At 68.3% G+C, this 55,449-nt stretch carries 53 protein-coding genes, 1 tRNA gene and 5 pseudogenes (1 of these 59 only partly in view); 31 read left to right on the top strand and 28 right to left on the bottom strand.

Translation table 11 applies throughout. The features are described 5' to 3' along the window. Positions 1–593: the 3' portion of an HAD family hydrolase gene (locus ACWDO5_RS06410; protein WP_450528883.1), read on the top strand. 211 nt of this gene lie to the left of the window's left edge; 593 of the gene's 804 nt are visible here — the last part of the coding sequence; the start codon falls outside the window, past its left edge; the stop codon is at positions 591–593. A gap of 15 nt (positions 594–608) precedes the next feature. On the opposite strand, the gene ACWDO5_RS06405 is transcribed toward ACWDO5_RS06410, so the two are convergent. The 6 genes from ACWDO5_RS06405 to ACWDO5_RS06380 form a co-directional block, all read right to left on the bottom strand. After that, positions 609–696: transfer RNA gene (locus tag ACWDO5_RS06405), tRNA-Ser, on the bottom strand. A gap of 541 nt (positions 697–1,237) precedes the next feature. Next, a complete protein-coding gene (locus ACWDO5_RS06400) occupies positions 1,238–1,945 on the bottom strand; it encodes a hypothetical protein (protein WP_450528881.1) in 708 nt (235 codons plus the stop codon). Between the two features lie 279 nt (positions 1,946–2,224). Continuing rightward, complete coding sequence (locus ACWDO5_RS06395; protein ID WP_450528880.1) at positions 2,225–2,944, bottom strand: ABC transporter permease subunit; 720 nt, start codon at positions 2,942–2,944, stop codon at positions 2,225–2,227. Positions 2,945–2,961: 17 nt separating this feature from the next. Continuing rightward, a complete protein-coding gene (locus ACWDO5_RS06390; protein ID WP_450528878.1) occupies positions 2,962–3,873 on the bottom strand; it encodes an ABC transporter ATP-binding protein in 912 nt (303 codons plus the stop codon). After that, the gene (locus ACWDO5_RS06385; protein WP_450528877.1) at positions 3,870–4,772 is read right to left on the bottom strand and encodes an ABC transporter permease; all 903 of its coding nucleotides are present in this window, start codon (positions 4,770–4,772) and stop codon (positions 3,870–3,872) included. The genes ACWDO5_RS06390 and ACWDO5_RS06385 overlap by 4 nt, the downstream gene beginning before the upstream one ends. Then, positions 4,769–5,734 carry an ABC transporter ATP-binding protein gene (locus ACWDO5_RS06380; protein WP_450528948.1) on the bottom strand — a complete coding sequence of 322 codons (966 nt, stop codon included), beginning with the start codon at positions 5,732–5,734 and terminating at the stop codon, positions 4,769–4,771. Before ACWDO5_RS06380 ends, ACWDO5_RS06385 begins: the two co-directional genes overlap by 4 nt. 309 nt (positions 5,735–6,043) lie before the next feature. Between ACWDO5_RS06380 and ACWDO5_RS06375 the strand changes: the two are divergent. The 4 genes and pseudogenes from ACWDO5_RS06375 to ACWDO5_RS06360 form a co-directional block, all read left to right on the top strand. Beyond that, positions 6,044–6,202 (top strand): annotated as a pseudogene (locus tag ACWDO5_RS06375) (M24 family metallopeptidase); the annotation flags it as partial. A 32-nt stretch (positions 6,203–6,234) separates the two neighbouring features. Continuing rightward, a pseudogene (locus ACWDO5_RS06370) lies at positions 6,235–7,223 on the top strand (alpha/beta fold hydrolase); the annotation flags it as partial. Between the two features lie 135 nt (positions 7,224–7,358). Continuing rightward, positions 7,359–8,316 (top strand): annotated as a pseudogene (locus tag ACWDO5_RS06365) (MerR family transcriptional regulator). 124 nt (positions 8,317–8,440) lie between these two features. Continuing rightward, complete coding sequence (locus ACWDO5_RS06360) at positions 8,441–8,998, top strand: RNA 2'-phosphotransferase (protein ID WP_450528875.1); 558 nt, start codon at positions 8,441–8,443, stop codon at positions 8,996–8,998. Positions 8,999–9,049: 51 nt separating this feature from the next. Here the strand turns inward: ACWDO5_RS06360 and ACWDO5_RS06355 are convergent, their stop codons facing one another. After that, entirely contained in the window at positions 9,050–9,946 is an 897-nt protein-coding gene (locus ACWDO5_RS06355; protein WP_450528873.1) for an LLM class flavin-dependent oxidoreductase, read from the bottom strand. A 288-nt stretch (positions 9,947–10,234) separates the two neighbouring features. Here ACWDO5_RS06355 and ACWDO5_RS06350 point away from each other — a divergent pair, with 288 nt between their 5' ends. The 4 genes from ACWDO5_RS06350 to ACWDO5_RS06335 all read left to right on the top strand — a co-directional run bounded on the left by ACWDO5_RS06350 (position 10,235) and on the right by ACWDO5_RS06335 (position 12,772). Continuing rightward, positions 10,235–10,546 (top strand): hypothetical protein, encoded by a 312-nt coding sequence (locus ACWDO5_RS06350; protein ID WP_450528872.1) that lies wholly within the window; start codon positions 10,235–10,237, stop codon positions 10,544–10,546. Positions 10,547–10,608: 62 nt separating this feature from the next. Next, entirely contained in the window at positions 10,609–11,814 is a 1,206-nt protein-coding gene (locus tag ACWDO5_RS06345) for a hypothetical protein (RefSeq protein ID WP_450528871.1), read from the top strand. Between the two features lie 287 nt (positions 11,815–12,101). After that, the gene (locus ACWDO5_RS06340; protein ID WP_450528869.1) at positions 12,102–12,383 is read left to right on the top strand and encodes a hypothetical protein; all 282 of its coding nucleotides are present in this window, start codon (positions 12,102–12,104) and stop codon (positions 12,381–12,383) included. Further along, entirely contained in the window at positions 12,380–12,772 is a 393-nt protein-coding gene (locus tag ACWDO5_RS06335; RefSeq protein WP_450528867.1) for a PIN domain-containing protein, read from the top strand. Before ACWDO5_RS06340 ends, ACWDO5_RS06335 begins: the two co-directional genes overlap by 4 nt. Positions 12,773–12,823: 51 nt before the next feature. On the opposite strand, the pseudogene ACWDO5_RS06330 reads toward ACWDO5_RS06335, so the two are convergent. After that, positions 12,824–13,099: pseudogene (locus ACWDO5_RS06330) on the bottom strand (LLM class flavin-dependent oxidoreductase); the annotation flags it as partial. Positions 13,100–13,153: 54 nt separating this feature from the next. On the opposite strand from ACWDO5_RS06330, the gene ACWDO5_RS06325 reads away from it, so the two are divergent. Continuing rightward, positions 13,154–14,002 carry a Cof-type HAD-IIB family hydrolase gene (locus ACWDO5_RS06325; RefSeq protein ID WP_450528866.1) on the top strand — a complete coding sequence of 283 codons (849 nt, stop codon included), beginning with the start codon at positions 13,154–13,156 and terminating at the stop codon, positions 14,000–14,002. 10 nt (positions 14,003–14,012) lie between these two features. On the opposite strand, the gene ACWDO5_RS06320 is transcribed toward ACWDO5_RS06325, so the two are convergent. From ACWDO5_RS06320 to hisC, 5 genes are all read right to left on the bottom strand, one after another. Beyond that, a complete protein-coding gene (locus ACWDO5_RS06320; RefSeq protein WP_450528864.1) occupies positions 14,013–15,062 on the bottom strand; it encodes a peptidoglycan DD-metalloendopeptidase family protein in 1,050 nt (349 codons plus the stop codon). 337 nt (positions 15,063–15,399) lie between these two features. After that, a complete protein-coding gene (gene cydD, locus ACWDO5_RS06315) occupies positions 15,400–19,020 on the bottom strand; it encodes a thiol reductant ABC exporter subunit CydD (RefSeq protein ID WP_450528862.1) in 3,621 nt (1,206 codons plus the stop codon). A 6-nt stretch (positions 19,021–19,026) separates the two neighbouring features. Beyond that, positions 19,027–20,028 (bottom strand): cytochrome d ubiquinol oxidase subunit II, encoded by a 1,002-nt coding sequence (gene cydB, locus ACWDO5_RS06310; protein ID WP_450528861.1) that lies wholly within the window; start codon positions 20,026–20,028, stop codon positions 19,027–19,029. 22 nt (positions 20,029–20,050) lie between these two features. After that, a complete protein-coding gene (locus ACWDO5_RS06305; protein WP_450528859.1) occupies positions 20,051–21,559 on the bottom strand; it encodes a cytochrome ubiquinol oxidase subunit I in 1,509 nt (502 codons plus the stop codon). A gap of 342 nt (positions 21,560–21,901) precedes the next feature. After that, the gene (gene hisC / locus ACWDO5_RS06300; RefSeq protein ID WP_450528857.1) at positions 21,902–22,981 is read right to left on the bottom strand and encodes a histidinol-phosphate transaminase; all 1,080 of its coding nucleotides are present in this window, start codon (positions 22,979–22,981) and stop codon (positions 21,902–21,904) included. A gap of 357 nt (positions 22,982–23,338) precedes the next feature. Between hisC and ACWDO5_RS06295 the strand changes: the two genes are divergently transcribed. From ACWDO5_RS06295 to ACWDO5_RS06285, 3 genes are all read left to right on the top strand, one after another. Next, positions 23,339–24,451 (top strand): LacI family DNA-binding transcriptional regulator, encoded by a 1,113-nt coding sequence (locus ACWDO5_RS06295; protein WP_450528856.1) that lies wholly within the window; start codon positions 23,339–23,341, stop codon positions 24,449–24,451. Positions 24,452–24,624: 173 nt separating this feature from the next. Beyond that, positions 24,625–25,782: a metallophosphoesterase gene (locus ACWDO5_RS06290; protein WP_450528854.1), complete on the top strand. Its 1,158-nt coding sequence runs from the start codon at positions 24,625–24,627 to the stop codon at positions 25,780–25,782. Between the two features lie 147 nt (positions 25,783–25,929). After that, positions 25,930–26,757, top strand: coding sequence for a hypothetical protein (locus ACWDO5_RS06285; protein WP_450528853.1), 828 nt, complete (start codon positions 25,930–25,932; stop codon positions 26,755–26,757). Between the two features lie 47 nt (positions 26,758–26,804). On the opposite strand, the gene thiC is transcribed toward ACWDO5_RS06285, so the two are convergent. After that, the gene (gene thiC, locus ACWDO5_RS06280) at positions 26,805–28,598 is read right to left on the bottom strand and encodes a phosphomethylpyrimidine synthase ThiC (RefSeq protein ID WP_450528852.1); all 1,794 of its coding nucleotides are present in this window, start codon (positions 28,596–28,598) and stop codon (positions 26,805–26,807) included. Between the two features lie 222 nt (positions 28,599–28,820). Between thiC and ACWDO5_RS06275 the strand changes: the two genes are divergently transcribed. Further along, entirely contained in the window at positions 28,821–30,164 is a 1,344-nt protein-coding gene (locus tag ACWDO5_RS06275; protein ID WP_450528850.1) for a YibE/F family protein, read from the top strand. A 13-nt stretch (positions 30,165–30,177) separates the two neighbouring features. Here the strand turns inward: ACWDO5_RS06275 and ACWDO5_RS06270 are convergent, their stop codons facing one another. From ACWDO5_RS06270 to ACWDO5_RS06260, 3 genes are all read right to left on the bottom strand, one after another. Beyond that, positions 30,178–30,612, bottom strand: coding sequence for an SsgA family sporulation/cell division regulator (locus tag ACWDO5_RS06270; protein WP_450528946.1), 435 nt, complete (start codon positions 30,610–30,612; stop codon positions 30,178–30,180). A 245-nt stretch (positions 30,613–30,857) separates the two neighbouring features. Further along, positions 30,858–31,070 carry a DUF5326 family protein gene (locus ACWDO5_RS06265; RefSeq protein WP_450528944.1) on the bottom strand — a complete coding sequence of 71 codons (213 nt, stop codon included), beginning with the start codon at positions 31,068–31,070 and terminating at the stop codon, positions 30,858–30,860. A 127-nt stretch (positions 31,071–31,197) separates the two neighbouring features. Continuing rightward, the gene (locus ACWDO5_RS06260; protein ID WP_450528848.1) at positions 31,198–31,515 is read right to left on the bottom strand and encodes a cupin domain-containing protein; all 318 of its coding nucleotides are present in this window, start codon (positions 31,513–31,515) and stop codon (positions 31,198–31,200) included. 51 nt (positions 31,516–31,566) lie between these two features. On the opposite strand from ACWDO5_RS06260, the gene ACWDO5_RS06255 reads away from it, so the two are divergent. From ACWDO5_RS06255 to ACWDO5_RS06240, 4 genes are all read left to right on the top strand, one after another. Beyond that, on the top strand, positions 31,567–31,944 hold the full coding sequence (locus ACWDO5_RS06255) for a phage holin family protein (protein WP_450528847.1): 378 nt from the start codon (positions 31,567–31,569) through the stop codon (positions 31,942–31,944). 116 nt (positions 31,945–32,060) lie between these two features. Further along, positions 32,061–33,206 (top strand): cystathionine gamma-lyase, encoded by a 1,146-nt coding sequence (locus ACWDO5_RS06250; RefSeq protein WP_450528846.1) that lies wholly within the window; start codon positions 32,061–32,063, stop codon positions 33,204–33,206. Between the two features lie 308 nt (positions 33,207–33,514). Continuing rightward, positions 33,515–34,405, top strand: coding sequence for a LysR family transcriptional regulator (locus ACWDO5_RS06245; RefSeq protein WP_450528845.1), 891 nt, complete (start codon positions 33,515–33,517; stop codon positions 34,403–34,405). Positions 34,406–34,457: 52 nt separating this feature from the next. Then, on the top strand, positions 34,458–34,937 hold the full coding sequence (locus tag ACWDO5_RS06240; RefSeq protein WP_450528843.1) for an NUDIX domain-containing protein: 480 nt from the start codon (positions 34,458–34,460) through the stop codon (positions 34,935–34,937). A gap of 54 nt (positions 34,938–34,991) precedes the next feature. On the opposite strand, the gene ACWDO5_RS06235 is transcribed toward ACWDO5_RS06240, so the two are convergent. Continuing rightward, complete coding sequence (locus ACWDO5_RS06235) at positions 34,992–36,326, bottom strand: globin domain-containing protein (RefSeq protein WP_450528841.1); 1,335 nt, start codon at positions 36,324–36,326, stop codon at positions 34,992–34,994. Positions 36,327–36,443: 117 nt separating this feature from the next. Between ACWDO5_RS06235 and ACWDO5_RS06230 the strand changes: the two genes are divergently transcribed. After that, positions 36,444–36,698 carry a hypothetical protein gene (locus ACWDO5_RS06230; RefSeq protein ID WP_450528840.1) on the top strand — a complete coding sequence of 85 codons (255 nt, stop codon included), beginning with the start codon at positions 36,444–36,446 and terminating at the stop codon, positions 36,696–36,698. 470 nt (positions 36,699–37,168) lie between these two features. On the opposite strand, the gene ACWDO5_RS06225 is transcribed toward ACWDO5_RS06230, so the two are convergent. Beyond that, positions 37,169–37,819, bottom strand: a complete 651-nt coding sequence (locus tag ACWDO5_RS06225; RefSeq protein WP_450528839.1) for an HAD family hydrolase — start codon at positions 37,817–37,819, stop codon at positions 37,169–37,171. Positions 37,820–37,896: 77 nt separating this feature from the next. Here ACWDO5_RS06225 and ACWDO5_RS06220 point away from each other — a divergent pair, with 77 nt between their 5' ends. From ACWDO5_RS06220 to ACWDO5_RS06200, 5 genes are all read left to right on the top strand, one after another. Further along, on the top strand, positions 37,897–38,442 hold the full coding sequence (locus tag ACWDO5_RS06220) for a DUF2269 domain-containing protein (protein ID WP_450528837.1): 546 nt from the start codon (positions 37,897–37,899) through the stop codon (positions 38,440–38,442). A 5-nt stretch (positions 38,443–38,447) separates the two neighbouring features. Further along, positions 38,448–39,302, top strand: a complete 855-nt coding sequence (locus ACWDO5_RS06215) for a GNAT family N-acetyltransferase (RefSeq protein WP_450528836.1) — start codon at positions 38,448–38,450, stop codon at positions 39,300–39,302. Positions 39,303–39,393: 91 nt separating this feature from the next. Then, on the top strand, positions 39,394–39,852 hold the full coding sequence (locus ACWDO5_RS06210; protein WP_450528834.1) for a MarR family winged helix-turn-helix transcriptional regulator: 459 nt from the start codon (positions 39,394–39,396) through the stop codon (positions 39,850–39,852). A gap of 10 nt (positions 39,853–39,862) precedes the next feature. After that, complete coding sequence (locus tag ACWDO5_RS06205; RefSeq protein ID WP_450528832.1) at positions 39,863–40,315, top strand: N-acetyltransferase family protein; 453 nt, start codon at positions 39,863–39,865, stop codon at positions 40,313–40,315. A 15-nt stretch (positions 40,316–40,330) separates the two neighbouring features. Further along, on the top strand, positions 40,331–41,491 hold the full coding sequence (locus tag ACWDO5_RS06200; protein WP_450528830.1) for a winged helix DNA-binding domain-containing protein: 1,161 nt from the start codon (positions 40,331–40,333) through the stop codon (positions 41,489–41,491). A 70-nt stretch (positions 41,492–41,561) separates the two neighbouring features. Here the strand turns inward: ACWDO5_RS06200 and ACWDO5_RS06195 are convergent, their stop codons facing one another. Beyond that, positions 41,562–42,944: a serine hydrolase domain-containing protein gene (locus tag ACWDO5_RS06195; RefSeq protein WP_450528829.1), complete on the bottom strand. Its 1,383-nt coding sequence runs from the start codon at positions 42,942–42,944 to the stop codon at positions 41,562–41,564. A 114-nt stretch (positions 42,945–43,058) separates the two neighbouring features. On the opposite strand from ACWDO5_RS06195, the gene ACWDO5_RS06190 reads away from it, so the two are divergent. Further along, positions 43,059–43,667, top strand: coding sequence for a TetR/AcrR family transcriptional regulator (locus ACWDO5_RS06190; RefSeq protein ID WP_450528827.1), 609 nt, complete (start codon positions 43,059–43,061; stop codon positions 43,665–43,667). A 14-nt stretch (positions 43,668–43,681) separates the two neighbouring features. Next, a complete protein-coding gene (locus ACWDO5_RS06185) occupies positions 43,682–44,047 on the top strand; it encodes a VOC family protein (RefSeq protein ID WP_450528825.1) in 366 nt (121 codons plus the stop codon). Here the strand turns inward: ACWDO5_RS06185 and ACWDO5_RS06180 are convergent. The 3 genes from ACWDO5_RS06180 to dnaB all read right to left on the bottom strand — a co-directional run bounded on the left by ACWDO5_RS06180 (position 44,023) and on the right by dnaB (position 47,124). Next, positions 44,023–44,622 (bottom strand): DUF7134 domain-containing protein, encoded by a 600-nt coding sequence (locus tag ACWDO5_RS06180; protein WP_450528824.1) that lies wholly within the window; start codon positions 44,620–44,622, stop codon positions 44,023–44,025. The two genes, ACWDO5_RS06185 and ACWDO5_RS06180, sit on opposite strands and share 25 nt — an antisense overlap. Before the next feature lie 139 nt (positions 44,623–44,761). Further along, entirely contained in the window at positions 44,762–45,364 is a 603-nt protein-coding gene (locus ACWDO5_RS06175; protein ID WP_450528822.1) for a hypothetical protein, read from the bottom strand. A gap of 293 nt (positions 45,365–45,657) precedes the next feature. Continuing rightward, positions 45,658–47,124 carry a replicative DNA helicase gene (dnaB, locus tag ACWDO5_RS06170; protein WP_450528943.1) on the bottom strand — a complete coding sequence of 489 codons (1,467 nt, stop codon included), beginning with the start codon at positions 47,122–47,124 and terminating at the stop codon, positions 45,658–45,660. Positions 47,125–47,569: 445 nt separating this feature from the next. Here dnaB and ACWDO5_RS06165 point away from each other — a divergent pair, with 445 nt between their 5' ends. Beyond that, the gene (locus tag ACWDO5_RS06165; protein WP_450528821.1) at positions 47,570–48,907 is read left to right on the top strand and encodes an MATE family efflux transporter; all 1,338 of its coding nucleotides are present in this window, start codon (positions 47,570–47,572) and stop codon (positions 48,905–48,907) included. A 120-nt stretch (positions 48,908–49,027) separates the two neighbouring features. Here ACWDO5_RS06165 and rplI read toward each other — a convergent pair whose 3' ends face one another. The 4 genes from rplI to rpsF form a co-directional block, all read right to left on the bottom strand. Next, positions 49,028–49,474, bottom strand: coding sequence for a 50S ribosomal protein L9 (gene rplI, locus ACWDO5_RS06160; RefSeq protein ID WP_389180020.1), 447 nt, complete (start codon positions 49,472–49,474; stop codon positions 49,028–49,030). A 19-nt stretch (positions 49,475–49,493) separates the two neighbouring features. After that, positions 49,494–49,730: a 30S ribosomal protein S18 gene (gene rpsR / locus ACWDO5_RS06155; RefSeq protein ID WP_003956534.1), complete on the bottom strand. Its 237-nt coding sequence runs from the start codon at positions 49,728–49,730 to the stop codon at positions 49,494–49,496. A gap of 43 nt (positions 49,731–49,773) precedes the next feature. After that, entirely contained in the window at positions 49,774–50,367 is a 594-nt protein-coding gene (locus ACWDO5_RS06150; RefSeq protein WP_450528818.1) for a single-stranded DNA-binding protein, read from the bottom strand. 74 nt (positions 50,368–50,441) lie between these two features. After that, entirely contained in the window at positions 50,442–50,732 is a 291-nt protein-coding gene (rpsF, locus tag ACWDO5_RS06145) for a 30S ribosomal protein S6 (protein WP_385148846.1), read from the bottom strand. Between the two features lie 258 nt (positions 50,733–50,990). On the opposite strand from rpsF, the gene ACWDO5_RS06140 reads away from it, so the two are divergent. From ACWDO5_RS06140 to ACWDO5_RS06130, 3 genes are all read left to right on the top strand, one after another. Then, positions 50,991–51,305 (top strand): hypothetical protein, encoded by a 315-nt coding sequence (locus ACWDO5_RS06140; protein ID WP_450528816.1) that lies wholly within the window; start codon positions 50,991–50,993, stop codon positions 51,303–51,305. 120 nt (positions 51,306–51,425) lie between these two features. After that, the gene (locus ACWDO5_RS06135) at positions 51,426–52,544 is read left to right on the top strand and encodes a lipid II:glycine glycyltransferase FemX (RefSeq protein ID WP_450528814.1); all 1,119 of its coding nucleotides are present in this window, start codon (positions 51,426–51,428) and stop codon (positions 52,542–52,544) included. A gap of 85 nt (positions 52,545–52,629) precedes the next feature. Further along, a complete protein-coding gene (locus ACWDO5_RS06130; protein WP_450528813.1) occupies positions 52,630–53,661 on the top strand; it encodes an alanine racemase in 1,032 nt (343 codons plus the stop codon). Between the two features lie 103 nt (positions 53,662–53,764). Here the strand turns inward: ACWDO5_RS06130 and ACWDO5_RS06125 are convergent, their stop codons facing one another. Continuing rightward, positions 53,765–55,303, bottom strand: a complete 1,539-nt coding sequence (locus ACWDO5_RS06125; protein ID WP_450528811.1) for a glycosyltransferase family 87 protein — start codon at positions 55,301–55,303, stop codon at positions 53,765–53,767. Between the two features lie 57 nt (positions 55,304–55,360). Here ACWDO5_RS06125 and ACWDO5_RS06120 point away from each other — a divergent pair. Continuing rightward, a pseudogene (locus tag ACWDO5_RS06120) lies at positions 55,361–55,447 on the top strand (DNA-binding response regulator); the annotation flags it as partial. Positions 55,448–55,449 lie beyond the last annotated feature (2 nt).

Genomic DNA, 55,449 nt, shown 5'->3' with positions numbered 1-55,449 from the left:
CGCAGGTCTACCACGCGGGCGAGCACCGGCTGCTGACGTCCTTGACGCTGGACCGGCAGCTGGCCGGTGTTGCGCTCTCCAAGATCGAGGCGGAGGTCGGCCCGCTGGCGCTGGCCGCGAGTCGCGACGGGCTCGACGGCGAGGTGCTGGTCGGCGCCGGCTACCGGCTTCAGGAGGGCCCGCTGCCGGTGGTGGCGTTCGAGGACCCGTCCGAGCTGTGGTCCGCGCCGCTCAACAAGGTCTACATCCAGCACCCGGTGCTCGACGACGACGCGCTGGCGAAGGTGGCCAGGGCGACGGTCGGCAGCCTGGTGGACGTGGTGATGGCGGGCCCGGGCATAGTGGAGATCCTGCCTCTTGGGCTGACCAAGGCGACGGGGCTGTCGCTGGCGGCGCGGCGGCTTGGGCTGCGGGCGGCGGACACAATCGCGTTCGGTGACATGCCGAACGACATCCCGATGTTCGGGTGGGCGGCGCACGGGGTGGCGATGGCCAATGCGCACGAGGAGCTGAAGGCCGTGGCACACGAGATCACGGCGTCGAACGAGCAAGATGGCATCGCGGTGGTGCTGGAGCAGCTGCTTCAGGGCTGACGCGCTGCGGTGTTGCGGAGGATGCGCGGATCGAACGCGCGCGGGGTTTTTGGCCCCGACCACGGCTTAGCAAGCCGCTGCCTTACCACTCGGCCAATCCTCCGGGAGGGGGCGGCCCGCGCGGATACGCGCTCGAAGCGGCCGCCCCCGGACAGCTGCCTACGGGCGGCTTCGCGGAGTGGTCGGTGGCTACTCCGCTGCCTGCCCGGCGCTGCCCTGCTGGGAGCTCGACGGACTCGTGCTCATACTCTCGGTCATCGCCGCGCTCCTCTCCCGGTCGGTGGCGTCGATCGCACTGGCGTGCGCCGACTCAATTACTGTGCCCCGGGCGGCGCTTCGGTGCCACTGATTTTCGAGGAGCGGGTCACCTTACGGTCTGTCGCTGCAAGCCATCTCTCGATCATGATGCGTGCTCCCGCCCGCGCCTCGTACGACATTGAGGTTGAAGGTGTACGTGCCGAGGGCGGCGGCCACTCCTAGGAACAGCAGCGCGAGGTGTTCCTGGCCGCGGGCGGTGGTGATCCCGCCCAGGTCGAGCTGCGACGAGGGCGGCCGGCCGAGGTCGCCTGGGCGTAAGGCTGGAGGGGCAGATGCTCGCGGCCCGCGACCGGAGAGTGCGGCAAGGCGCGGACCGCGAGCCGGGATCAACGGCGCTTACGCCGCTGGCCGCGCTGCAGTTCCCTCAGCTGATGGGCGAAGTCGTCCATCCTCCGGTCCATCCGGCGCTCCATCCGCCGCATGTCGTCGGAGAGATCGCAGAGCCGGTTGCTCATCGCCCCGACGACCTGATTGGTGGTGTCGAGCCGCCGGTCGAGACGGTCGAGCCGCACCGAGATCCCGTTGATCACGGGGCCGAGTTCCTGGAGCGCTTGTCCGACGGTGTCCAGGTTCGCCTCGACCCTGGTGACGCGTCGGTCGAGGGACGCGTAACCCTGACGCCAGCCGTCTTCCTCCTCGGCGTCGAGGAGGTACGTGCGGACGCAGCGGGCGATGTCGCTGTCGCGAAGAAGCATCGCGATGTTGAGCACGGACCGGCGGGTGTAGAGCCGGAGGTGCGCACGCCCCTGTGGATAACTCTCCTTTGAAGTGTTCAAATTGAGCACTTCAAAAGACTGCAGCTCAGAGCCCTTGAGCGTGATCATCCCGCTGGCTTCGAGCTCGTCCCGATGACGCCTGGCGATGTTGTGCACAGTGCCCCTGTGGACCTCGAAGTAGTGCGCGACACCCTCCGTGGTGACATGCATTCCGTCCGGGAGCATGACAAGCGCCTTCACCTTGTCCAGGACTTCGACACGCCCCTGGTGCTCGTCGCGCATCGCGCGCGACTCAAGCAGGGCGACTTCCGATGGCATGGAAATGCCTTCCGTTCGCAAAACCGATCATGGACGGCCCTCCTCCCCGGGCTTCAGGGGTGGAGGTCGGCTCACGGTGCTACTCACCCAATGACCGGCCCGGCTTTCGATCCGGCACCGGCAATCCCCAGTTTCACGAACTCTCGTCGCTACGAACTCCAGTTGCCTCCACGCACAGTGGACAACGAGTCGATAAACGTACAGTTACGCGGATATGCGTCAACCCCCGCCCACCGGACAGGGGTTGACACCCAAGAGACGAGAACGGACCCTGCCGCCTCACTCCTCCCCGGCGAGCTTCAGCACCCTCAGCTTCTGGCCCGCGTACCACGTCGCCACCACCGTGACCCCCGCCAGCAGCGCCACCGCCAGCGGCAGCCCCACGTCCGAGCCGATCAGGCCCTCCCCGCCGATCTTCTCGGCGAGCGACAGCGACCACTGCTGGACGCTCAGCGTGCGCGCCCCCGGCACCAGGCTGCCGAACAGCGTCTCCCACACCAGCGCGTAGACGAGTCCGATCACCACCGCATGCCGGCTGACCGTCCCGAGCAGCAGGAACAGCGCGCTGTACGCGATCGAAGCGACGAGCGCCGCCACGGTGTACGCCACCGCGACCTGCTGGCCGTTGCCGTTCAGGATGAATCCGGCGATCAGCGTGGGCACCGCCGAGAAAGCCATCGTGATCGCGATGGCCACGACCAGTTTCGTGACGATGATCGTCGGCCGCTTCACCGGCTTGGCCAGCAGATAGACGATCGACCCGTCGTCGATCTCGGGCCCGATCGACCCGGTGCCCGCGACAACGCCGATCAGCGGCACCATCGTGGCGATGGCGAACCCGCCCAGAACATCCGCGGCGACCTGGTCGTCCACGCCGTTGAAGCTCCGTACCGCCACCGCGATGAGCAGCAGCAGTCCGGGAAGTACGAACAGGATCGCTGCCCGGCGCCTGCCGAGCACGGCCCGATAGGTGAGCCGGGCGACTGTGGGGTTGTACATCTGCGTCACAGCTCCTTTCAGGCCGCTACGAGGTAGGAGAAGACCGACTCGAGGGACTCGTCCGAGGGGGAGACCGTGAGCAGCCGGATGGAGTGCTCGCGGGCGACCCGCGGCAGCAGTTCGGTGAACCGGCCGAAGTCGACGGCCTGGATGCGCAATGCACCCTCGGCCAGGTCGACCTCGATGCCCGCCGTCGACGGGTCGGCGATCAGGGCCGCGGCGAGCGCCCGATCGTCGCTGGACCGTACGAGATAGCGGTGCGGCCGGTCCGTCATCAACCGGCGGATCTTGCGGAAGTCGCCTGAGGCGGCATGCCGGCCGGCCACGATCACCTCGATGTGGGAGGCGAGTTGCTCGACCTCCTCCAGGATGTGGGAGGAGAAGAGGACCGTACGGCCTTCGCCGCCCATTCGGCGCAGCAGGTCCATCAGCTGCATCCGCTGGCGCGGGTCCATGCCGTTGAAGGGCTCGTCGAGCAGCAGCACAGACGGCTCGTGCACCAGCGCCGATGCCATCTTCACGCGCTGCCGCATACCCTTGCTGTACGTCGCGATCTTGCGGTCCTGCGCGTACTCCATCTCGACCGTGGCCAGCCCGCGCTGGGCCTCCTTGGCGCCCAGGTCGTGCAACTCGGCGTTGGCGACGACGAATTCGCGGCCGGTGAGGAAGTCGTACATCGCTTCCCGCTCCGGTACGACGCCGATCTGCCGGTAGACGGACTCATTGCGCCAGATCGTCCGACCGTCGAGCGTGGCGCTTCCCGTCGAAGGGGCGAGGAAACCACCCATCATGTTGATGAGCGTGGACTTTCCGGCGCCGTTGGGGCCGAGCAGACCGGTGACGCCCGGCCCGATCGTCATGGTCACGTCGTTGACGGCCACGACATTCCCGAACCACCGTGAGGTGTGCTCGATGTTGATGGTGGTCACAGCCCGACCTTTCGGTAACGGCGCATCAGTACGGCGTACGAGCCGAGGACGAGCGCGAGAACGACGAGCAGATAGGCCACGCCCGCACCGGCTCCAGGTCCCGCCTCGCCCGGGAAGGCGGAGGTCGCTCCAAGGAATGCGGTCTGTACGCCGTCGATGAGCGTGACCGGAGAGAAGAGGCCGAGCCACTTGATCACTCCGGGCGATCCGGTCTCCCATGCGATCGCCTGGAGGGTGGAGACGGCGCCGTACGTGATGGTCAGCGTCGCGATCACGGCGGCGACGCCGAAGCCGCGGCGCGGCGTGAGCGCGGCAATCACCAGGCCGAGGCCGCCGAAGAGTACGGAGAGGAGCGCCACGGAAACCATGCCCTGCGCGAAGCCCTTCGTCTGGTCCGCGAAGTCCATCTTGGCGAGCAGCGAGCCGATGTAGAGGATGACCAGCGGCGCCGCGGTGAGTACGAACAGCGCTGAGGCCATCGCGCCGTACTTGGCCAGGACGTAGTCGATGCGCTCGATCGGGCGCGAGAAGTACAGCGGCACCGTCTTGAAGCGCAGATCGCGGGAGACGGACTGCGGGGCCTGCCCGGCCAGGAAGAGGCCAATGATCGCCTGGGTGACGATCGCGTAGCGGGTGTAGTCGAGGGGGAGGTTGCTGAGCTTCGTGGCGACGGCGACCGCGACGATGATCGCCGCGGGCAGGCACATCACCGCGAAGAGGATCATCGGCAGCACCTTGGACTTGGCCGAGCGGCCAAGTCCGTAGGCGCCGCGCAGCGACTGCGAGTAGAGGGAGCGGCGCGCGTACGCGCGGCCGAGCCGCGGACCTTCGTAGTTCCGGTACCCGATGTTGTGGATCCGGGTGGTGTCCTTCTGGATCCCGGTGGTCTCGATGCTCATCGCGCCTGCACCTCCATGGGCTGTTCCGCTGCCTCCCGACGGAAGACTTCCGCGATGTGGTGGCGGCGCTGTTCCATCCGTACGAGTCCGAGGCCGAGCCCGGCGACGGTGTCGCGTACGACGTCGTACGTCTCCTCGCCCGTCGCCTCGATGAGCAGGATGTGGCCTGCGCCGGGCAGACCGTCCTCCACGCGCGCGTGGAGCGTGATTCCGGCGGCGGCAAGTGCTTTACGGAGCACGGCGGTGCCGTCGGGATGCGTGTCCGTGTCGGTGACCTCGACCGCGAGGGTCGTGGTGATCTGGGTGAAGTCGCTGGTGGAGCTGGAGCGCAGCAGGGCGCCGCCGTCGATGACGACGACATGGTCACAGGTGCGCTCGAGCTCGCCGAGGAGGTGCGAGGTGACCAGGACCGAGATGCCGAAGTCGGTGTGGACGCGGCGGATCAGGCCCAGCATCTCGTCGCGGCCCACCGGGTCGAGACCGTTGGTCGGCTCGTCCAGGAGGACCAGCTTCGGGTCGTGGACGAGGGCCTGCGCGAGTTTGACGCGCTGCTTCATGCCTGTCGAGTAGCCGCCGATGGGGCGGTACCGCTCCTCGTAGAGGCCGACATGGCGCAGGGTGTCCGCGGTGCGCTCGCGGGCGGCCGTCGGCGGCAGCCCGGACATGCGCGCCATGTGGACGACGAACTCGGTGGCCGAGACGTCGGGCGGCAGGCAGTCATGCTCGGGCATGTACCCCACCTGTTCGCGGATGGCGGCGCCGCTCGTGGCGACGTCGAGGCCGAGCACCGCGGCCCGGCCTTCCGTGGCGGGGGACAGACCCAGCAGGATCTTGATCAACGTGGACTTGCCGGCTCCGTTGGCGCCCACCAGTCCGGTCACACCGGGTCCGATGTCCAAGGAGAGCCGGTCAAGCGCGGTCACCCTGGGGAACCGCTTGCTCAGGCTTTCGGTCGCGATCACAGTCACATTTCGAAGGTAGTGGCGCACGACACACGGGGCGTCAGCCCTGGCGGCTGGATCGGTGTCCGACTCGAGAGGTACGGACCCGTAGGGGGCAGCGACGAAAGTGAACAGCGGCGCGGGTGTCCGAAGGCCGGTTGTCCGAAGGCCGGTAGGCCAAAGGTCGGTAGGGCCACAGGCCAGTTGTCCACAGGTCGGTTGTCCACAGGCTATGCACGACCCTTGACGCGGCCGCCGATCATTCTCACATTCATCAGTGTCACCTTACGGCTACGTACCGCATTCGGGACGGACGGACGGGCGGGTGGCATGACATCAGCAGTGGCAAGTGAGCTGACCGCGGAACCGCGGGGGTTCAGAGAAGTGCAGCGCCTGGCGCACGAATGCGCGGAGGCGGTCGCGGCGCAGCTCAAGCCCGGGGTGACCGAGCGCGGGGTGACCGCCCCGGCGGGGCTGTGGGCGGTCGAGCCGCACCTCGGATGCAATGAGGAGGAGTCGGCGTGAGTCTCAAGGGGGCGCGGGAGCGCTGGGTCCGTACGGGCGGAATCGAGCTCTGCGTCGCGGAGCTGGGCGACGCGACGCAGCCGACCGTGCTGTTCGTGCACGGCTATCCGGACAGCAAGGAGGTGTGGTCGGAGGTCGCCGAGCGGCTCGCTGACCGCTTCCATGTGGTGCTGTACGACGTCCGGGGGCACGGCCGCTCGACCGCGCCGACGCCACTGCGCGGCGGCTTCACCCTGGAGAAGCTGACAGACGACTTCCTGGCTGTCGCGGACGCGGTGAGTCCGGACAGGCCGGTGCATCTGGTCGGCCACGACTGGGGCTCGGTGCAGTCCTGGGAGTTCGTGACCGTGAAGCGTACCGAGGGCCGGATCGCCTCCTTCACCTCGATGTCAGGACCGTCCCTGGACCACTTCGGCCACTGGATCAAGAAGCGGATGAGCCGGCCCACGCCCCGCAGGGTCGGCCAGCTGCTCGGCCAGGGCGCCAAGTCCTGGTACGTGTACATGCTGCATACGCCGGTGCTGCCGGAGCTCGCCTGGCGCGGGCCGCTGGGCAAGCAGTGGCCCCGGATCCTGCAGCGGCTGGAGAAGGTGCCCGGCGGTGACTACCCCACGCCCTCGCTTCCGCAGGACGCGGCGCACGGCGCGTGGCTCTACCGCGACAACGTCCGCGCGCGGCTGCGCCGCCCGCGCTCCGACGCGTACGCCCAGGCTCCGGTCCAGCTGATCACGCCGACGGGTGACATCTTCCTGTCCGAGCGGCTCTACGACGAACTGGGCGAGTGGGCACCGCGGTTGACCCGCCGCTCGCTGCCCGCCAAGCACTGGGTGCCGCGTACCAGGCCGGACCAGCTGTCGGCCTGGATCGGCGAGTTCGTCGTGGCCAACGAGGACAGCGCGGCCGGGGTGGCCGCGCGGGAGACCGTGGCCCGCGGCCCGTATGCCGAGCGGCCGGGGGGCAGCTCGTCCTGGTGACCGGACGAGCCCACCGCCACCCATCCCTCGCAGGAGGGCTCGCCGCGCAAGGCCATCGACTGTCTCGCGACGTCGCCCCGGCCCGCGCCGCGGCGAGGGCGGTGGGCCGCGCCGCCTTGTCGTAGGCGGCCTGTCATCGAGCTGTCATGGAGGGACCAGGCTTGTCCGAGCAGTCAGTAGCCGAGTGCCGGATCGAGGATCTGGCGCACCACAGCGACGCCACCGTCCGCACGATCCGCGCCTACCAGGACCGCGGACTGCTGCCGAAGCCGGAGCGGCGCGGGCGGGCCAATGTGTACGGCTCCACCCACCTCGCGCGGCTGCGGCAGATCGCTGACCTGCTCGACCGCGGCTACACCCTGGCCTCGATCAAGGAGCTGCTGGAGGCCTGGGACGCCGGGCGCGGGCTCGGCGGGGTTGCTCGGCCTGGTCGCCGAGGTACAAGGGCCGTGGACGGACGAGAAGCCGGCCCGGATCACCCGCGCCGAGCTGGACAAAAAGTTCGGCGGGAAGCCGGACGATGCGGCGGTCGCGGAGGCGGTGGACCTCGGTGTGCTGGAGCGGATCCCGGGACATGACGGCGAATTCCTGGTGCCCAGCCCCCAAGAGCTCGCGGTGGCGGCCGAGTTGTACGCGGCGGGAGTGCCACTCACGGCAATCTCCGGTCATCTGCGGGAACTTCGCGGGCAGGTGGAGCACATAGCTTCCCATTTCCTCGAGTTCACCACCGAGCATGCCTTCGCCCGCTACTTGGGCCACCGGCCGCCGACAGACGCGGATGCGGCCGAGACAGCGTCGCTGGTCCGGCTGCTGCGGCCGCTCGCGCAGCAGACGGTCGACGCCGAACTGGCGCGGGCGATGCGGACGTTCGCCACCCGGCATCTTCAACAGCACCTGGGTGCGCAGGGGCCGCCGCCGGTGGACAGTGAGCCAGGCCCGGTGACTCTGCCGCCGGAGACAATCCGGGCGGTGCACCGCCTGGTTGGTCAGGAGAACGTGGCCGCTTTTATCGCGGCCGCGACCGAACGAGAGGTGCAGGCCAGGACTTTGGATGCCCTGACTTCAAAGAATGGCGATTCCAGGCAATTTGGCCAAAGAGCTTAAATCGGCGCTGCGTTGTCCACAGAAACGCCAATTCCCTTGTGGATAACTACAGTTGGCTGTGGATCAAACCTGCAATGCGATTTTTTTGGTGGCGCCGGACCGAGCCGACGGGCACGCTGACGGCATGAACGCAAGACCCGATGAACAACGCACCGTGAAGGTGTCGAAGTACCTCTCGAAGCATCTGCGGCACCAGCCAGACCGTCTCGGCATCACCCTCGACGAGAACGGCTGGGTGGCGGTCGACGAGCTGATGCGGGCCGCGGCCGCGCACGGCTTCCTGTTCAGCCGCGCCGAGCTCGACCATGTCGTCGCCGTCAACGACAAGCAACGCTTCACGATCGACGGCACGCGCATCCGCGCCAATCAGGGCCACACCGTCGAGGTCGACCTGGACCTCCCCCCGGCCGAGCCGCCCGCGTACCTCTACCACGGCACCGTCGCCCGCAGCCTGGAGGCAATCCGCGCCGAAGGCCTGCGCCCGATGAAGCGCCACCATGTCCATCTCTCGCCCGACCGCGACACCGCAACCCGCGTCGGCGCCCGCCGCGGCCGCCCCGTCGTCCTCTCCGTACACGCCGGAGCGATGCATCGGGCGGGCCACCTCTTCCACGTCAGCACCAACGGCGTCTGGCTCACCGACGCCGTTCCGCCGGAGTTTCTGCGCTTCCCCGGCGCGTAGGCCACCGCCAAGGGTGGACATCATGAGGCCGTCGCCCCTACGAGGCCCGGTTCAGCAGGTCAGCTGGGCGAGGCCCTCCGTCGCGATCTGCTCGAAGACCGCCTGGTCCGCGGCGAAATCCGAGTCGGGGATCGGGGCATGGACCACGATCTCCGTGAAGCCGAGGTCGAAGTGCTTGCCCGCGAAGTCCACAAAGGCGTCGAGGGACTCCAGCACGCGGCCGGGTTCCGGTGTGAAGCCGGTGAGCAGGATCTTGTCGAGCTCGTCCACATCCCTGCCGATCTCCGCACATGCCTTGCCGAGCTTCTCGATCTGCCCGCGGATCGCCTCGACGGACTGCTCGGGCGTGCCCGTCTCGAACAGCTTCGGATCGCCGGTGGTCACCCACGCCTGCCCGTGCTTCGCCGCGAGCTTCAGCCCGCGCGGCCCGGTGGCCGCGACGGCGAAGGGCAGCCTGGGCCGCTGCACACAGCCAGGGACGTTACGGGCCTCGACCGCCGAGTAGAAGGTCCCCTCGGAGGTCACGGAGTCCTCGGTCAGCAGCCGGTCGAGCAGCGGTACGAACTCTGCGAATCGATCGGCCCGTTCACGCGGTGTCCATGCCTCCTGACCCAGCGCCGTCGCGTCGAAGCCCATGCCACCCGCGCCGATGCCCAGCGTGATCCGTCCGCCGGAGATGTCGTCGAGGGAGATCAGGTCCTTGGCGAGGGTCACCGGGTGCCGGAAGTTCGGCGACGTGACGAGGGTACCCAATCGCATACTCTGTGTCACCGCCGCAGCGGCCGTAAGTGTGGGGACCGCGCCGAACCACGGCCCGTCCCGGAAGCTCCGCCAGGACAGGTGGTCGTACGTGTATGCGGCATGGAACCCGAGTTCCTCGGCCCGCCGCCAGGTCTTCTGTCCCTCGCCCCACCGGTGGATGGGGAGGATCACCGTGCTCAGACGCATGCCGCAGACGATACGCGGGCTGCCGGCTACCACGGCGGTCCAGGCGGAGTAGGTGCCGGAAGCAGCCCGGCGTCTCCCCGATGGTCGCTAGTCCCGTCCTCCGTAGCTCGTGTGGGTATATCGGCCATGATCGCGGATCGAATCGCGGCTGAGTCAACACCACTTCGGGGATCGGTCGTTGGGCAAGGTGTCCCTGATGTTGACTGGTACTGACCGGTTCAACATCGCTTGACACAAGCCTCGCGAAGCGATTCCCCCATGTGCGGAGTACCTGGCTAGTGTTGCTCCATGGGAACGTTGGGCAAGGCCGAACTCGAGACCATGATCGAAGAGGCGACTGTCGACGCCTACAACGAGGACGAACAGCTGACCGGTCTGTTCACCATGCTTGAGGAGCACATCGACGTGCCCTTCACCACCGCGGTTCTCGGCGTCGAGGTAACCGTGCGGGGCGTCGACCTCACGCCGGACGGCAGGATCGTCGCCCTGTGCACTCGCGGCGGCATCCGGCAGTCGGTCGGAATCCTGGAGCTGCCGTTGCCCAGCCCAGCGCCCGAGGGCACGGAGTGGATCGACGCGTACCGTCACTGGGCCGGTTGAGGCCAGGCACCTCACACTTCACGACACTTCACGCGGAACTGGCCTGTATGGAAGGGCTGAACGTGGCTGACGCCGTACAGCGCGCACATCAGGGCGCCGGTGAACCGTCGCTGACCGACCTCATCGAGCGCAGTGCCGAGTTGAAAGGGCAGCTGGTCGCCTTCGCGCAGAGCGCCCGCTTCGACCGGTGGTTGACGCCCCTCCTGCTGGAGGCCGCAGGGCCTGAGCAGCAGTTGGACGAGGGCGCGGCGATCCGGATCACAGACCACTTCATCCTGCGGTACCGCCTGCCGGACGGTTCGACCGTGGTGGACCGGTTCGTCGCCGAGCGGAAGGACTTGACCGCGGCCGACCGGGAGATGCTGCTCGGCTGGCGTGACCCGGTCGAGGGCATCTTCGAGATAGAGCGCAAGGAAGGGGATGCCGTCGTCCTGCTGAACCTGGTCGACGACCTGGAGTACCGCACGTACTCGAATGTCGGGCGGCCGGCGTTCCGTGGAGTGTCCAAGGGAGGATTCCTCCACACCTGCCTGGTACCCGTTCACTCGGCCGACGGGGCGTGGCTGGTATCCGGGGCGATGTCGTACTACCCCAGGTCCAGCGCCACCGAGATCGCCCAGGCGGCGCTCGAACTGGCCACCAGCCAGCCCGAGCTCGTCTTCCGCAACCCCGAGAAGATCGAGCAGGGATGGCAGCGGATGCGGGAGGACCGGGCCGCGTTCGTCGAGTTCTGCGGCGGCGACGAACTGGTCCTTCCGCCTGCCGAAGCAGAGACCCGCCTCAACGCCTACTACCGCCACCGCCAGGAGGCCGCCGTCGCCGGACAGCCCAGCCGCGCCCGGGGCAGACGACTCCCCGGCCTGGACCTACCCTTCTTCGAACTGCCACGAGAGCTGGCGGACTCAAACACCATCGGCATCATCTACGACCAGGTCGAGGGGATGAACTTCTACGCGGACTACGGGATGCTGCGGGACCTCTTTGCGGACCCCGCCCTCGCAGGCCGCAGGCAGCACCAAGATCTGCTCCGCACGTACCTGCGCGAGGAGTCGATCACGCCACTGCCGATCCGCCGACTGGCCGCCGCCCACCCGGAGACAACCGACGTGGTGTTCCGGAAGCTCCTGCGGAAGCCCGGATTCACCTGGATCGAGCACGGCGAGGCACTGCTGCGCCGACGCAAGCCCGGGTACTACGAGAAGGAGCCACGTCCGGGCGTCTCCGTGATCGGCGACCGCCTCAGTGGGCTCGCCGCCGGCCGCCGGTAGCCCACCGTTCACGAGGGCACGGCGGCTGCCGCGCAAGCCCGACCACGCGTTGGATGAGCCACCGCCCCCGGAGAGGTGGCTTGCGGGGCGGCTGACCGAGCCGACCCCGCACCTGCGGTCCGATCCCGGCCATCGCGGGCTGTCGCGGGCTGTCGCGGTCCTCGAAGCAATCGGGGCCAAGCTCGACCCCACCCTCGGTGCGACTCTCAGAGGGCTCTCAAACCGGCGACCGAGCTTTCGCGCTTAGAGCGCTAGCGAGTTAACAGGTCATGTACTACACTTCATATATGGACACTCCCCGCCCTGGTAAGACCCGAGTCACCAGCATCTCCCTGCGCGCCGAGACCTTGGAGGCGATTCGCGCACGCGCCGGCAAACAGGGCGTCTCCTCCTATATCGAGGAGGCTGTACAGCGGCAGCTCCAGCGCGAGGCCATCGACGAGTACATCGCCGCCGCTGAAGCGGAGCACGGCCCTGTCGACCCGGCCGAGGTGTCGGCCAAGGCCGAGCGCATCCGCGCCCACCACGCTGCTCACCGCGGCGACTCCGCTCCAGCGGACGCTGCATGAGTGGGACTCTCGTTCTCGACAGCGAGGCCCTCTCCAAGCTCTCCTGGCGGCACCGCGACATGACCGTATGGCTGGACGTCGCCCGCAGCCTGGACCTGCTCGTCGTGACGAGCGCGGCGACGCTGGTGGAGGCACGCGACCCGAAGGTGCCGCAGGCGGCGTTCGACCATGCGGTCTCCCTGAGCAAGGTGCGCCCCGTCACAGAGGAGATCGCACGTGCGGCCAGCAGACTGCTCGCCGCCGAAAGCCTGCACGGCCACAAGTACGCCATCGATGCGATGCTCGCGGCTACGGCTCATTTGGAGCACGGCGACGTCACTGTCATCACGAGCGATACCGATGATCTGCGCCGACTGTGCCACCCCCGCATCGCCCTCGAGCCGATCTGAGCGCCCACGTCGGCCCTTCCTGCACCCTTGCCGCGTTTCCGCAGGTCAGCGCGTGATGGGTGAAAAAGTCTTGACTGACGTGACCAGGGTGCCGAGGCGCAGCCGCTCGGTGGCAGCGACCGCGGCGGTCAGCGTCGGGACCGCGCCGTACCACGGCCCGTCGCGGAAGGACCGCCACGACAGATGGTCGTAGGTGTAGGCGGTGTGGAAGCCGAGCTGCTCGGCTCGGAGCCACTCGTCGCGGCCGCCGTTGTGCCAAGGGCGGACAGGAAGGATCACGGTACTCAATGCATCGAGCGTACGTGGCCCCGGAGTCCGCGTGCACACTCAAATGTGCGCCCTGTCGCACGCCCGTGCGCCCGCGTACGGGAGAATGGCTGTGTGACCTCCGCTACCGATCCCCGCCCGCTGCCCGCTGCCACCCGGCTGATCGCCACTGATCTGGACGGCACTCTGCTACGCGACGACAAATCCGTCTCGGACCGTACGATCGCCGCCCTCGCCGCCGCCGAAAAGGCGGGAATCGAGGTCTTCTTCGTCACCGGACGGCCATCCCGCTGGATGGACGTCGTCAGCGACCATGTCCACGGCCATGGGCTGGCCATCTGCGCCAATGGCGCGGCCGTCGTGGATCTGCACGCCGGCGGGAAGCTGCTGGAGGTCCGTGCTCTCGAGAGGGGCATCGCCCTCGATGTCGTACGAGCCCTGCGCGACGCCGCACCCGGCACCTCCTTCGCGGTCGAGCTGACCACCGGCATCCACTACGAGCCGGACTATCCGCCGTTCCATCTCGACCCCGGCGCGACCGTCGCCATCGCCGAAAAGCTGCTCGACGAGGACCATCCCGAGGCCGGCGCCCCGGTGATCAAGCTGCTGGCCCACCATCCCGAGCTGACGCCCGACGGCTTCCTCACCCTGGCCCGTACGGCCGCCGGCGAGCTCGCGTCCTTCACCCGCTCCAGCCCGACCGCGCTGCTCGAGGTCAGCGGCCTGGGCGTGAGCAAGGCCAGCACGCTGGCACTCTGCTGCGCCCAGCGCGGGATCTCCGCCGACGAGGTCGTCGCCTTCGGGGACATGCCCAACGATGTGGAGATGCTGACCTGGGCCGGGACCTCGTACGCGATGGGCAACGCGCATCCGGACGTGATCGCCGCGGCCTCCGGCCGGACTGTCGCCAACAATGAGGACGGCGTGGCGGTCGTCATCGAGCAGATCCTCAAGAAGGTTTAGCAGCGTCCTGCTAGAGCCAGACGCCGCGCTCGCTCAGCCAGGCCACCGGATCCACCCCGGACCCCAGATACGGCGTGAGCCGCACCTCGAAATGCAGGTGCGGCCCCGTCGAGTTGCCCGTGGTGCCGGTCTGCCCGATCCACTGCCCGGTACGTACCCGATCGCCCTGGTCGACGGTGACCGCCGCCAGATGCGCGTACTGCGAGAAGTAGCCGCCCGGGTGCTGCACGACGATCTCGATTCCGAAGCCGCCGCCGCAGGAAACCGAGATCACCCGGCCCGCCCCGATCGACCGCACCGGGGTCCCGATGCCGACCGCGAAGTCCTGGCCGGTGTGCCGCTTCGCCCAGCGCTCACCGGCACTGTTGAACCCGGCGGACAGTTCGTACTGCTCCACCGGCGCCACCCACGCCGCACCCCGCGGCGGCTTGCCCCCGCTGCGGCCGAGCTTTACGGCGCCCGAGCACGTGCCTGCCGCTACGCTGCGGTCCGCCTCAGCCTGCAGCTTCCACTGCGCGGCCTCCAGCTTCGCTTCGATGGACCGCTTGATCGTCGCCAGCTGCGCCTCGCGGGCTTCGAGCTCGCGCCGGGCGGCCCGGGCCTTCCCCTCGACCAGGGTGAGCTTCCGGTTGGCCTGCCCGGCCCGGCCGAGCAACCGGTTCACGGCCAGCCCCGCCTGCCAGGCCAGCCGCCGTCCGCGGAGCAGTTCGTCGGGGTTCCTGGCGAGCAGCAGCTGCGCAGTGAGCGCGAGCGTCCCGCCGGTGCGGTACTGAGCGCGGGCGACGCTGCCCACCTCGTCGCGGATCGTTTCGAGTTCATCCCGTTGCTCGTTCAGCTGCATTTGCAGCCCGTCCGCCCTGTCGCGCTGTACCTCGGCCCTCCGCCTGCCCTGCTCGTAGGTCGCGGTGGCCTTCGCCGCGTCCTCGAACAGCTGCGCCACCTCGGCGCTGGTGCTGGCTTGCGGCCCGTCGGACGCCATGGCCTCGGGCGCGCTCGGGCCAAGGAGCGCGCACAGCAGAACCGGGACGAGCAGCAGCAGGTCGCGGTGTCTCAAGCGCATCCTCGGATAATCGCCCGGAGCCGCGGCGATTCCTGGTACCCGTGAGGTGTCGTACCGCCACCTGGCCCAGTTTCCCGCCCAAGTCCGGGATTTCCCGCCGCCGTCCGGACTAGACCGGAGCCTTCCAGGACACCGTCGTACCCCCGCCGTCCTCCCGGATCCCCGGGCCGCAGGGCTCGCCCCGCCCAGCGACTCCGCCCGCCGCGCCGGATTGCGCGCAGCCCGGAGGGTGCTCAGCTCCCTGTTGGAGCGCGAAGGTGGCTCTCGCAGATCCGGTCGAGGATGGAGTGCAGCTCAAGGCCGGTGCCGACGGAACGCATGGCTTCCAGCAGCTCGGTCATCCGGAGGGCCGGGTACCGAGCAGGTCCGCCGCCCGCTCGCGCTCCAGCATCCGCCGCAGCGGACCCTCGGCCGCGGCGAGCTCGGCGTAGGAACCGCGTTGCACGGTCCGCCCCGCCTCCAGGACGACGACCTCGTCGACGGTATCCAGCCCTTGCAGCCGGTGCGTGATCAGCAGCGTCGTCCGGCCCTCGGTCGCGTTAAGCAGATCCGCCGTCAGCGCGTCCGCCGTCGCCAGGTCGAGATGCTCGGCGGGCTCGTCGAGTACGAGTACAGGGAAGTCGGCGAGGAGCGCGCGGGCCAGCGCCAGCCGCTGCCGCTGACCGCCGGAGAGCTGCGCGCCGTGCTCGCCGACGAGGGTGTCGAGGCCGCCGGGCAGCGCGTCGACCCACTCCAGCAGCCTCGCCCTGCCCAGCGCCTGCCTGAGGTCGTCCTCCGTCGCCTCCGTACGCGCGAGCCTGAGATTCTCCCGTACGGAACTGTCGAAGAGATGTGCGTCCTGCGCACACAGCCCGACGAACCGGCGGACCGCGTCCCCGTCGAGCGCGGCCGCCTGCACGCCGCCGATCGTGTACGTCCCCTCCCTGACATCCAGGAAACGGAGCAGCACCTGCGCAAGGGTGGTCTTGCCCGACCCCGAGGTCCCGACGACGGCGATGCGCTTCCCTGCGGTCAGTGCCAGATCGACGCCGTCGAGTGCGTCCCGCTCCTGCCCGGCGTGCCGAGCCCGAAGGCCCCGCACTTCAAGCGGGAACGCTGTCCCGGGCGGGGTGAGTGGCGACTCCGGTTCGGGTACGGGGACGGGTGCGTCCAGCACCTCGTACACCCGCTCGGCGCTCCGCTTGACCCGCTGCCGGTACTGCACTGCCAGTGGAAGTCCGGTGACCGCCTCGAACGCAGCAAGCGGAGTGAGCACAACGGCCGCCAGAGACACCCCGTCGAGCCGTCCGTCACGCACCGCCTGCATCCCGGCGAACGCGGCGCACACGACGGTCAGCCCACAGGCCAGCGCGGAGAGCCCACCGCCGAGCGCGGTGGCAGCGGCGCCCTGCGAGGCGATCCGGGTCAGCCGCTGGTCGGCCTCCCGCGTCCTGTCCAGCCGGCCCTTCAGCGCTCCGGCGACGGTCAGTTCGGCGGTCCCGCGCAGGAGGTCGACGACTTGAGTGGCCAGCGCCCCGCGCTCAGGGGCGAGTTGCCGCTCGGCCCGCCGTGCGCAGGCCCCGCTGATCAGCGGGACGGCCACCCCGGCAACGAGCAGGCCGACGGCGAGCACCGCCCCGGCCTCGGGCAGCAGCCACGCCGTGAAGCCGACGGACCCTGCTCCCACGACGACGGCCACGCCCGCGGGCAGCAGCCAACGCAGCCAGTAGTCCTGCAGAGCGTCCACATCGGCAACGAGCCGGGACAGCAGATCGCCGCGCCGGGTCTGCCGCAGCCCGGCGGGCGCGATCCGCTCCAGCCTGCGGTAGACGGCGACCCGCAGCTCGGCGAGCATCCGCAGCACGGCATCGTGCGAGACGAGCCGCTCGGCGTACCGGAAGACGGCCCGCCCGATGCCGAAGGCCCGGGTCGCCGTCACAGCCACCATCAGATAGAGAACCGGCGGCTGCTCGGAGGCGCGCGAGATGAGCCAGCCGGATACGGCCATGAGCCCCACAGCGGACCCCAGAGCGAGGCTGCCGAGCAGCAGCCCGAGCGCGAAGCGCCCCCGCAGCTCCCCGGCCATCCCCCGCACCCGCGCGAGGGCAGCCAAGACGGACCCGGAGAGACGCGGCTCCCTGACACCGTCCAGCCCAGCCGACGGACGCAGCCCCTCGACAGAGCCGCCTCCCACGCCGTCCGGCGACGCCGATGGGCGTGGCAGCCCGGAGGGGGCCGGGGAACCCTCTGGTTCCCCTTCCTTCAGGGGCGGGCGGGCGGTGAAATCCTCCACCCCGGCGCGGCGGCCATCCCCGGCGGAGCCGTACACCTCGACGCTCACAGACGGCCGCAGCTCCATCACCCTGTCCGCCACGGCCAGCAGCGCCGGGCGGTGGACCACCAGCAGCACCGTCCGCCCCTCCGCCAGCCGCCGTACTGCGTCGACGATGCCCGCCTCCGTCTCCCCGTCCAGCGCCGCCGTCGGCTCGTCGAGCAGCAGCAGCGGCCGGTCCGCGAGGAACGCCCGGGCCAGCGCGAGCCGTTGCCGCTGACCGGCCGAGATCCCCGCGCCGTCCTCCCCGAGCAGCGTGTCCACACCCTGGGGGAGTGCGGTCACGAAGTCGTACGCCCCGGCGTCCCGCAGCGCGTCCCGCACCGCCGTGTCATCGGCGTCCGGCCGCGCCAGCCGTACGTTCTCCGCGACCGTCCCCGCGAGGAGATACGGGCGCTGCGGCACCCAGGCGATCTGCTCCCGCCACCGGTCCAGGTCGAGGCTCGCCAGATCCGAGCCGCCGACCCGCACCCGCCCCTCGGCCGGCGCCACGAACCCCAGCAGTACATCCAGCAGCGTCGACTTACCAGTCCCGCTCGGCCCGACCAGCGCGACCGTCTCGCCGGGCTCCACCACCAGCGAAGCCGCGTCCAGCGACGCCTCACTGCGCCCCGCATGACGGACGGTCACGCGGTCCAACTCCAGCCGCAGCGTGCCCGGCTCCCCCGCACCGCCCGCCCGCGGCTCGGTCTCCAGTACCCGGAAGATCTCCTCCGCGGCCGAAAGCCCCTCGGCCGCCGCGTGATACTGCGCCCCCACCTGCCGGATCGGCAGATACGCCTCGGGCGCCAGGATCAGGATCACCAGCCCCGTGTACAGATCCAAGTCTCCGTGCACAAGCCGCATCCCGATGCCGACGGCCACCAGCGCCACCGAGAGCGTCGACAGCAGCTCCAGCGCGAACGACGAGAGGAACGCGATCCGCAGCGTCCGCAGCGTGGCCCGCCGGTACTGCGAGGTGATGGACCGGATCGACTCGGCCTGCGCCTTCGCCCGCCCGAATACCTTCAGCGTCGGCAGACCGGCGACCACATCCAGGAAGTGCCCCGACAGCCGGGACAGCAGCCGCCACTGGCTGTCCATCCGCGCCTGGGTGGCCCAGCCGATGAACACCATGAACAGCGGAATCAACGGCAACGTCACCACAATGACCGCCGCCGAGACCCAGTCCTCGGTCACGATCCGCGCCAGCACCGCCACCGGCACTACCACCGCGAGCCCCAACTGCGGCAGATAGCGCGAGAAGTAGTCGTCCAGCGCGTCGACACCGCGGGTGGCGAGCGCGACCAGCGAGCCTGTGCGCTGTCGGCTCAGCCAGCCCGGACCCAGCTCGGCGGCCCGCTCCAGCAGTCGCCCGCGCAGTTCCGACTTGACCGCCGCGCTCGCGCGGTGCGCGGCGAGTTCGGTCAGCCAGGAGACGACCGCCCGGCCGACCGCGACCGCCGCCAGTAGCGCCAGCGCCATACCGAGGCCGGAAGTGGAGAGCCCCTTCTGGAACGCCCCCACCACCACTTCGGCGATCAGCATCGCCTGGGCGACAACCAGCGCCGCCCCGACAAGTCCGAGGAGCACCACCGCGATCAGAAAGCGACGCGTGGCCCGGGCGTACCGGAGCAGACGCGGATCGATCGGTTTCACGTGAAACATCCCCCACTAATGAACATCGGCGATGTGTTGTGTACCGATCCGCTTGCGGAACACCCAGTACGTCCAGCCCTGGTAGAGCAGCACGAGCGGCGTGGCGATACCTGCGCACCAGGTCATGATCTTCAAGGTGTACGGACTGGACGAGGCGTTGGTGACCGTGAGGCTCCACTCCTCATTGAGCGAGGACGGCATGACGTTGGGGAAGAGCGTAAGGAACAGCATCGCGAACGCGGCCGTGATCGTCACGCCGGACAGCGCGAACGACCAGCCTTCGCGGCCCGCCTTGATCGCCACAACAGCCCCAACCAGCGCCAGCACCGCGACGATCATCGCCGCCAGGCTGCTGCCGTCACCGTGCGAGACCTGGGTCCAGATCAGGAAGCCGAGCGCCAGCGCGGCGGTGAGCAGCCCCAGCTTCAGCGCCTGAGCGCGGGCCCGCATCCGGATGTCCCCCACCGTCTTCAGCGCGGCGAACACCGCACCGTGGAAGGTGAAGAGGGTCAGTGTGACCAGCCCGCCCAGGACCGCGTACGGGTTGAACAGGTCGAAGAAGTTACCGACGTACTCCTTCTGCCCGTCGATCTTCACTCCGCGCACGATGTTGCCGAAGGCAACGCCCCACAGCACGGCCGGCAGCAGCGAAGTGAAGAAGATCGCGTGCTCCCAGTTGGTCTGCCACCTCTCCTCATCCCGCTTGTGCCGGTACTCGAAGGCGACACCGCGCACAATCAGGCAGACCAGGATGAGCAGCAGCGGCAGATAGAAGCCCGAGAAGAGAGTGGCGTACCACTCGGGGAAGGCGGCGAAGGTCGCGCCACCCGCGGTCAGCAGCCACACCTCGTTACCGTCCCAGACGGGCCCGATGGTATTGATCAGGACCCGCCGCTCGGTCCGGTCCCGGGCCAGCAGCTTGGTCAGGACACCGACCCCGAAGTCGAAGCCCTCGAGGAAGAAGTAGCCGATCCACAGGACGGCGATGAGTACAAACCAGACGTCGTGAAGTTCCATGCCTCAGCAGCTCCTCAGGGCATCAGTACGAGAAGGCCATCGGCCGGTCGGCGTCACGGTCGTCGCCGCCGATCTTGGTGGGCGGGTTGAGGTCGGCCTCGGTGAGTTCGGGCGGTCCGGCCTTGACGTACTTCACCAACAGCTTGACCTCGATGACGGCGAGCACCGCGTAGAGCAGGGTGAAAACGACCATCGAGGTGAGCACCTCGCCCTGCGAGACGCCGGGGGAGACCGCGTCGCGGGTGCGCAGCACGCCATACACGACCCAGGGCTGACGCCCCATCTCGGTGAAGATCCAGCCCCAGGAGTTGGCGATCAGCGGGAAGAGCATGGTCCAGAGGGCGACGATCCAGTACCACTTGGTGAGCTTGGGGTTCAGCGCCTTGTTCTTGAAGAGCACCAGACGCGGCACTTCGTCCTCGCCCGTCCGAAGCCCAGGCGGCAGCATGAACTTCTTGCGGGTGAGCCAGAGCCCGATCAGCCCGATAGTGAGGGACGCCATGCCGAAGCCGATCATCCAGCGGAATCCCCAGTACGCGACGGGGATGTTGGGCCGGTAGTCGCCGGGCCCGAACTTCTCCTGCTCGGACTTGTTGACGTCGTTGATGCCGGGGACGTACGAATCGAAGTCGTCGTTGGCCAGGAAGGACAATAGTCCTGGCACTTCTATGGCGACCTTGTTGTGGCCGGCATCGACGTCTCCGTACGCGAAGACCGAGAAGGGAGCCGGCGCCTCGCCGTCCCACAGTGCCTCGGCAGCGGCCATCTTCATCGGCTGCTGCTTGAACATGACCTTGCCGAGCAGGTCACCGCTGACCGCGGTGAGCAGTCCGGCGACCACCACGGTGATCAGCCCGAGCCGCAGTGAGGTCCTCATCACCGGGATGTGCTTCTTGCGCGCCAGGTGGAAGGCGGCGATACCGACCATGAAGGCGCCGCCGACGAGGAAAGCGGCCGTCATGGTGTGGAAGAACTGGGTGAGCGCGGTGTTCTGGGTCAGCACGTGCCAGAAGTCGGTGAGCTCGGCCCGCCCGCGCTGTTCGTTGATCCGGTAGCCGACGGGGTGCTGCATCCAGGAGTTGGCGGCCAGGATGAAGTACGCGGAGAGGATGGTGCCGATCGAGACCATCCATATGCAGGCAAGATGGATCTTCTTCGGCAGCTTGTCCCAGCCGAAGATCCACAGCCCGATGAAGGTCGACTCGAAGAAGAACGCGATCAGCGCCTCGAAGGCGAGCGGCGCGCCGAAGATGTCACCGACGAAGCGCGAGTAGTCGGACCAGTTCATGCCGAACTGGAACTCCTGCACGATGCCGGTGACGACACCCATGGCGATGTTGATCAGGAAGAGCCTGCCCCAGAACTTCGTGGCCTTGAGGTACTTCTCCTTCCCTGTCCGCACCCAGGCCGTCTGCAGACCGGCCGTGAGCGCGGCAAGCGAGATCGTCAGGGGGACGAAGAGGAAGTGGTAGACGGTGGTGATGCCGAACTGCCATCGCGCCAGGGTCTCCGGCGCCAGAGCTAGGTTCACGTCGTCTTCTCCTTACATCGCCATGGTCACAGCGGCAGCTTTGCCCCTTTAATCCGACCGATCTCGGGATGATCAGGGCGCGCTTGTGAACGCGTTCACATTCACAAGCATTATGGCTCATGCGAAATCCGAACCTTCGAGCGGGGTGCCTCCCGATGGCTTCAACGGCTTGTTGAACCCGGCGGATGCAGATACGTATCTCGTGGCCCGCCGGGCAGCTGACCGCAACCTTCGAAGAAAGGTGGTGGAGCCGGGCAGGGGTCGCGTTCCGAACCGAGGGCGGTCCCCTCCGGCGACCCGATCCGGGTGGAAACAGTCGAGGCCTACAGCGGCCTGAACCGGCTAGAGCTCCTTGTGGAACGCCTCGGCGGTGTGCAGGAAGATGTCGTTGGCCTCGGTCTCCCCGATGGTGACCCGTACGCCCTCACCCGCGAACGGCCGCACCACGACGCCGGCCTTCTCGCAGGCCGCCGCGAAGGCGGCCGTACGGTCGCCGAGCCGCAGCCACACGAAGTTCGCCTGGCTCTCGGGCACGGTCCAGCCCTGCTCGACGAGCCCCGCGTACACCCGCACGCGCTCGGCAACCAGCGAGCCGACCCGGCCCAGCAGCTCGTCCTCGGCACACAGCGAGGCAACTGCCGCGTCCTGCGCGAGTTGCGTGACGCCGAAGGGGACCGCGGTCTTGCGCAGCGCGGCGGCCACCGGCTCATGGGCGATCGCGAAGCCGACCCGCAGCCCTGCCAGGCCGTAGGCCTTGGAGAAGGTACGCAGCACCGCCACATTGGGGCGGTCGCGGTAGACCTCGATGCCGTCCGGGGCATCGACGTCGCGGATGAACTCGCGGTACGCCTCGTCCAGCACCACCAGGACATCCGACGGCACCCGGTCCAGGAACCGCTCCAGCTCCGCCCGTCGCACCACCGTGCCGGTCGGGTTGTTGGGGTTGCAGACGAAGATCAGCCGGGTCCGGTCGGTGACCGCGTCGGCCATCGCATCCAGATCGTGCACGTCACCGGCGGTCAGCGGCACCTGCACCGGCGTCGCCCCGCTGATCCGGGTGATGATCGGGTACGCCTCGAAAGACCGCCAGGCATAGATGACCTCATCGCCCGGGCCAGAAGTGGACTGCAGCAGCGACTGCGCGATGCCCACCGAGCCGGTGCCGGTGGCCAGGTGCGTCACAGGCAGGCCGAAGCGGTCAGCCAGCTCATTCATCAGGCCGGTGCAGGCCAAGTCGGGATAACGGTTGAAACCCTGCGCCGCGGCGATCACGCTCTCCATCACACCCGGAAGCGGCGGATACGGGTTCTCGTTGGACGACAGTTTGTAGGCGACCGGGCCGTCTGCAGCGGCGGGCTTGCCCGGCTTGTAGGTGGGAATGCCGTCCAGCTCGGCGCGCAGCTTGGGGCTCGTCTCGCTCACCGCAGGTCCTCCTCGTGCCATCAGTTGCCATCAGCAGCTTCGAATACTCCTCACCCTATGAGGATTCCCGGCCGGTGCGAACGGCAGCGGCCAGGAAAGGGGGCGCCCTCTCCCGTAGCGCGCGCCGGTAGCTCACTCCGTGGCGCGCATCGCCCGTAGTGGTGAGTTGAGACCTCTTCGCAACATCGACCATACGAGAGGCCTGTGCGTCTCCACGCCCGAGACGCTATGGGATGATCGCTCAAGTTCCTTGATTTCCAAGGTGGTTGAGTGAAACGATCATGCAAAAACGTGCCTGTCGACGAGTGAATATGCGACCGGCTCAACCGCCCACGCGAGCCCTACTATCGGCTCGCCATGACAGCAGCAGGGAAGCACCAGGTGAGCCGGACGGAGACATCCCGCCGGGGCAGCAGGCGGAGTCGGGCGGGCATCCGAGACGTGGCCGCCGCAGCCGGAGTCTCCATCACGACTGTCTCAGACGCACTCAACGGCAAGGGCCGGCTCCCGGACGCCACCCGCCGGCATGTCCGCGAGGTCGCCGACCGGCTGGGCTACCGGCCCTCCGCCGCGGCCCGAACGCTCCGTACCGGAAAGTCGGGCTTGATCGGCCTGACCGTGACCACGTACGGGGATGAACCTTTCACCTTCACAGAGTTCGCGTACTTCGCCGAAATGGCGCGAGCCGCGACCTCCGCCGCGCTCGCCCGCGGCTACGCCCTCGTCATTCTCCCCGCCACCTCACGCCATGACGTCTGGTCGAACGTCGCCCTCGACGGCACCGTCGTCATCGACCCCTCCGACCACGACCCCGTCGTCACCGAACTCGTCCGCCAGGGCCTCCCCGTCGTCTCCGACGGCCGCCCGGCCGGCACGCTTCCGGTCACCGCCTGGGTCGACAACGACCACGAAACCGCCGTACTCGATCTGCTCGACCATCTCGCCGCCGCCGGCGCCCGCCGGATCGGCCTGCTCACCGGCACCACCACGGACACCTACACCCGCCTCTCCACCACCGCTTATCTGAACTGGTGCGAGCGCGTGGGCCAGGACCCGGTCTACGAGTCCTACCCCGCCCACGACCCGTGCGCCGGCGCCGTCGCCGCCGACCGGCTGCTCGCCCGCCCGGACAGACCCGACGCCGTCTATGGGCTCTTCGACCCCAACGGCACCGATCTACTCGCCGCCGCCAGGCGGTACGGACTGCGAGTCCCCGACGATCTGCTGCTCATCTGCTGCAGTGAGTCGACCGTGTACGCCACCACCGAGCCGCCCATCACCACGCTCTCGCTCAAACCACGCAGAATCGGCACGGCGGTCGTCCAGCTCCTCATCGACGCCATCGAAGGAATCGATGAAGACCGGCCGGTCGAGCAGGTGATACCGACAGAACTGATCATCCGGACGTCCTCGCAGCGCCGCCCTTCACGGACGACTGTCAGCCCCCCGCGAGCCCCTTCGCCGGACTAGACCATCCCAATCAGGACGAAACAACCGGCGCTCCAGGGGTGCAATCGGATTCACCACCCCTGGTGCGTCACACAGCGCCGACCTCATTCCTATGATGGGCGCACGACACCGCGGACCACCCCGACCAGGCTGGGCCGAGAGGTGAACGGCGGCGCGACGGTGTGGAGGGGTCGATGACTCAGGGGGCCGGTCAAGGACCCGTGGTGCGGACTGCGACATTGCGCGACTTCCGCGTTCCGCCGTACGCGCAGGTTCCCGTGCAGTCGCAGGTTCCTGCGCACCCGCAGCTGGCGCAGCAGGAGCACGCGCCTATGCACGAGCAGGTGCCATCGCACACTCAGCCGACGCAGCGGTCCCCGGAGTCCGCCCACCCCGGCAACGCCGTCCCGCAGGGCGAGGCGCCGGACGGCTACACACCCACCGAGCGCGATCTGCCGGTGATCAGCCGCGGCGATCCGGGCGACACCGTCCAGGTGCAGGTCACACCGGACGAGACACCCGCTCCCGAAGGCCTCGGCCCGCTCTATGTCGTCGGCGACGTCCACGGCTATCTCGACGAACTCGTCGATGCCCTGGCCGAACAGGGCCTCATCGACGCCGACGGCCATTGGGCCGCCGGCCATGCCCGCCTCTGGTTCCTCGGCGACTTCACCGACCGCGGCCCCGACGGCATCGGCGTCATCGACCTCGTCATGCGGCTCTCGGCAGAGGCTGCGGCCGCCGGCGGCTACTGCAAGGCCCTGATGGGCAATCACGAACTGCTGCTGCTCGGCGCCAAGCGATTCGGCGACACCCCCGTCAACTCCGGCCCCGGCACCGCCACCTTCCAGGCCGCCTGGCTGCTCAACGGCGGCCAGAAGACCGACATGGAACGGCTGCAGGATGTGCATCTGCAGTGGATGGCACGCCTCGACGCGGTGACCGAGGAGGACGAGCATCTGCTGATGCACTCCGACACCACCGCCTATCTCGAGTACGGCGACACCATCGAGGACGTCAACGACACCGTCCACGCCATCCTCACCCATAATGACGCCGACGAGTGCTGGGACCTGTTCCGCAAGTTCACCAAGCGCTTCGCCTTCCGCGACGACGGGGGGCCGCAGGCTGTACGCGAACTGCTCACCACCTACGGCGGACGACGCATCGTGCACGGCCACAGCCCCATTCCCTATCTGCTGGGCGAAGTGGGCACCGAGGACGGCGAGGACGGCACGCGCCCAGTCGTCGAGGGCCCGCATGTGTACGCGGACGGGCTGGCGATCGCCATGGACGGCGGCGTGACCATGGCCGGAAAACTCCTTGTCGTCCAGCTTCCCCTGTCCAACTGATCCGAGCCCGACAGGCGATTTACGGAAACCCCCTGTCACCCCGTGCCGTAACCGCTCTACCATCGGCTTATCCGTAGCAGGCTCTCCTCCGTTTCTGCCCAACCGCCCGGTCGATGCGGGCAATCCGGCCCTACGGAGCATCGGGGGATGCACATGAACAGCGCTCCGCACCTGCTGACCGAGGACCGCGCCGAGTACGAGCGCATCCTCGACGACGCACTGCGCAACGCCCATGACCGTCCGGATCTCGCTGCCGTGGGGCAGCGCCTGAACACCGAACAGCTGCGCACGATGGCCCTGAACGCGACGGCCCTGATCACCACCGCCGCCGCTGCCGAGTACGGGCACTACACAAAGGTCCGCGAGGAGATGCGAACCCCCGCGGCCACCGCCTCCATGCACAACTCCGTGCTGTCCCCCGCCGTCGGCGAAGTCTCGGAACGCGGCGCGGGGTTCGCCGCCGTCATAGCCGTGCTTGCCCCGGTGCTCGCCGGAACGGCCGCGGTGATCTTCCTGCTGGTCGGCTACATCCTGAAGATGCTCAGCCCGACGCCGTCGTTCGCACAGGCCCTGGTGTCCGCGGGGTGGTTCTTCGGGGCTCTCACGGCGGCCGCCATCCTGGTCGCCGCGATCGGCCTGCTGCTCACCGCCTTGCGCAACGGCGCGACGCAAGTCCCGGCCGAGGAGCTGACGGGCGAACTGCCCGACGAGGTGTCCCGGGCCAAGGAGGCCTGGCGGCACGCCCTGCTGGAGCGCGGGCTGCTGCCCTTCCTGCGGGCAGCGCTGGCGGACCCCAGCGCCGACCCGACCTCCCCGGCCCCGCCGCGCCATGTGAGCCGTATTCCCAAGGTCGGCTACAGCGGCCCGGACTACTCAAGCCCGAGCGAGGGCACGACGGCGGGACAGCGGCCCACCTTCACCAGCCCGGACTTCACCAGCCCGGACTTCGGCGGCCCCGAGCACCAGCCGGAGTAAGCTCCGGCCGGCGCTCGTGGCGGCACGTCATTGTGCGATTACTCCCATCACTCCGCGATTGGCAGATAAACGCGGTTGCCCGCGGCGGCGAACTCCTTGGACTTCTCCGCCATGCCGTCCTCGATCTCCTGCTGAGACTGCTGGGACTGCTGCGAGCCGCCGTGCTGCCGCCGGATGTCCTGCGAGATCTTCATGCTGCAGAACTTCGGACCGCACATCGAGCAGAAGTGCGCGGTCTTCGCCGGCTCCGCCGGGAGCGTCTCGTCGTGGAACTCCCGTGCCGTGTCCGGGTCGAGGGCCAGATTGAACTGATCCTCCCACCGGAACTCGAAGCGCGCGTCGGACAGCGCGTCGTCCCACTCCTGCGCACCCGGGTGCCCCTTGGCAAGATCTGCCGCGTGCGCCGCGATCTTGTAGGTGATGACGCCCGTCTTCACGTCGTCACGGTTGGGCAGGCCCAGGTGCTCCTTGGGCGTCACGTAGCAGAGCATCGCCGTGCCCCACCAGGCGATCATCGCCGCCCCGATGCCGGAGGTGATGTGGTCATACGCCGGGGCCACGTCCGTGGTGAGCGGGCCGAGGGTATAGAAGGGGGCCTCCTCGCAGATCTCCTGCTGGAGGTCGATGTTCTCCTTGATCTTGTGCATCGGGACGTGACCAGGTCCTTCGATCATCGTCTGGACATTGAAACGCTTGGCGATGGAGTTGAGTTCCCCGAGCGTGCGCAACTCCGCGAACTGCGCCTCGTCGTTGGCATCCGCGATCGAGCCGGGCCGCAGACCGTCGCCGAGGGAGTACGTCACGTCGTACGAGGCGAGGATCTCGCAGAGCTCCTCGAAGTTCTCATACAGGAACGACTCCTTGTGGTGCGCCAGGCACCAGGCCGCCATGATCGAGCCGCCGCGCGAGACGATGCCGGTCTTGCGGCGGGCCGTCAGCGGCACATACCGCAGCAGCACGCCCGCGTGGACCGTCATGTAGTCGACACCCTGCTCGGCCTGCTCGATAACCGTGTCCTTGTAGACCTCCCAGGTCAGCTCCTCGGCCTTGCCGTCGACCTTCTCGAGCGCCTGATAGAGCGGCACGGTGCCGATCGGCACGGGCGAGTTGCGCAGCACCCATTCGCGGGTGGTGTGGATGTTGCGGCCGGTGGAGAGGTCCATGACCGTGTCCGCGCCCCAGCGCGTCGCCCAGGTCATCTTCTCGACCTCCTCCTCGATGGAGGAGGTGACAGCGGAGTTGCCGATGTTGGCGTTGACCTTCACCAAGAAGCGCTTGCCGATGATCATCGGCTCGATCTCGGGGTGGTTGACGTTGGCAGGCAGGACGGCCCGGCCCGCCGCGATCTCCTCGCGTACCACCTCGGGGGAGACGTTCTCGCGGATCGCGACGTACTCCATCTCCGGCGTGATCTCGCCACGGCGGGCGTACGCGAGTTGCGTCACCGCCTGTCCGGCCCGGCCCCGTCGGGGCTGGCGCGGGCGGCCCGGGAAGACCGCGTCGAGATTGCGCAGACCGCCCCTCGGCGAGGTGTGCTTGATCCCGTCGTCCTCGGGGCGGACCTCGCGGCCCGCGTACTCCTCGGTGTCGCCGCGGCCGATGATCCAGTTCTCCCGCAGCGGTGGCAGGCCGCGGCGGACGTCGGTCTCGATGGTGGGGTCGGTGTACGGGCCGGACGTGTCGTACAGCGTCACGTCCTTGCCGTTGGTGAGGTGCACCTGGCGGACCGGCACCCGGAGGTCGGGGCGCGAGCCCTCGACGTATCCCTTGTGCCAGCCGATGGACTTCCCGCTCTCGTCATTGTGATTCGAGGCAGGCGTGCGTGCGTCCGATACGGTCATGAGACCTACTCCCTACGCCGGCATTACCCGGTAACAGGTTCGGCGGTCGACGCAGCAGATTCCGTATTCGGCCCACTGGCTTCGGCCAGTCGACGAATGCGGAGGTCAGCGCCCTCTCAGCCCGGTGCTCCGAGCTCCCGCGTGTGCAAAGGTGACACCACGCTAGCGTCCTTTCTGGCGTGCTGAACAGAGGGCCCCCGTCGTTCTTGCGATGATCGGTCGGTGACCTACTCGCCGACCCCCTCGCCGCGGACGCCCGAACCCCACGGCCACTCGCACAGCCATGGGCCCGCCGCGCCCGTCTCGCGGCATCTCCGCAAGGTCATCGCTGCGGTGCTGATCCCTTTCGCCACCGCGGTCGTCGTGGGCCTGCTCGTGCTCTGGCCGGGCGGCGCGCCCGGCCATGAGCGCACCGGTGTCGGTTTCGACCGGCAGACCGAGCAGGGCAAAGTGGTTCAGGTCGACAAGGTCAACTGCAAGGACGTGAACGCCGCGCAGGTCCCACCGACCGGCGACACCTCCACGCCCGAGGGGCGCGAGGCGGTCAATGCCCAGCGGGGCAGCTGCGAGAAAGTGACCATCGAGGTCACCAGCGGCAAGGACAAGGGCCGTAGGTTCACCGAGATCGTCCAGCCGGACGCGCCGCGACAGTTGGACAAAGGCCAGGGCGTGGTGGTGGCGTACGCCCCCGATGCGCCCCGTGACCTGCAGTACTCCGTGACCGATGTGGACCGTGAGTTGCCGATGGCGCTGCTGGCCGGGATCTTCGCGCTCGCGGTGGTCGTGGTGGGACGGATGCGCGGCGTGATGGCGCTGATCTCATTGGCCGTCTCGTTCGCCGTACTGACCCTCTTCATCCTGCCCGCGATCCTGCAGGGCTCGAATCCGCTGATCGTCGCGGTGATCGGGGCGAGCGCCATCATGCTGGTCGCGCTCTATCTCTGCCACGGCCTCACCGCCCGCACCTCGGTCGCGGTCCTCGGCACGCTGATCTCGCTGCTGCTGACCGGGCTGCTCGGCTCGCGCTTCGTCGGCTGGGCGAGTCTGACCGGCAACACCGACGACAACACTGGTCTGATTCACGGTCTGTATCCGAGCATCGACATGAGCGGTCTGCTGCTGGCCGGCGTCATCATCGGCTCGCTCGGCGTGCTCGACGATGTGACGGTGACCCAGACCTCGGCGGTCTGGGAACTGAATCAGGCGGACCCGAGCATGGGCCCGCGGGCGCTCTACCGGGCCGGGATCAGGATCGGTCGGGACCACATCGCTTCCGTCGTCAACACTCTCGTGCTGGCGTACGCGGGCGCCGCGTTGCCGCTGCTGCTGCTCTTCTCGATCGCGCAGAGCAGTGTGGGCACGGTGGCAAACAGCGAACTGGTGGCGGAGGAGATCGTACGGACCCTGGTGGGGTCGATCGGACTTGTCGCCGCGGTGCCGGTGACCACCGCACTCGCGGCCCTGGTGGTCTCCGCCGACCGGCCGGGATCCGCAGTTGCGAACGAATCACCGGCACGAAATGGATCGCCTGTTCGGGGCGGCAGGGGTCGACGCCGCAAGAAGTAGCGGAGACGACTGCTCAGCCGGCGTTCTCCTCGGCGAGGATGCGCCCGAGTGCCACGTCCAGATTGTCCTCGAAGTCGGCGAGCGTACGCTCCTGCCCCAGCGGCACCAGCTTGTCGGTGCGGTCGAGGAAGGCCACCAGCGACGCCGCGCTCACCCGGAACAGCGCCCGGTCGCCGCCGACTTGGAGCCGGATGGCGACGTCGGGCAGTCCCTGGGTACCGGTCGGAGAGATGCGCACATCGCCGTCGCCGCTCGGCACATTGATGCCGTCCAGCAGCAAATCGCGCCCGAAAGCCCAGGTCACAGGGGCATCGCCGGGTAGATGGAAGGTCATCCGCACCGCGTACGGATCTCCCGTCTCGTACCGGAGCTCCACCGGGATCCGGAAAGAGAGCTCCTCGGAGACATGGAAACTCATCAGGACCTCGGCCTGGACCGACTCGCGCATCATGTACCCCGCAGTAGATGAAGCAGTGAAAGGGCGCTCACGGTCTCCAGCAGCCTCAGCGCCCGTTGTACCGGGCAGTGCGCCCGCCCCCGGGGGCCGCCCCCGCGGCCCGCCGCGCGGACTTCCCAAGGGCGAATCTCCCATGGGGCGGCAGCGGAGTTGTCACTGTAATGGCCGCCCCCGTACGGCGAGGAGGGTTTGTCGGAGCGTTCCCCCGCCCGGGCTAACGCCCGGACGGGCACGGGCTACCAGTCGCTGCGTGAGCTCGACGACGGCATGAACTTCCGTACGGCAAAGACGAGTCCACCGACCAGGGCGACGAAGACTAGGATCTTGAAGAGCAGTCCGATCACAAAGCCGATGACGCTCGTGATCAGTCCTCCGAACACGACAAGGGCGATGACGGGCACCGCGACCCACTTGATCCACCATGGCATCCCCGCGAATACTTCCCGCACAGCCATCGTCCTTACCTCGTTTCATTGGGTTCCTGCCTCGATGCTAGGCGGGAGGAGGTGGTGTGCGGAGGCCCGCGAGCCCTTGGTCTCCCCTGACCGAACCCCTAGGGATCGGCGGTGCTTCCGGTCAGCTCTCAGGGGGAGAGAAGACCACCATCACCCGCAGATCCTCGGTGATGTGATGGAACTTGTGGGGTACCCCGGCCGGGACGTAGACCACGCTGCCTCGTCCGACCTGGGTCGTCTCCATCCCCACCGTAATGGCGGCGCGGCCGCTGACGACGAAGTAGACCTCGTCCTGGCGGTGGGGCAACTGTGGGTCCAGTTCGCCGGCGTCCAGTGCGTAGAGCCCGACCGACATGTTCCTTTCGCGAAGGAACTGCAGATACGCGCCGTCATTAGCGGCGCGCTCCGCCTCCAGCTCGTCCAGTCGGAATGCCTTCATCGTCCGTCCGCCCCTGCACTTGGTCCGATCACGTCTGCCACGATCAGACACATGAAGAATTTCGTAGTCAAGACGATCGCCAACACGGCAGCCCTGGCCGTGGCCATCTGGGTGCTGCAGGACATAACGCTGACCGGAGACAGCACCGGCAAGAAGGCGCTGACCCTGATCCTGGTGGCGCTGCTCTTCGGGCTGGTCAACTTCCTTGTCAAGCCCGTCGTGAAGCTGCTGACGCTGCCGCTGTTCATCCTCACCCTGGGGCTGATCACGCTCGTCATCAACGCCCTCATGCTGCTGCTGACCTCCTGGCTGGCCGACAAGGTCGGTCTGAACTTCCAAGTCGAGGGCTTCTGGACCGCCGTGCTCGGTGGCCTGATCATCTCGGTCGTTTCATGGGCAATGAATGTCGCCCTGCCCGACAAGGACTGAACGCCACGTGAGGTCTGGGCATCGCGTCTGCGGCTTCGGGCGTGCCTGAAGATGGTGGAGGCGGCGAGCGAGGGTCTGCCCGGCGCGGTACGGACGGCAGTCGAGGAGCGTGTGGCATGAGCGAAGGAAACGGTGTCCCGGCGGAGGCAGGGGAAGGAACCAGGGCGGTACGGGCGGGGCTGCCCGCGCCGGTGAAGTACGAACCGACCCTGCCGGGACCGGTCTTCGCGGCCCACTTCCATCTGCCGGGTGAGCCCACCGGGCCGTACACCTACGGACGTGACGAGAATCCGACCTGGACCCATCTGGAGCGGGCGATCGGCGAACTGGAGGCACCGGGGGAACCCGTCGAGACCGTGACCTTCGCCTCGGGGATGGCGGCGATCTCGGCCGTGCTTTTCTCCCAGCTGAAGGCCGGGGACACGGTGGTGCTGCCGAATGACGGCTATCAGGCGCTTCCGCTCGTGCGCGAACGGCTCGAGGCGTACGGCGTCGAGGTCAGGACCGCCCCGACCGGTGACGACGCACAGCTGTCCGTCCTTGACGGAGCGCAACTACTATGGATCGAGACCCCGTCCAATCCGGGGCTCGATGTGTGCGACGTGCGGCGGCTGACGGAGGCGGCGCACGCGGTCGGCGCGCTGGTCGCGGTCGACAACACCCTCGCGACGCCGCTCGGGCAGCGCCCGCTGGACCTGGGCGCGGACTTCTCGGTGGCCAGCGACACCAAGGGCATGACGGGCCACGGCGACATCCTGCTCGGCCATGTGACCTGCCGTGATCCTCAGTTGGCGGCGGGCGTACGGCGCTGGCGCAAGGTCGTCGGGGCGATTCCGGGGCCGATGGAGGCATGGCTCGCGCACCGTTCGCTGGCCACGCTGCAGCTGCGGATCGAGCGGCAGTGCGCCAATGCGCTGGCGCTCGCTGAGGCGCTGGGCGGGCGCGACGAAGTGACCGGGCTGCGCTATCCAGGGCTGCCGAGCGACCCCTCGTACAAGATCGCCTCGCAGCAGATGCGGCGCTTCGGCTGCGTGGTCTCGTTCGTGCTGCCCGGTCGCGGGCACGCGGAGCGCTTCCTGGAGGGTCTGCGGCTGGTGGACGACGCGACGAGCTTCGGCGGGGTGCGCTCCACGGCGGAACGTCGCGGTCGCTGGGGAGGTGACGCCGTGCCGGAGGGCTTCATCCGCTTCTCGGCGGGCGCGGAGGACGCGGAGGACCTGGTGGCGGATGTGCTGCGGGCGCTGGACGAGGCGGCGGGATAGCGCGGGTTCACAGGGGCGCTGTGAGGCGCTTTCCGGCCGTCGGGAGGTGCCAGCCGGGGCGCGCGGAGCGAGACTGCCCGGTGGACGGGGGCCCGGGGTACGTCGGACGCTGAGCGGGGTTACATACAACGGGCGGCCCGAGCCTCCCCCCTCATGGCTCGGACCGCCCTCGGTTCCCCATACGAAGAACCGTGTGACCAAGGCTAGTTGACTCTGCGTCAGTGTCCAATCACAGTAGCGACAGCGACCTATCGACATATTTATAGTTGTCCGGGTTCGCGGGCATCGTCGGTCGAGAGGGGCATGGCATGGATCTGGCCCTGCTGCGCACATTCGTCACGGTGCACCGGGCCGGTTCCTTCACCCGCGCCGCCGCTCTCCTCGGTCTCTCCCAGCCCGCGGTGACCGGTCAGATCCGCACGCTGGAGCGGCAGTTAGGGCGCCCGCTGTTCCTGCGCCAGGCCCGCGGCGTGACCCCCACGACCATCGGCGACGAGCTCGCGCACCGGGCAGCGCCGCATCTGGACGCTCTGGTGGAGATCGCCGAGAGCGGTCTCGACGAGGAGTCCGGCGTACGGACCCTGCATCTCGCCGGTCCCCCGGAGTTCACCTCGCTGCGCGCCCTGCCGGCGCTCACCCCGCTGATCTCGCAGGGGCTCGCGCTGCGGGCCTCCTTCGGGACCGCCGAGGAGACGCTGGAGGGACTGGCTGCCGGGCATCACGATCTGGCCATCACCACGGCCCGGCCGCGCGGTGCACTGCTCACGGCGACCCCGCTCTGCGACGAAGAGCACGTACTGGTCGCCTCGCCGCGCTGGGCGGCCCGGCTGGGGCCCGGAGTGCTGCGCGACGGCCATGTGGTGCTCGAGCAGCTGCCCGTGGTGGAGGTCCACGAATCCCTGCCACTGGTCTCGCGCTACTGGTCCGCTGTCTTCGACTCCCGGCCGGCCGCCGCGGGCGCCGTCATAGCCCCCGACCTGCGGGCCGTCCTGGAGGCCGCGGCCTCGGGCGCGGGGCTCGCCGTACTGCCGCGCTATCTGTGCGAGGAGGCCCTTCAGCACGGGCGGGTGGTGGCGCTCCTCGATCCTCCGGTGCCCCCGCTGCGTACCTACTTTCTCGTCGTACGCACCGGCACACTCTCCCTGCCGCACATCGCGCGGGCGCACGAGTGGCTGCTGCGCGCTGCCGTCGTCTGGTGACCGCCCCGCGGACAGGAGTTTCAGAACCTGCGTTGCGGGCCATTTTCTAGCCATGACCGAACGGCCAGTGGTCAAGCGCACCGCACGCGCCATCCTGCTTGACGGCGACGACCTCGTCCTCATCAAGCGCACCAAACCCGGCGTGGATCCCTACTGGCTCACGCCCGGCGGCGGGGTCGAGCCCGAGGACTCCACCGTCGTCGACGCGCTCCACCGGGAGGTGGACGAGGAGCTCGGCGCCAAGATCACCGATGTGGTGCCCTGCTTCGTCGACACCGTCGAACACATCGCGGACGGCGGTGTGACGGGGGTGAAGGTGCAGCACTTCTTCGTCTGCCGACTGGAGTCCATGGACCCCTCCCGAAGGCACGGCCCGGAGATCGACGAGCCCTGCGGGGAGTACGAGATCGTACGGGTGCCGTTCAGCCGGGTGGGGATCGCAGCCGTCCACCTTGTGCCGCTGTCGCTGCGGCACTACCTGGACGGCAATATCGAGGGCGTTCGGGCGATGCACGCCCCCGACCTGGGCTGACTGCCGGTCTGGGCCGACCCCGGACGTGGGCGACTCGCCTTTCGCTCTCGCGGCCTAGTCACCTGCCGCGACGAGCTCTTCGAGCGAGTCGTGGCGGATCCGGTCGTACGGGATGCCGAGGCCGCGCAGCGCGTTGACGCCGCTGCGGATCATGCCGGGCGGGCCGGAGAGGTAGGCGTCGTACTCGTACCACGGGCCGAACTCGCGCACGGCGTCCGGGAACTGCGCCCGGTCGTCCACCACCGGCCGAACCGACAGCCAGGGGTGGGCCTGCTGGAGCCGCAGCATGGTTTCGATGTCGTACAGGTCGTAATCCGTGCGCGCCCCGTAGAAGACGTCCACCGGCCGCCGCTCACCATGCTCGGCGACATCCTCGACCAGCGCCTTGATGGGGGCGATGCCAGTGCCGCCGCCCAGACAGAGCAGGCCGTTGTCGGTGGTGTGGTCGACGGTCATCGAGCCGGCGGGCGGTCCGAGGCGCAGCACGTCGCCGGGGCGGGCGTGGTGGACCAGGGCGCTGGAAACCCAGCCGGCCGGGACCGCCTTGACATGGAAGGAGAGCAGACCGTCGGTACGGGGTGCCCCGGCGAAGGAGTAGTGCCGCCAGATCCGCGGCCACCAGGGCGTCTCCAGACTCGTGTACTGCCCGGCCAGGAAGGCGTACGGCTGGTCCGGGCGGACGGTGATGATCGCTATGTCCGGGGTTCGGAGGTCGTGCGAGACCACCTCGGCACGCCACCAGGCGGGCGCCTGCCGCTCGTTCTCGGCTGCCGCGTCGATCATGATCTGGGAGATCGTGGTGTACGTCCGCACCCAGGCGGCCTCGGTCTCCTCGTCCCAGGTCGTCGTGGCGTACCGGGACAGCGCGCCGATCAGGGCCTCGCCGACGGCGGGGTAGTGCGCCGCCTGAGTGCCGTACTTGCGGTGGCCGCGACCCAGGTTCTGCAGATATTCGGTCAGCACGGCCGCGTTGTCCATGTGCTCGGCGGCGGTGAGCAGCGCCTTGAGGAGCCGGTCGCGCTGAGAGTCCATGGCGGCGGGGAAGAGGCCCCGCAGCTCCGGATGGCGGACGAAGAGCAAGGCGTAGAAGTACGAGGTGACCTTGTCCGCGACCGGCGAGATCTCCGCCATGGTGCGGCGGATGAGGATGGCGTCGGGGGACGCGTCGTCCGCGGGTGCGGCGGGCAGCGGGTGGTGGGCCTGGTGCTCTGCGGGAGTGCCGTGGTGGGCCTGGGTTCCGCGCGACCGGGGGGCTTCGGGGTGTCCGGCGGCGGCGGGTTCGGGAGGCTTTATGGCTTCGTGCGGATTTCCGGCTTCGTGCGGCCGGCCCGCCAGATGGAGGCGTCCTGCGGGCTCACGATGCCAAGCCGCCTCACGGGGCCAAGGCACTTCGCGAAGGTGGGCGCCTTCGCCGGGGTGAGCGGCTTCGCTGGGTGCCTCGCGGGGGTAACGGGCTTCGCTCGGGTGAGCTGCTTCGCGGCGGCTCGGTACCCGAGGGGCACCCTCGTGGCTCTCGCGACCGCCGCCCTCCTCAGGGCGACCGGCGCTCTCGTAGGCCGTGTGCCCTTCGAACGCTCCCTGGGGCTGGCGGCGCTGATCCGGGACCCGCTCGGCCGGGTGGTGCTCGGCCGGCAGGTCGTCGACAGCGGCCTCGCCCAGCGGGGTCTCGTCGGTTGGAGCCGCGGGCTCCCTCGCAACCCCGACCGGCGGCGGGGCGGGCCGAGACGAACCGGAGCCCACCGGGCGTATGGAGGCGAATGACCGGCTCGGGGCAGCTATTCGTTCCTGGTCTGCGTCACCTGTGGAAGCCCCCTCACCGGGGGCGGGCCGACCCTGGCCCGGCGGCTTACGAGGGGTAAACCATCCGCCCCCGTTGTTGTCGCCTGAAGTGCCGTTGTCGGCCGACGTGGTGGTCGGAGCGTCCATCGTGTGCCTCGCCTCGAACATCTTTCGGTCGGTCCACGCACTTCCGCTGGCTCGGAACGTGCCTCAATTCCCCGCTCTGCATCAGGACTACTACCAGCCCACACTAACCATGGCAGCAAGCTGAATCCGGACGACTGGGCCCGGAATGTGACATTGCCCGCACTCCCCGTCGTCGTAGCATGCCAGGCAGCGCCGCCGTAGGTGACAAAGAGCGGAAAGTCTGGGCATCCGAACCGGCATTCCCGTTAGGCTCCAGTGCCCCCATGTCCAGTCTGGGGCTCCCGGACCGCCCCCGGGCTCCTGAACTACCTGCGGAATCGCACCAATTCATAGGCCTCGCGCAGATCGCCCCCCGTATAAGTGTGTGTGGCCAGACCTGACAGATGGTGATCGGCATTCATCGCCACCGTTGTGGGCACTACCGTGAAGATCTCGGCGTCGGACATGGAATCACCGTATGCAACACATGCGTCCAGACCAACCCCGAACTCTGCACAGAGCGCGGCCGCGATCTTCACCTTCGCGGCCGCGTTGAGAATGCCCGACGGGTCCACGGGCCGGGCGAAGGGCAACTCGGGAAAGCGTGAGCCGTGCGCCGCATGAGCTCCCCAGCCCAGCAGCCGCTCAACGAAGAAGGACGGCGAGAGGGAAATTACTGCGCAGTAGTCCCCGCCTTCGCGGATCTGCCGCCACACCTCTTGGATGCCTTCGAGCCAGGGCGCTGCCTCGAAGGCCGCCGCAACATGCGTGTCGGTGAGATCGCTCCAGAGAGCGTGCACCCGCACCGCATACTCCGGCGGGCCTATTCTGCGGGCGATCATGTCCCGCTCCAACTCGCCGATCTCTTCCAGCAGTCCCAGCTGCCGCGATATCTCCACCGGCGCCGCCGATCCACGGATCAGCGTGCCGTCGAGATCGAAGATATGCAGCCTGCGCACTCTCTCCCTGTAGGCCATGTACGCCGAGGTTAGTACCCGCGATTACTCCCGTCGTCAGACGCGGTACGGCGCCCTCGCCCGGCACGGTGTTTCACGTGAAACCACTCAAGCGGCCCGCTCGCCGGGCCCTCCTCGTCGTCCATGTCGCCGCGTCCGCCGGCTGGCTCGGGCTCACGCTCGGCCTGCTCGCGCTTGCCCTCACCGCAGCCGGCACGGAATCCGCACCCATGGTCGAGGCCGCCTGCCGCTCGATGAAGGTCTTCACGGACTGGCTGGTGATTCCCATCGGGCTGCTGACTCTGCTCAGCGGTCTCGTTCTGTCGCTCGGCACCAAGTGGGGCCTTGCCAGGCACCGCTGGGTCTATACGAAGTTCTGGCTGAGCCTCATCACCCTCACCGCATCGATCTTCGCGCTGCGTCCGGGCGTCAATGACGCAGTCGCCACCGTCGCAGCAGGCACCCCGCTGGCAGACCCGCTCGACCTGGTGATGGGACCGGTCGTCTCCTTCACTGCGTACGTCTTCATGACAGTCATCTCCGTCCTCAAGCCATGGGGCCTCACGCGGCGCGGTCGGCGGTTGCGCCTCTTGGCCTCTTCTCGGAAAGCACTGGACGAACGATCCCTGCGTCATACAGCCTGACCCGTATGTCGACACCGCTCTCCGAGCTTCCCATTCGCCGCCTGACCATGGACGACCTCACGTCCTGCGCGGATCTCTCCGCGGACCGCGGGTGGCCGCGCGAGGAGCACAAATGGGGCCTGCTTCTCGCGGCGGGTACGGGGTACGGCATCGATGACCCCGGGGGCAAGGGGCTGGTGACCGCCTGCGTAGTGACGTCGTACGGACGCGGGCTCGCCGCGATCGGCATGATGCTCGTTGCCGAGCGGTACGCGCGCCAGGGCGTCGGGCGGCGGCTGATGAAGCATGCGCTGACGGAGAGCGGGGACACCCCGGTCACGCTGCATGCCACCCCATACGGGCAGCCGCTCTACGAGGAGCTGGGCTTCGTCAACGTCGGCCGGGCCGAGATGGTCCGCGGCCACCTCCAGGTCCCGGCCGCCGAGGCGGGGGTGACCACCCGCCCGACGACCGCCGATGATCTCCCCGCATTGCTGCGCCTGGACACCGAGGTCTTCGGCCTGGACCGCACCCACATGATCACGCGGCTGCCGGCCTTCGCCGACCAGTTCCGGGTGGCGGAGGAGGCTGGAATCCTCACCGGCTTCGCGGCGGCCTGGCCGAACATGGAGACCCATGTCGTCGGCCCGCTGATTGCCCGGGACACTCGGACGGCGAAGGCTCTGATCACCTCCCTGGCGGCCGGTACCGAGAGGCCGCTCCGTACGGATATCGACGTACGCCATGAGGAGCTGCTGGCCTGGGTGAAGGAACACGGCCTGGAGACGATCGCTTTCAATGCGGTGATGACCTATGGCATCCCGGACCTCCCGGGCGACTGGACCCGCCGCTTCGCCCCGCTGTCGGTCGCGGCTGGCTAGCTCCTGAGAAAGAGGGGGATAATTGCAAGCGCGGGCTATTGCAATAGTCGTCTATCCTGGAGTGAAGCCGCTCCGGCAGGAGGAGGAAGACATGACCGCGATCGACCCCGCGCTCACCGCGCTCTCCCAGAGCTGGTGCGCTCTCTCCCTGCTCCACGGGAAGATCGAGGCGCACATCGAGCGCGCGCTCGAGACGAAGCACAGCCTGAGCATGCGCGAGTACTCACTCCTCGACGTCCTCAGCCGCCAGCACAACGGCCCGGGCGGCCATCTGCAGATGAAGCAGGTGGCCGATGCTGTCGTGCTGAGCCAGAGCGCCACCACCCGCCTCGTCGCGCGCCTCGAGGACCGCGGCCTGCTGACCCGGTATCTCTGCGACACCGACCGCCGCGGCATCTACACCGACGTGACCGAGGCCGGCCTTGCCCTGCTCGCCGAGGCTCGGCCGACCAATGACACGGCGCTGCGCGAAGCCCTCGACGAAGCCGCCAAAAACCCCGAACTGGCTCCCCTGGTCAAGACGGTCGAGGAACTGCGGGTCCCCGCGTAATCTGCGGATCATGAGCGATCTGGAAATACGGCTCGCGGAAATCGACGACATTCCCGCGATCGTGGCGATGCTCGCCGACGACCCGTTGGGCGCCAGGCGTGAATCGCCTGACGACCTCACCCCGTACACCGCCGCCTTCAAGCGGCTGTCCCGGGACCCGAACCAGATCCAGGCCGTCGCCGTACGCGAGGACCGGGTCGTCGGGACTCTCCAGCTCACAATCATCCCCGGGCTGTCACGGCGTGGCTCGACCCGCTCGATCATCGAAGGTGTACGGATCCACACCGAGGAACGCGGCAGTGGTCTGGGCACCAGGCTCATCGAATGGGCCATCGACGAATCCCGCCGCCAGGACTGCCAGTTGGTGCAGTTGACCTCGGACGCCTCCCGCACCGACGCCCGCCGCTTCTACGCGCGGCTAGGCTTCGAGGCATCCCATGTGGGTTTCAAACTCCAGCTCTGACCAAGGGAGCTCACCGTGCTCCGGATCAGTGACGAGCAGCGCCGCATCAGGCTCGGCCGCCGCCATCTGCTGGCCGCGTCCGTACGGGCGGACTCGCCGGTGGCGGCCGCTGATGCGGTGGTCGCCCTGCACGCCACCGACGCCGCGACCGTTTTCCTCGCCGCCTGCGCCCGCCTCAACGCCCCGAGCATCGCGGCCGTGGAGCGGTCCCTGTACGAGGACGTGGAGCTGGTCAGGCTCCTTTCCATGCGGCGCACCCTCTTCGCCGTCTCCTCCGAACTCGCCCCGTATGTCGATGCCTCCACCGCTCGCTCCATCGCCGTCAAGGAGCGCAGGGCACTCATAAGCCATCTCGCAGAGGACGCGAACCGGCTGGACGAGACGTGGCTCGCCGAAGCCGAGGAGGCGGTCCTTGCAGCCCTCGCCACGCGCGGCTCCGCGACCGGCAGCCAGCTCTCCGCCGACGTCCCGGCCCTGAAGACAAAGATCACCGTCTTCCCCGGCAAGAAGTACGAGGCGGTGCAGGGCGTCGCCACCCGGGTCATCCGGCTGCTCGCCGCCGACTGCCGCATCCGGCGGGACCGGCCGCGCGGCTCCTGGACCTCAAGCCAGTTCCGCTGGACGGCGAGCGATCCCTGGCCTGCACTGCCGGCCGCTGAGGCACGGGCAGAGCTTGCCCGCCGCTGGCTGCTCTCATACGGACCGGCCACCGAGGCCGATCTCAAGTGGTGGACGGGATGGACCCTCGGCGACGTACGCAAGGCGCTCACCGCCATCGGCGCGGAGGAGGTCCGGCTCGATGAGGGAACCGGCTATGTGGCGCCGGGCGACACCGCGCCCGAACCACCTGTGGAGCCCTGGGCCGCACTGCTTCCCGCGCTGGACCCGAGCGCCATGGCCTGGGCCGACCGAGGTTTCCACTTCACCGCTGACCATCGCGCAGAGCTCTTCGACCGCTCCGGCAATATCGGTCCCACCGTGTGGTGGAACGGGCAGATCATCGGCGGCTGGGCCCAGCGCTCGGACGGCGAGGTCGTCTGGCGGCTGCTGGCTGATGCCGACCGTGAGGCCACCGCCGCCATCGAAGCGGAGGCCTCACGGCTGATGGGCTGGGTGGGCGAAGCCCGGATCACGCCCCGCTTCCGTACGCCGCTGGAGCGGGAGTTGACGGCCTGAGGGCCGCCGCAGCAGCCCCCGCGCCCGGCGTCGGCGTCGCGCCCGTTTCACGTGAAACGTCACCTGCGTTTCACGGCTGGAGTCCGCGCCAGCCCTCCTTGTCCACACCTCCCGGAACCGGGGCTCCCGGCTCGTACGGCTCACGGGTGAAGACGAATGACCCCAGGTCGAGATGGCTCACCGAGCCGTCCTCCCGACGCACCACGCGCAGCGTCTCCCCGGCGTAATAGCCGTCGAGACCGGTCCAGGTCCCGTCCGCCTCCGCGATGAAACGCGACCCGCGGCCGTTTCCTCGGAGCGGCTGCAGCTCCACGCCGCGGTCTGCGTCGAGGCGCAGACCGAAGGAGGACGCCCCCCAGTACCAGGGCCCCGTCAGCTCCAGGAGCTCTTGGTCGACCTCCGGCAGGGGCCGCCAGGGATCGGGGATGCGCGGCTCGGCCTCGACCACGATCCGTACAAGATCGGCGGCGACGACCCCGGTGAGCGGCCCCGAGGTGGCATTGGCGAGCGCGACGGCTGCCACTCCATCGTCCACACTCACCCAGAGACCCGCGAGGAAGCCGGGCAGCGATCCCGTATGCCCCGCGAGGGTGCGGCCGTCCTTCCGTACGATCTGCACCCCCAGGCCGTAGGCGCTGTCCCACTCCCCGGCCGCTGGCGGCACGGACGGCGTACGCATCTCCCGCACGGACGCAGGGCTCAGCACGCGCTCGTCGCCCTCCGCAAGGAACGCGGCGAAGCGGCAGAGGTCTGCCACCGTGGACCAGAGCTGTCCGGCCGGGGCCATCAGGCCGAGGTCCTCGGAGGGTTCGGGCAGCATCACATCGGCCCAGGGATGCACCGCCCAGGCACCGGCATGCGGAGCTCGGGGCTGCGCGCTCGTACGGTGCAGGGCGAGCGGTTCGAGGACCTCTCGGCGCAGGACGTCCTCCCAGGACCCCCCGCGTACCGCCTCGACCAGCGAACCGAGCAGCGCATAGCCGGGGTTGGAGTAGTGGTGGCGGCGGCCGACGGGATGCATCCGCGACTGGTCCCCGAGGACATCGGCGAGTTCGGGGCGGAGCGAGCCCGGCGTCCGCTCCCACCAGGGGGCCGGAGCTTCAGCGCTCAGTCCGGCGCTGTGGCCGAGGAGCTGCGCGATGGTCACATCCCCCACGCCCGTACCAGGAAGGTGCTTCTCCAGGGGATCGTTCAGATCGAGCAGCCCCTCGTCGCGGAGCCTCAAGACCAGGACGGCCGTGAAGGTCTTGGTGATCGAGCCGATGCGGTACTGGGTGTCGGCGTCCGGCGCATGCCCGTCGACCGAGGTGCGGGAGCCCGTCCAGACCAGCTGCCCGTCGCGCTCCACTCCGGCGACGAACGAGGGCGCACGCCCTTCGGACTGGGCGACGGCGATGCGATGCAGTAGTGCGCGGCGCGTGGCGGGGAGGAGCTCTTCAAAGGGTGAGGTCATAAGGCAGGTCTATCGGTGCCATCACGTCTCGGTCGAGTTCATTTACCCGGCGCGCGGAAGGAGAGCCGTACGAAAGCATTGACGGAGTGAGCACTCACTCCGCATCATTGAAGCATGACACCACCCACAGCCAGGAAACGCCGGGCCCTCGCCATGAGCCCCGGAGAGCGCCGGGAGATGATCGTCCGCGCCACGATCCCCCTGGTCATCGAGTACGGCAGCGCCGTCACCACGCGCCAGATCGCCCAGGCTGCAGGCATCGGCGAGGGCACCATCTTCCGGGTCTTCGCCGACAAGGACGAACTCGTCGACGCCTGCGTCCTCGAGACGATGAGCCCAGGCAACTCCCTCACCGAAATCGGCTCCATCGACCTCGACATGCCGCTCGCCGACCGCCTCACCGAGGCGGCCGAAGCGATGCGCGCACACATGGACCGGATCGGCGCCGTTATGGGCGCCCTCCAGACCACCGGAGGCCGCACCCGCACCGAACGTCCGGCCCCCAGCGGTCAGGTGCCAGACCGTCAGGCCGGCTTCAACGCCGCCTGCGACGCCCTCGCCGAGCTCTTCGAGCCCGAGCGCGACACCCTCCGGCTACCGCCGGAGCGGCTGGCCGTGCTGTTCTTCGGCCTGCTGTTCACCAGCAGCCACCACGACCCGCCTCAGGACGTCGCGGAAATCGTCGAGGTCTTCCTGTACGGCGCGCTGACCACCCCCGCCTGAAGGGACCCCGCCCCATGCCGATCAGCCTCAACCACACCATCGTCAGCACCGCGGACAACGAACGCGCCGCCCGCTTCTTCGCCACCGTGATGGGCCTCGAATACACCGGCCCCGACCGGCACTTCGCTCCCGTGCGGGTCAACGAGTCCCTCACCCTGGACTTCCTGACCGTGCCCGAGCCCCCCGGCAGCCATCTCGCCTTCGACGTCGACCCGGCCACATTCGACGCGGTACTCGCCCGCCTTCGCGCCGCCTCCATCCCGTACGGAAACGAGCCCGCCACCCACGACAACGGCCGGACCGACCACCCGCTGTGCCCCCGCGGTGTCTACTTCGCCGACGACTCCGCGAACCTCTACGAGCTGATGTCCCCCGCGTAGTGGCTCACCACCGTGACGGCGACCGCGTGGGAGAGGATGTCGTGCATGTCGCGGGCGATACGGGCTCGTTCCCGCTCCGCAGCCCGCTCCGCCTCGATCCGTCGCTCGTGCTCCAGCTGCGCGGCACGTTGCTGCAAAGCCGTTGTGTAGGCGCGGGAGGCGGCCGAGGCTCTGCCGATCGCGTAGGCGGCGATGAAGAGCACTCCGCTGCGCAGCGCAGTCTCCGAGGAGCCGATCACGAGGCTGCCACCAACCGTGGTGATCAGCATGGCGACCCGGGGCGCACGGCTGGAGCGGTCGGCGACCGTGTAGAACGCGATGAGCCCGGCGTACCAGATCGGCTGCGGGGGTACATCGTCGACCACGTCGTAGCAGGCGGTTGCGGTAAGACTCGCGAGAAGCGCGACGGCCGGCGCGCGCCTGCGCCACAGCAGCGGAAGCGCGGAGGCGGCCACGACCGCGTAACCCCACCAATGCCAAGGTGCGCCTGAGGGGTTGACCCGGGAGTGGAACGCCCACACCTGCACGACCACCACGATGAACGCGAGCGCGGCATCGACCCATACAGGTGGCAAGGCGTGCAGCCCACGGCGAACGAGCGCGCAAATCGGCAGAGCTGACACGGGATTCAATGTTGCCCCATCATCGTGATCTTCATCCAGCCGTTGTGGACACGAATCCGGCGGGCCGGGTGGCCCACCGGACCGATTCCCGCTACGCAAGAGCGGCGACGTCCCTGGAGGTCTGGGAGGTCTGCGAGGTCTCGGGGACCTGCCGGCAGAGCGAGGCGTAGGAGATGAGCAGGACGATGGCGCCGACCGGGATGAGGTCCTTGTCGATGAACGGCATAAGGAGATCGAACAGGACCAGGAAGGGCGTCCACGCCTTGACGCGGCGAATGACGGCGAGTTGGACCACAAGCGCGAGCTGGCCCAGGTAGAAGAGATAAGGGCCGATGTCGTAGGCCAGCAGGGAGACACCGGGAGTCTCCCTGATCCGGGCGGTGAGAAGACTCATGCCGAGGTGGTCGTCGGACAGGAATCCGGCGATGACGTCGATGGCAAACTTCGCGGCCAGGGCAGCGGCACCGGCGGTAGCGATCCCAGCGATCACGGTGGACAGAGCGTTCCGTCCCGCCAACTGCCGCATCCGCACGAAGGCGACGACGAACAGCGCCATGGCGCCGAGGAAGGCGAGATGGCCAGTGGTCCAGGCCAGACCGGGGCCGCGGTAGCCGTCGAGGCCGTCGAGGATTCGGATCACTCCATAGGCCAGGGTGAGCAACGGGGCGCCGAAATAGGCGATGCGCGGCTTCATTCCAGAGACTCTTTGGTCGGGTGGGAACACCTCAATCCTGGATTTCTCCGGGCTGGGAGTAATCGCCGACGGGAGTGATCCTGCCCCTCCCTCACACGAGGGAGGATCCTCCCCCGCACAGGCGACGAACCGCACGGCAAGGGCCAGACCTGCAAGAGCTGCGAGAGTGTGGACTCGCTGGCAGGTCCGCCACGACCACGCCTCCCGAATCATGGACTGAAGGCGTATCCGCCAAAGTGCCGCCATGATCCACGAGATTCCGCCACGGAACGCGAGACCATACATCCGCCTGATCAGGTCTGCGCCATGTCCACAAAACGGGAGTAGTGGCCCTGGAAGGCGACCGTGATCGTCGCCGTCGGGCCGTTTCGGTGCTTGGCTACGATCAGGTCCGCCTCGCCCGCGCGCGGCGACTCCTTCTCGTACGCATCCTCGCGGTGCAACAGGATGACCATGTCCGCGTCCTGCTCGATGGAGCCGGATTCACGCAGGTCGGAGACCATCGGCTTCTTGTCCGTACGCTGCTCGGGACCACGGTTCAGCTGGGAGAGCGCGATCACCGGGAGCTCCAACTCCTTGGCCAGCAGCTTGAGGTTCCGGGACATGTCCGAGACCTCCTGCTGGCGGCTCTCGGCCCGCTTCGAACCGCCGGACTGCATCAGCTGCAGATAGTCGATGACGACCAGCTTCAGGTCGTTGCGCTGCTTCAGGCGCCGGCACTTCGCTCGGATCTCCATCATCGACAGGTTCGGAGAGTCATCGATGTAGAGCGGGGCCTGCGACACATCCGGCATCCGGCGGGCCAGCCGGGTCCAGTCCTCGTCCGTCATCGTCCCCGAGCGCATATGGTGCAGCGCCACCCGCGCCTCGGCGGACAACAGGCGCATCGCGATCTCGTTGCGGCCCATTTCGAGGGAGAAGATCACGCTCGGCAGGTTGTTCTTGATCGAGCAGGCCCTGGCGAAGTCCAGCGCCAGGGTGGACTTACCCATCGCGGGGCGGGCCGCGATGACGATCATCTGGCCCGGATGGAGGCCGTTGGTGAGCGAGTCGAAGTCCGTGAACCCGGTCGGCACACCGGTCATCTCGCCACTGCGCGACCCGATCGCCTCGATCTCGTCGAGTGCGCCCTCCATGATGTCGCCCAGCGGCAGATAGTCCTCACTGGTGCGCTGCTCGGTGACGGCATAGATCTCGGCCTGGGCGGAGTTGACGATCTCGTCGACGTCGCCGTCGGCGGCGTATCCCATCTGCGTGATCTTGGTGCCAGCCTCCACGAGGCGGCGCAGCACCGCGCGCTCATGGACGATTTCCGCGTAGTACGAGGCGTTGGCTGCGGTGGGGACCGACTGGACCAGGGTGTGGAGGTACGGCGCCCCGCCAACCCGGGTGATCTCGCCCCGCTTGACCAACTCGGCGGCAACGGTGATGGGGTCGGCCGGCTCGCCCTTGGCGTAGAGGTCGAGGATCGCCGTATAGACGGTCTCGTGGGCGGGGCGGTAGAAGTCATTGCCCTTGATGATCTCCACGACGTCGGCGATGGCGTCCTTGGAGAGGAGCATGCCGCCGAGGACGGACTGCTCGGCGTCCAGGTCCTGCGGAGGTACGCGCTCGAAGCCGGGGGAGCCACCGTCCCAGCCGCCGTTGTCCCTGCCGCGCTCGTGCTGGTCCTCGCGGCCACCACGGCCGTCGTTGCGGCGCTGGCGGGAGACGGGCAGACGGTCACCGGGGCCGCCCTCGGCCGCCCACGGGTCGTCCAAGGGCTCGGAAATGCTCACCCCGGGCCACCTCCTCCCGTCCGCTCCGCGGACCTAGCCGTGCCACGCTTTTTCTACGGCACAGCACTGACAAAACGAGCAGCCCGACTCCGCTTCCAGCACGTCGGGCGACGGTCCACGGTAGGCCCGTCGGCACCGTCAGCCAATCTGGTTATCCACAGGCCATGTGGACGACCGACCAGATGCTGTGGAGAACTCCGCAGAACCTGTGCACGGACCGGGGGACAGTACTGTGGACAAGTCCATAGCCACCCCACTGCACAGCATCTGACCTGGACTTTTTCCGTCCACCGGCTGTGGGGGAGAAAAACTTTCCCAACTGGACCAAGATCAGAACAAAGGGCGCACAGCAGAACGTGCACCAAGAGAATCAGTAAGGACTGCAAGGCAATTGCATCTCTTACCTGTGGAAGATTAGATTGCTGCCATGACACAGGCACCCGCGGCACCGAAGGCCGTCCGACGACGCCACGATCGAGAGATCATCGCGCTCGCAGTCCCCGCCTTCGGCGCCCTCGTCGCCGAGCCGCTCTTCGTGATGGTCGACAGCGCCATTGTCGGCCATCTAGGCACCCCGCAGCTCGCCGGACTGGCGGTCGCGGCGGCGCTGCTGACGACCGCCGTGAGCATCTTCGTCTTCCTCGCCTACGCCACCACCGCCGCCGTGGCTCGACGCGTCGGCGCGGGCGATTTCGCGGCCGCCATCCGCCAGGGGATGGACGGTATCTGGCTCGCGCTGCTCCTCGGCGTCGCCGTCATCGCCGTCACCCTGCCCACTGCACCTTGGCTCGTCCAGGCATTCGGGGCGTCCGAAACCGCCGCTCCGTACGCCACCACCTATCTCCGGATCTCCAGTCTTGGCATACCGGCGATGCTGATCGTGCTCGCCGCGACCGGCGTTCTCCGCGGCCTCCAGGACACCCGAACCCCGCTGTACGTCGCCATCGGCGGCTTCGCCGCCAACGCTGGTCTCAACGCGGGGCTCGTCTACGGCGCCGGCCTCGGCATTGCCGGCTCCGCTTGGGGCACCGTCATCGCCCAGGCCGCCATGGCAGCCGCCTATCTGGTCGTGGTCGTACGGGGAGCACGGCGGCACGGCGCTTCTCTGCGCCCCGACGCGGCGGGCATACGAGCCAGCGCCCAGGCCGGCGTCCCCCTCCTGGTCCGTACGCTCTCGCTGCGCGCCGTCCTGATGATTGCCACCGCCGTCGCGGCCCGCCTCGGCGACACCGATATCGCCGCCCACCAGATCGTCCTCTCCCTGTGGAGCCTGATGGCCTTCGCGCTCGACGCGATCGCCATCGCCGGGCAGGCGATCATCGGCCGCTATCTCGGTGCCAATGACGCCGAGGGAGCCCGCCAGGCCTGCCGCCGCATGGTGCAGTGGGGCATTGCCTCCGGCGTGATGCTCGGCATCCTGATCGTGGTGGCGCGGCCGCTCTTCATCCCGCTGTTCACCAGCGACCCGGCGGTGCGCGACACGCTGCTCCCAGCCCTATTGGTGGTCGCCGTCTCCCAGCCGATCGCGGGCGTGGTCTTCGTACTCGACGGCGTACTGATGGGAGCGGGCGACGGCAACTACCTCGCCGGAGCGATGCTCGTGACGCTGGCGGTCTTCGCACCCGTCGCGCTGCTCATCCCCACCTTCGGCGGCGGACTGACGGCTCTGTGGTGGGCCATGACGCTGATGATGACCATCCGCATGCTGACTCTCTGGCTGCGTATGCGCTCCGGCCGCTGGCTCGTCACCGGCGCCACGCGCTGACCCCACGCTCCGATGTTTCACGTGAAACCGGGCAGAGTCCCGGACGGCAAAGCGGAAGGGCCGCACCCATCGGGTGCGGCCCCTTCTTATTGCTCAGAGCTGCTCAGTCGAGAGCCATGCTCAGGCGGCGACGACCTCGACGCCGAGCTTCGCGGCAACCTCGGGGTGCAGACGCACAGACACCTGGTGCGAGCCCAGGGTCTTGATCGGCGAACCGAGCTCAACGCGACGCTTGTCGACCTCCGGACCACCGGCAGCCTTGATCGCCGAGGCGATGTCGGCCGGGGTGACGGAGCCGAAGAGGCGGCCGGCGTCGCCGGAGCGAACAGCCAGACGCACCTTCACGGCCTCGAGCTTGGCCTTGACCTCGTTGGCCTGCTCGATGGTCGCGATCTCGTGGATCTTGCGGGCGCGGCGGATCTGCGCCACGTCCTTCTCGCCACCCTTGGTCCAGCGGATCGCGAAACCACGCGGGACCAGGTAGTTGCGAGCGTAACCGTCCTTGACGTCAACGACGTCGCCGGCGGCGCCGAGGCCGGAGACCTCGTGCGTGAGGATGATCTTCATGATTCGGTCACCCTCCCCTTTATCGCGCGGTGGACGTGTAGGGCAGCAGCGCCATCTCACGGCTGTTCTTCACGGCCGTGGCGACGTCACGCTGGTGCTGCGTGCAGTTGCCGGTAACGCGGCGGGCACGGATCTTACCGCGGTCGGAAATGAACTTCCGCAGCATGTTCGTGTCCTTGTAGTCCACGTATACGGTCTTGTCCTTGCAGAATGCGCAGACCTTCTTCTTCGGCTTGCGCACAGGCGGCTTCGCCATGGTGTATCTCCTGTGTGATCAAGAAGTGGGGTACGAGCTGCCCTTAGAAGGGAGGCTCGTCCGAGTAGCCGCCGCCGGAACCGCCGGAGCTTCCGCCCCAGCTGCCCCCACCGCCCTGCTGCTGACCGCCGCCGGCCGGCGCACTGGTGGCCCAGGGATCGTCGGCGGGTGCACCGCCGCCGCCCTGCTGCTGACTACCACCACTGGGGCCGCCGCCCCAGTTGCCGCCCTGCTGCTGACCGCCGCCGTAGCCACCCTGGCCGCCGCCGCGACCGGTGGTCTTGGTGACCTTGGCCGTGGCGTTCTTGAGACTGGGGCCGACTTCCTCGACGTCCAGCTCGTAGACCGTGCGCTTGACGCCCTCGCGGTCCTCGTAGGACCGCTGCTTCAGCCGACCCTGCACGACGACGCGCATGCCGCGTGTGAGCGACTCAGCGACGTTCTCCGCCGCCTGACGCCAGACCGAGCAGGTGAGGAAGAGGCTTTCGCCGTCCTTCCACTCATTGGTCTGACGATCGAAGGTGCGGGGAGTGGACGCGACGCGGAACTTCGCGACCGCCGCACCGGACGGGGTGAAGCGCAGCTCGGGGTCGTCGACGAGATTGCCGACGACCGTGATGACGGTCTCGCCTGCCATTGGGTGAACCTCTCGGCGGGATTGCTTCTGGCTGCTTGCTGCTACTCGAACCCGATGCCCTCTGAGCTAGGCGCTCAGTGGGTCTCGGGACGGAGGACCTTGGTCCGGAGGACCGACTCGTTCAGGTTCATCTGGCGGTCGAGCTCCTTGACGACCGCAGGCTCGGCCTGCAGGTCGATGACCGAGTAGATGCCCTCGGGCTTCTTCTTGATCTCGTAAGCGAGACGACGACGGCCCCAAGTGTCGACCTTCTCAACCTTTCCGTTGCCCTCACGGACGACGGAGAGGAAGTTCTCGATCATCGGGGAGACAGCGCGCTCCTCGAGATCGGGGTCGAGGATGACCATCACCTCGTAGTGACGCATGTGGAACCCACCTCCTTTGGACTCAGCGGCCACGGTCGTTCCGTGGCAGGAGGGTCGTGATGCGTACGCAACGGTATCGGCCGCCACTGACAATCCGGGGGGATTGCTTTCTGGCCTGGACAGACACCGGTGCAGACCATACAGAGTACCCACACACAGGCTTCCGGTTGAAATCCGGTGGCTGGGGGACGCAATCTGTACACATCGGGTGTGCGCGGCGCTACAGTGCGCCGCCTTCCGGCAACGCGGAGGTGCCCCATGGCACAGGCAATGCGACGTCGTTCCTCGGTCTCCCTCTTCGCCACAGACGGCAAGCCCCACCCCCTCCAGGACACCCTGGTCGCGGTGACTCTGGTGCTCGGCGCCATCGCCTTCGTCTCGGCGATGTTCCACAACCTCCATCTGCTCAGCTCCTGGACCGGGCTGGTGGGAATCTTCACTGGCGCCTACGGCCAGTTCATCTCGGTGACGACCCGCGAACGCTTCGCGTTGATCATCGGTCTCGGCGCCTCTGCGTTCGGCTTCTTCCTCGGCATGGCCCACGGCGGACTCTTCGGCGGGGTCCTGGGCTAGGCGGGGTCCGGGGCCAGGATCCCAGCAGCCATTCGGGGCGCTCCTCCAGCGCAGTAGGCTTCGCCGCGAGAGCCGGAGCCCCTGTTCCCATGGGGACACACCTGCCGAGGAGCGCCCCGCATGAGCTTGACCCTGAGGACCATCAGCCGAGAGCAGCATCTGGCGTACATCCAGACCCTGCCCGCGGCAAGTCACTGCCAGGTCCCGGCGTGGGCTGATGTGAAGACGGAATGGCGCTCGGAGAACCTGGGCTGGTTCGACAAGAGCGGTGAACTGGTGGGCGCAGGCCTGGTGTTGTACCGCCAGCTGCCAAAGATCAAGCGCTATCTCGCGTACCTGCCCGAGGGCCCGGTTATCAATTGGTATGCGCCGAACCTGGACGACTGGCTGCAGCCGATGCTCGCCCACCTCAAGCAGCAGGGCGCCTTCTCCGTGAAGATGGGCCCGCCGGTCGTCATCCGACGCTGGGACGCGCCCGCGATCAAGGCCGGAATCCAGGACCCGGATGTAAAGCGGCTGCGCGACATCGGGGCGACGCATATCGAGCCTCGTGCGTTCGAAGTGGCGGACCGGCTGCGGAAGATGGGCTGGCAGCAGGGCGAGGACGGCGGAGCCGGCTTCGGTGACGTACAGCCGCGGTACGTCTATCAGGTGCCGCTGGCGAACCGTTCGCTCGACGATGTCCTCAAGGGCTTCAACCAGCTGTGGCGGCGCAATATCAAGAAGGCCGAGAAGGCCGGTGTCGAGGTCGTCCAGGGCGACTACGAGGATCTGGGCGAGTGGCAGCGGCTGTACGAAATCACCGCTGTACGCGATCACTTCCGGCCGCGCCCGCTCTCGTACTTCCAGCGCATGTGGACGGTGTTGAACACCGAGGATCCGAACCGGATGCGGCTGTACTTCGCGCGGCACAACGGTGTGAACCTGTCCGCGGCGACGATGCTGGTCGTCGGGGGGCATGTCTGGTACTCGTACGGTGCTTCCGACAACATCGGCCGCGAGGTCCGGCCCTCGAACGCGATGCAGTGGCGGATGCTCCGCGACGCCTACGCGATGGGCGCGACCGTCTATGACCTGCGCGGCATCAGCGACTCCCTCGACGAGACCGACCACCTCTTCGGCCTGATCCAGTTCAAGGTGGGCACCGGCGGCGAGGCCGTCGAGTACGTCGGCGAGTGGGACTTCCCGCTCAACAAGCTCCTGCACAAGGCGCTCGACATCTACATGTCGCGCCGCTGACGACGCCGCGACCGACGCCGTAACCTCGTAGATCCCGTTCATACCTCTGATACACCGCAGCCACCAGAAAGGTTCCGGGCCGGCCATGGCGCTCTCCCTCTACGTCGACACCGCGCGCTGGCGGGCGCACCAGAAGTCCGTGATCGACCAGTTCCCCGGTCTCGTACCGGTCTGCAAGGGCAACGGCTACGGCTTCGGTCATGAGCGCCTCGCCGACGAGGCCTCCCGCTTCGGCTCCGACATGCTGGCCGTCGGCACGACGTACGAAGCGGCCCGGATCAAGGACTGGTTCAGCGGTGATCTCCTGGTCCTGACCCCCTTCCGGCGGGGTGAGGAGCCAGTTCCGCTGCCGGACCGGGTCATCCGCTCGGTCTCGTCGGTCGGCGGTGTGCACGCGCTGGTGGGCGCGCGCGTGGTCATCGAGTGCATGAGCTCCATGAAGCGCCACGGCATCGCTGAGAAGGACCTGGGCCAGCTGCACGCCGCCATCGAGGACGTACGCCTGGAGGGCTTCGCCCTCCACCTGCCCCTCGACCGTACGGACGGCTCCGACGCGGTCGAGGAGGTCATTTGGTGGATGGACCGGCTGCGTGCGGCCCGGCTGCCGCTGCACTCCATGTTCGTCAGCCATCTGCGCGCCGAGGAACTGGCCCGCCTCCAGCAGCAGTTCCCGCAGACCCGCTTCCGCGCCCGCATCGGTACGCGGCTGTGGCTCGGCGACCACGATGCGACCCAGTACCGCGGCGCCGTCCTGGACGTCACCCGTGTCGCCAAGGGCGACCGCTTCGGCTACCGCCAGCAGAGGGCCGCATCCGACGGCTGGCTGGTCGTCGTCGCCGGCGGCACGTCCCACGGCGTCGGCCTGGAGGCCCCTAAGGCCCTGCATGGCGTGATGCCGCGCGCCAAGGGTGTCGCCCGCGCTGGTCTGGCGACCGTCAACCGCAACCTGTCGCCGTTCGTCTGGGAGGGCAAGCAGCGCTGGTTCGCCGAGCCCCCGCACATGCAGGTGTCGATCCTGTTCGTGCCGGCGGAATCACAGGAGCCTAAGGTCGGCGACGAGCTTGTGGCGCATCTGCGTCACACCACGACGCAGTTCGACCGCCTCGTCGACCGCTGAGGCGCCCGGGGAGGGGGCCTTGCTGAGGCCGCCGCCGGAGCGACCCGCTGAGGCGCGCTGAGAGGCGGTCCCGCCGAGCGGACCCCGGCCCTAGCGCCGACCGCTAAGCCGACGGCAGCGCCCCGCCGGACCCCTGGGACTGCGCCCCCCACTCCACCCGCTGCCCCTCCACCACGTGCGCCGCATGCCGCGGCGGATGCGCCGCCTGCCCCACCACGAAGACGTCCTCGGCCCCGTCGAGCACCCCGCCCGACGGATCGTCCGAGCCGTCCTTCCGTACGCCGTCCCGTTCCGGCATCAGAATGTCCCGTACGACCACGGCGCACAGATACAGCGTCCCCAGCAGATGCAGGGCGATCACCACCTGATAGCCCTCGGGCGGCAGACCCTGGTGCTTGGGACTGGTCGTGTACGCGAGGTACATCCAGATCCCCAGGAAGTACATGACCTCGCAGGCCTGCCAGATCAGGAAGTCCCGCCAGCGCGGCCTGGCCAGTGCGGCGAGGGGAATCAACCACAGTACGTACTGCGGCGAGTAGACCTTGTTGGTGATGATGAACGCCGCGACGACCAGGAAGACGAGCTGAGCGAAACGGGGCCGCCGGGGCGCACTCAGCGTCAGCGCCGCGATGCCCGCGCACACCAGGATCATCAGCAGCGTCGCGTAGGTGTTCACGGAGTCGACTTTCAGCGGCTCCCCCGTGCGCTGCGTGATGATCAGCCAGAACGAGCCGAAGTCGACCTGCCGCTCCTGGCTGAAGGTGTAGAACTTCTTCCACCCGTCCGGTGCCATCAGCATCACGGGCAGGTTCACCACCAGCCAGGCGCCGGCCGCGCCGAGAGCCGCGGTGACGAACTCTCGCCATTTGCCCGCCCTCCAGCACAGCAGGAGCAACGGGCCCAGCAGCAGTACGGGATAGAGCTTGGCGGCGGTCGCGAGCCCGATGAGGATGCCGAAGGCCAGCGCCCGGCCACGTGACCACATGAGCATCGCGGCGGCTGTGAGCGCCACGGCCAGCAGGTCCCAGTTGATGGTGGCGGTGAGCGCGAAGGCGGGCGCCAGAGCCAGCAGCAGGGCATCCCAGGGGCGGCGACGGTGTGTGCGGGCCACACAGACGGCGATGACCGCAGTGCAGATCATCAGCATGCCGGCATTGACCATCCAGTACATCTGCTCCTGGTTCTGCATGGAGCCGCCGGCCAGATTGAGCCACGACGCGACCTGCATGAAGACACCCGTGAGGACCGGGTACTCCAAGTACTCCATGTCGCCGGGCAGCCGGTCGAAGTACGGGATGAGCCCTTCGGAGAAACCACGCCCCAGGTAGAGGTGCGGAATGTCGGAGTAGCAGGCGTGGGTGTACTGGGAGCTCGTGCCCCGGAACCAGGCCCAGTTGTAGCAGGGCATCTTCTGCACCATGCCAAGCGCAAACATGCCGATTGCCACCAGTGCGACAACGCGTACGGGGGTGAGCCGGCCGCTGCTGCCTCGCCAGGCCCAGCGGCCGGCCGGACCGCCGATCAGCTCGCTGCCGGACGCGGCGACGGAGTCACGCCGTGTGGGCCGTACGTCCGGCCGCTCCGGGCGGCTCGGGCGGCTCGGGCGGTCCTGGTACACGCTCGTCTCTTCTGCGCTGGGCATGGTGCACATCCTGCCGTACGGGGTCCGGAATACGGCGAGGGCCGCCGCACCCGGTACGCACAGGTGCTGGTGAAGCTGGGGCTGCGGGACCGTACGCAGGCGGCGGTGTTCGCGTACAAGGCGAGGCTGGTCACGCCGGGGTGAGC

The sequence above is a fragment of the Streptomyces sp. NPDC000880 genome (assembly GCF_053599675.1).
The sequence above is the reverse complement of the archived record's forward strand: the minus strand, read 5'-3'. Positions and strand labels throughout refer to the sequence as shown.

Excerpts from the sequence above, each read along its gene's own strand:
- ACWDO5_RS06360 (WP_450528875.1), top strand. The coding sequence starts at position 8,441 with ATGAACGCAAGACCCGATGAACAACGCACCGTGAAGGTGTCGAAGTAC.
- ACWDO5_RS06255 (WP_450528847.1), top strand. The coding sequence starts at position 31,567 with ATGAAGAATTTCGTAGTCAAGACGATCGCCAACACGGCAGCCCTGGCC.
- ACWDO5_RS06190 (WP_450528827.1), top strand. The coding sequence starts at position 43,059 with ATGACACCACCCACAGCCAGGAAACGCCGGGCCCTCGCCATGAGCCCC.
- ACWDO5_RS06270 (WP_450528946.1), bottom strand. The coding sequence starts at position 30,612 with ATGCGCGAGTCGGTCCAGGCCGAGGTCCTGATGAGTTTCCATGTCTCC.
- rplI (WP_389180020.1), bottom strand. The coding sequence starts at position 49,474 with ATGAAGATCATCCTCACGCACGAGGTCTCCGGCCTCGGCGCCGCCGGC.
- ACWDO5_RS06355 (WP_450528873.1), bottom strand. The coding sequence starts at position 9,946 with ATGCGTCTGAGCACGGTGATCCTCCCCATCCACCGGTGGGGCGAGGGA.
- ACWDO5_RS06215 (WP_450528836.1), top strand. The coding sequence starts at position 38,448 with ATGTCGACACCGCTCTCCGAGCTTCCCATTCGCCGCCTGACCATGGAC.
- ACWDO5_RS06135 (WP_450528814.1), top strand. The coding sequence starts at position 51,426 with ATGAGCTTGACCCTGAGGACCATCAGCCGAGAGCAGCATCTGGCGTAC.
- ACWDO5_RS06385 (WP_450528877.1), bottom strand. The coding sequence starts at position 4,772 with ATGAGCATCGAGACCACCGGGATCCAGAAGGACACCACCCGGATCCAC.
- ACWDO5_RS06140 (WP_450528816.1), top strand. The coding sequence starts at position 50,991 with ATGGCACAGGCAATGCGACGTCGTTCCTCGGTCTCCCTCTTCGCCACA.
- ACWDO5_RS06125 (WP_450528811.1), bottom strand. The coding sequence starts at position 55,303 with ATGCCCAGCGCAGAAGAGACGAGCGTGTACCAGGACCGCCCGAGCCGC.
- ACWDO5_RS06205 (WP_450528832.1), top strand. The coding sequence starts at position 39,863 with ATGAGCGATCTGGAAATACGGCTCGCGGAAATCGACGACATTCCCGCG.
- ACWDO5_RS06245 (WP_450528845.1), top strand. The coding sequence starts at position 33,515 with ATGGATCTGGCCCTGCTGCGCACATTCGTCACGGTGCACCGGGCCGGT.
- ACWDO5_RS06295 (WP_450528856.1), top strand. The coding sequence starts at position 23,339 with ATGACAGCAGCAGGGAAGCACCAGGTGAGCCGGACGGAGACATCCCGC.
- ACWDO5_RS06350 (WP_450528872.1), top strand. The coding sequence starts at position 10,235 with ATGGGAACGTTGGGCAAGGCCGAACTCGAGACCATGATCGAAGAGGCG.
- ACWDO5_RS06210 (WP_450528834.1), top strand. The coding sequence starts at position 39,394 with ATGACCGCGATCGACCCCGCGCTCACCGCGCTCTCCCAGAGCTGGTGC.
- ACWDO5_RS06400 (WP_450528881.1), bottom strand. The coding sequence starts at position 1,945 with ATGCCATCGGAAGTCGCCCTGCTTGAGTCGCGCGCGATGCGCGACGAG.
- ACWDO5_RS06130 (WP_450528813.1), top strand. The coding sequence starts at position 52,630 with ATGGCGCTCTCCCTCTACGTCGACACCGCGCGCTGGCGGGCGCACCAG.
- ACWDO5_RS06150 (WP_450528818.1), bottom strand. The coding sequence starts at position 50,367 with ATGGCAGGCGAGACCGTCATCACGGTCGTCGGCAATCTCGTCGACGAC.
- ACWDO5_RS06175 (WP_450528822.1), bottom strand. The coding sequence starts at position 45,364 with ATGAAGCCGCGCATCGCCTATTTCGGCGCCCCGTTGCTCACCCTGGCC.
- ACWDO5_RS06240 (WP_450528843.1), top strand. The coding sequence starts at position 34,458 with ATGACCGAACGGCCAGTGGTCAAGCGCACCGCACGCGCCATCCTGCTT.
- ACWDO5_RS06185 (WP_450528825.1), top strand. The coding sequence starts at position 43,682 with ATGCCGATCAGCCTCAACCACACCATCGTCAGCACCGCGGACAACGAA.
- cydD (WP_450528862.1), bottom strand. The coding sequence starts at position 19,020 with ATGTTTCACGTGAAACCGATCGATCCGCGTCTGCTCCGGTACGCCCGG.
- ACWDO5_RS06395 (WP_450528880.1), bottom strand. The coding sequence starts at position 2,944 with ATGTACAACCCCACAGTCGCCCGGCTCACCTATCGGGCCGTGCTCGGC.
- cydB (WP_450528861.1), bottom strand. The coding sequence starts at position 20,028 with ATGGAACTTCACGACGTCTGGTTTGTACTCATCGCCGTCCTGTGGATC.
- ACWDO5_RS06250 (WP_450528846.1), top strand. The coding sequence starts at position 32,061 with ATGAGCGAAGGAAACGGTGTCCCGGCGGAGGCAGGGGAAGGAACCAGG.
- ACWDO5_RS06340 (WP_450528869.1), top strand. The coding sequence starts at position 12,102 with ATGGACACTCCCCGCCCTGGTAAGACCCGAGTCACCAGCATCTCCCTG.
- ACWDO5_RS06195 (WP_450528829.1), bottom strand. The coding sequence starts at position 42,944 with ATGACCTCACCCTTTGAAGAGCTCCTCCCCGCCACGCGCCGCGCACTA.
- ACWDO5_RS06260 (WP_450528848.1), bottom strand. The coding sequence starts at position 31,515 with ATGAAGGCATTCCGACTGGACGAGCTGGAGGCGGAGCGCGCCGCTAAT.
- ACWDO5_RS06285 (WP_450528853.1), top strand. The coding sequence starts at position 25,930 with ATGCACATGAACAGCGCTCCGCACCTGCTGACCGAGGACCGCGCCGAG.
- ACWDO5_RS06290 (WP_450528854.1), top strand. The coding sequence starts at position 24,625 with ATGACTCAGGGGGCCGGTCAAGGACCCGTGGTGCGGACTGCGACATTG.
- rpsR (WP_003956534.1), bottom strand. The coding sequence starts at position 49,730 with ATGGCGAAGCCGCCTGTGCGCAAGCCGAAGAAGAAGGTCTGCGCATTC.
- thiC (WP_450528852.1), bottom strand. The coding sequence starts at position 28,598 with ATGACCGTATCGGACGCACGCACGCCTGCCTCGAATCACAATGACGAG.
- rpsF (WP_385148846.1), bottom strand. The coding sequence starts at position 50,732 with ATGCGTCACTACGAGGTGATGGTCATCCTCGACCCCGATCTCGAGGAG.
- ACWDO5_RS06320 (WP_450528864.1), bottom strand. The coding sequence starts at position 15,062 with ATGCGCTTGAGACACCGCGACCTGCTGCTGCTCGTCCCGGTTCTGCTG.
- ACWDO5_RS06165 (WP_450528821.1), top strand. The coding sequence starts at position 47,570 with ATGACACAGGCACCCGCGGCACCGAAGGCCGTCCGACGACGCCACGAT.
- ACWDO5_RS06225 (WP_450528839.1), bottom strand. The coding sequence starts at position 37,819 with ATGGCCTACAGGGAGAGAGTGCGCAGGCTGCATATCTTCGATCTCGAC.
- ACWDO5_RS06335 (WP_450528867.1), top strand. The coding sequence starts at position 12,380 with ATGAGTGGGACTCTCGTTCTCGACAGCGAGGCCCTCTCCAAGCTCTCC.